Here is a 57671-nt window from a genome sequence, read left to right as displayed (position 1 = left end):
ATTATAGTTTCTACATCTGTTCCAACAAGCTTTACAGTTCCTGCTTCTACAGCCTCAGGTCTTTCTGTTACATCTCTTAAAACTAATACAGGTTTTCCTAAGTGAGGAGCTTCTTCTTGTAAGCCTCCTGAATCAGTCATTACCATAAAACACTTATTCATAAGATTATGAGTTTCTTTTGTATCCTGAGGAGTAAGTAGATGAACTCTTTCTTTGTCATTTAGGTGTTTGTATACCACATCTTTTACCACTGGGTTTAAATGCACTAAGTAAACTAATTCTACATCTTTATTTTCTTCTACTATAGTTTTTAAAGCAGTGCATATATTTTCTATTCCCTCTCCCCAATTTTCTCTTCTATGAGCTGTTATCATTATTACTTTCTTTTTGTTAAAGTCTATGTGATTAAGCTCTTCTGTTTCAAATACATATTCTTCTTTTACTGTATGCTCCATAGCATCTATAACAGTGTTTCCTGTAACATATATATCTTCTTCTTTTACACCTTCTCTTAAAAGATTGTTTTTAGATCCTACCGTTGGAGCAAAGTGTATATCTGCTAAGGCTCCTGTAAGCTTTCTATTCATCTCTTCTGGAAAAGGAAAATATTTATCAAAGGTTCTTAGTCCAGCTTCTACATGCCCAACCTTTATCTGTTTATAAAAAGCTGCAAGTGCTCCACCAAATGTTGTAGTAGTATCACCATGAACTAATATCATATCGGGCTTCTCTTCTTCAAAAACTTCTTCTAAACCTTCTAACACTTTGGTGGTTATTCCTGTTAGAGTTTGCTTACTCTTCATTATGTTTAAGTCATAATCTGTCTTAATATCAAAATAATTTAAAACTTGGTCTAGCATTTCTCTATGTTGTGCTGTTACACATACCTTTGAAACTATGCCTTCTCTTTTTTCTAATTCTTTTACTAATGGTGCCATTTTTATTGCTTCTGGTCTTGTACCAAATATAGTAAATATTTTTATCTTTTTCATGTTTCCTCCATTAGGATTAATATCCTTTAACCTCATAATTTAACGACTCATCATTTTCTATCCACTCATCTACATAGAATATTTTAAATTCATCTTTAGAGTTTCTTATTATTATCTTTTCAATTCCAGAATTAATTATTAATCTTTTGCACATGGAACAAGAATTGGCATCTTTTACATATTCTTTTGTTTTTGAGTCTTTTCCTACTAAATATAAAGTTGCACCTATCATATCTCTTCTAGCTGCACTTATTATGGCATTTGCTTCACTATGTACACTTCTACAAAGCTCGTAATGAGTTCCTCTTGGAACATTTAGTTTTTCTCTAACGCATGTTCCTATGTCAAGACAATTCTTTCTTCCTCTAGGTGCTCCAGTATAACCTGTAGATATAATCTCATCATTTTTTACAATTATAGATCCATAGTTTCTTCTTAAACAAGTTCCTCTTTCTAAAACGGTTTCTGCTATATCCAGATAATAATTGTATTTATCTCTCCGCTCCATTATCCCACCTCAAAGAACATTTTGATATAATTATAAAATAAATCTGCCTTAATGTAAATAAAGGTTGGATTAACCAACCTCATTTACTTAAATCTATTTTTTACTTTGTGCCAAATAATCTGTCTCCAGCATCACCTAGACCTGGAACTATGTAGCCATGTTCGTTTAACTTTTCATCTATTGCTCCAACATATATATCTACATCTGGATGTATTTCTTGTACATATTTGATTCCTTCTGGAGCTGATATTAAACATACAAGTCTAAGGTTTTTAGCTCCTTTTTCTTTAAGTAATGTTAAAGCATCCGCTGCTGATCCACCAGTTGCAAGCATAGGATCTACTACCATTATATCTCTTTCAGCTATATCTTGTGGTAATTTACAGAAGTACTCTACTGGTTTAAGAGTTTCTTCATCTCTATATAATCCAATGTGTCCAACTTTTGCTGCTGGTATTAGTTTTAACATTCCATCAACCATACCAAGACCTGCTCTTAATATAGGAACTATTGCTAATTTCTTTCCTGATAAAACTCTGTGTTTAGTTTTACATATAGGTGTTTCTATTTCAACATATTCTGTTTGAAGATCTCTAGTAACTTCATAAGCCATTAACATTGAAACTTCTTCTACAAGCTCTCTAAAGTCTTTAGCCCCTGTATTTTTGTCTCTTATAAGCGCCATCTTGTGGAATATTAATGGGTGGTTTAATTGTGTTAATTTGCTCATTTAAAAATCCTCCTAATATTATCTATAATATTTTTCTTCTATTTTTGTTATTTTGTCTATTCTATTTTGATGTCTATCTCCTTGAAATTCAGAATTTAAGAAGGTATCAACTATATCTATTGCAAGTCCTGGACCAACAACTCTTTCTCCTAATGCTAAAATATTAGCATTATTATGTTCTCTTGTTGCATGCGCACTAAAAGTGTCACTACATAATGCAGCCCTTACTCCTGGAACTTTATTTGCAGCTATACTGATTCCTATACCAGTTCCACATATTAAAATTCCAAAATCGTATTCTTTGCTTACTACAGCTTCTGCTACATTTAAAGCATAATCTGGATAGTCGCAAGATTCTTTAGTAAAGGTTCCATAATCCTTATATTCAATTGATTTACTTTCTAAATAATTGATTATTTCACCTTTTAAATTGTATCCACCATGATCACAGCCAATTGCTATCTTCATCGTTATACACCTCCATATTAAATTTGTGGTAATCTATCCAAAAAAAAGAAGAAAAAGTATCTAAAGAATACCTTCTTCCTCTTTAATTTTTAGCAATAATTTATTTATTAACTTTTCTAATTGAGAATATGTCTTCTCATAAATAGCTAAGTCTCCACCATATGGGTCTATTACATCCCCATTTTCACCTACATACTCACAAAGTGTATAAACTTTTTGAGAACCATAAGGTAGAGCATCTATTAATGCTCTTTTCATTGATGAAGTCATAGTTAGAATTATATGGGCCTCATCTAATTCTATATTAGTTAACTGCACTGCTTTTCTATTTGAGAAATCAACTCCTAAATTTGAAAAAATTAGTTCTTTAGAGTTATTTGATGTTTTACTACCAGGAAATACGCTAATTCCAGCAGAATGAGCTATTATATCTTTGTTTTTATTCAAATTATTAAATATAGCTTCAGCTATAGGACTTCTGCAAGTGTTTCCTGTACAAACAAAAAGAATCTTCTTCATCAAAACCTCCATTAAACTTCTAAAATATCATAAGCAGCAGCTTTTTTTAACCTATTCATTATAGCAATTCCTAAATCTTTTTCTTCATATCCTTCTGCAAGGATTATGTCTACAGCTTTATCATCAAAACTCCTTAAAGCCTCGAAAAGATTTTTTGCTATTTCATTCATTCTATTTCTAGATCCTAAAGAAATACGCTCTGCTTTATTAGGATAATGCTCAATATGTTCATCACAAGTCATTATTCCAACCTTTAATCCAGCGTCTATATAATTTTGCAACAAATCTCTAATTTTTTCAATAGTTTTTTCTGTATTTCCATTTATTATTTTGATTTTAGCTTTAGGAGCATAGTGTCTATACTTCATTCCTGGTGCTTTTGGTTTTATATTTTCATTACTTTTTTTCATTATTGCTGGATCTATATATATTCTTTCATCTATCTCTTTAAGCATTTCCAAAGTAATTCCACCTGGTCTTAAAATACAAGGAGGATCTACACTTAAATCCAATATTGTTGATTCTACACCTACATCACTTCTGTTTCCGCCTAATATGTATTCAATCTTTCCCTCTAAGTCTTCAATACATCTTTCTACATCTGTAGGGCTTGGTCTACCTGAAATATTCGCTGATGGTGCTGCTATTGGTGTACCTGAACTCTCTATTAACTTTAATGCAATCTCATTACTAGGCATTCTTATTCCTATTGTATCTAAATTGGCAGAAGTCACATCAGGTATTATATTATTTTTCTTAAATATTAAAGTTAATGGTCCTGGCCAAAACCTATCCATAATTTTATTCGAAATACTTGGAATTTCTTGAACTAAACTTTCAAGATTTTTGTTAGCTACATGAATTATAAGAGGATTATCCTGTGGTCTTCCTTTTGCTTCAAATATCTTTTTTACTGCTAGTGGATTTAACGCGTCTGCTCCCAATCCATAAACTGTCTCTGTAGGAAATGCAACAACTCCACCCTCTTTAATTACACTTGCTGCCTCTTCTATTCTTTTATAATCATTGTGTATATCTTTAATTATAGAAATTTTAGTGTCCATATGATTCTCCTTAAATCTCTTTTTGCCCTCTAGCTATTTTTATATTCTCTATAGCATCAAGAGTATATGTAGCTTTAACACAATTTTTAAAAATAATATCTAGTAAGTTATACTTTACTAAAGAACCTTTTCTAATAATTAGAAAATAGAACATGTTCTCTGGATTTAATTTTTTTATTTTTATGTATTCTTCATTTACCATCGGATACTTTTTTAGAAATCCTTGAGTTATAGGTTTATAATTTTTATTTTTAAATCTTACTGTTGATATTATTATTATTTCCATATCATCTTTTGATTTTTCTGTGTGAACTAATTGTACTTTATCGCATAATATCAGCAATTCTTTGGAAAACAATCCACACTTATATTTCAATTTATTGTTATGGCAGCTAAACTCAATTTTCTCCCAGTTAACTTTGTGAATTAATGCCAGTAATATAAGTGTTTCTATAAAAACTAAATATGCTATAAAAAATGCTTGAGTCATATCTGTTAACAAAACTATAATAGGCAGTAATATAAAAATAAATATCATTAGAATTTTGAATCTTTTAGAGGACTTTTTTTGTTTTTTAATTGCTTTTGATATATTCATAAACTACCTCCTTTAAGATTAACAGTTGATAAAAAAACTCAGCATAGCTGAGTTTTTTATGTTAAAAATTTAGTTGACTCATATGAATTAATAGCTATCATTGTTTCCCATTAATTTCATTTTTTCTGCTTGGTCTGCTGTTATTAGAGAGTTTATCATTTCAGTTAAATCTCCATCCATAAAAGTATCTAACTTGTATAGAGTTAATCCAATTCTATGATCTGTAATTCTTCCTTGTGGATAGTTGTATGTTCTAATTCTTTCAGATCTATCTCCTGTTCCAACTTGGCTCTTTCTATCTTCTGCTATTCCAGCTGTTCTTTCCGCCTCTGCTATTTCAAATAATCTAGATCTTAATATCTTCATAGCTTTTTCTTTGTTTTTAAGCTGCGATTTTTCATCTTGGCAAGCAACTACAAGTCCTGATGGAATATGTGTTATTCTTACAGCTGAGTCTGTTGTATTTACCGATTGACCTCCATTACCTGAAGATCTATAAACATCTATTCTTAGGTCTTTTTCATTTATTTCAACTTCAACATCATCAACTTCTGGAAGAACTGCTACTGTAGCTGTTGAAGTGTGTATTCTTCCTGATGATTCTGTGTCTGGAACTCTTTGTACTCTGTGTACTCCACTTTCATACTTAAGTTTAGAGTAAGCTCCATCTCCTTTAATCATAAATACAACTTCTTTGAACCCACCAATATCTGTTTCATTTACACTCATAAGCTCGACTTTCCATCTTTGAGTTTCTGCATATCTTGTGTACATTCTAAAAAGATTATATGCAAATAGAGCCGCTTCTTCTCCACCTGCTCCCCCTCTTATTTCCACAAATACGTTTTTATCATCATTAGGGTCTTTTGGTAGTAACAAAATTTGAATTTCATTAGCTAGAATTTCTTCTCTTTCTGTTAGCTCTCTTATTTCTTCTTGAATCATTTCTTTCATTTCTTTGTCACTTTCAGAACCAAGCATTTCTTTGTTTACTTCTAGGTCTTCAGTTGCAGTTTTATATTCTCTATATTTATTAACTATTATCTCTAAATCAGCGTGTTCCTTACAAAGTTTTCTCCATTCATTTTGGTTTGCCATAATAGATGGATCACTTATTTTTACTGATAACTCATCATATTTATTCTCTATAAAATTTAATCTGTCTAGTAACATTATTATCACTCCGTACAATTATTTTTAAACTAATCTATAGTATAATTTTTCACATCTAATTATTATATCATAATTGATTATTTCTAATCAACTTTTCTTATTCCAATTACAACTCTATCTAAATTAGCCATGTCTTTTTTAACATATATATCAGTATATCCTAAAGATTCCATTATTTTTTTAACTTCTTCTCCTTGATCATGACCAATTTCAAAAGCTAGTATACCGTCTTTCTTTAAAACCTTCCTACTGTCTTCTGATATCTTTCTATAAAAATCCAAGCCATCATCCCCGCCATCTAAAGCTACCATAGGCTCATAATTTTTAACATCTTCCATCAATGTATCTATTACTTCCTTTTTAATATATGGAGGATTTGAAACTATAATATCATATTCTTCATTATTATTTATAGCTTGTTCTAACAAGTCTGAATGTACAAATCTAGCTCTACTCTCCAAAGAAAATTTTTCTATATTTATATTAGTAACTTCTTCTGGCGCTTTCTCAATATCTATACAATCTACACTTACATTATTTCTTAAATTTGCTATTGATATACCTATAGCTCCACTACCTGTACATAAATCACATATCTTATATTCTTTATCGTCCTTAATAATATCTAATAGTTCGTGTACTAGTATTTCAGTATCCCCTCTAGGAATAAGAACTCCTTCTTTAATATAAAACTCCATTCCCATAAACTCAGCTGAATTAGTAATATATTTTAAAGGTTTTTTCTTTCTTCTTTCCTCTATATAAGTATTCATTAAATTTTCTTGCTCTTTTGGAACCAACTCTTCTTTATGTGTAATTATATATAATCTATCTTTACCAACAACTTTTGCTAACAATAGCTGTGCATCTATAATATAGCTATCTATCTCTGCTGTCTTAAGTATTTCTGTAGACTTACTTAGTAGCTCTCCTACACTTATTTCTTTTGGCTTTATTCCTTCTGCTTCTTTTAATGCTCTTATAGCAACCTCTATTTGATCATCATCTGGTTCCTTTGTTGTTAATAGTTGTAGTTTTAATCCCGGAGTTGCTACTATTCTCGAAATCACTCCTTCGTTTCTACCTAGCCACTTTATTAACTCATAAGTTATTCCAGTAATTAGAGGCAATAATACTATTCTTAGAATTAACCTTTCGCCTACTGAACTAAAACTAGTAAATGAAAATACTATTATACTTATAAACATTATTAAAAATATAAAATTTGTTCCACATCTAGGATGAAGCCTTGTATGTTTTTTTACATTTTCAACTGTAAGCTCATCGTTGCTAGCATAACATGATATCGTCTTATGCTCTGCTCCATGATATTGATATAACCTTTTTATATCCTCAAGTCTTCCTACACCTATCATATAAGAAATAAGTATAACTATTCTAATAACTGCTTCTATTATATTTAAAATAATTGATGATGTTGTTATCCCTCTAAATAGAGAGGCTATAAAAGTGGGTATTAATACAAAAAGACCCATTGCCATAGCAAAAGATATAGCTAAGCTTATGTATATCAATATATCATTGCTTTTCTCACCAAACCTTTTATTAAACCATTCATCAAACTTTGACGGTTCATCATCTTCGTCAAAAAAGCTAGCTGAGTAATTTAATGACTTTACTCCTAATAACAATGAATCTATAAAAACAAAAAAACCTCTTATAAAAGGTATGTTTAATATTGAATACTTCTTTGTTATAGGAACTTCATTTGAAAATTCTACCTCAATTTTTCCACTAGGAGTTCGTACTGCTGTAGCTGTCCCCTTAGTGCCTCTCATCATTACTCCTTCTATTACTGCTTGGCCTCCTACATCTTCCTTTTTCATACAATCATTCCTTTAATAATTATTTTTTTCTTCCTTTTTATATTTTAAGTAACATTCTCCACATAATGACTCATATTCTACATTATCTATATTGTCTATTGCTATTTGCTCTCCTTCGAAAACATATCTATCATTTATTTTTCTTCCATTTAATATAGCTTTTTTACCACATTTACATATAGTTTTCATCTCTTCTATTGAGTGAGCAATTAATAGTAATCTTTCACTTCCTTCAAAGCCATTCATCAAAAAATCTGTTCTTAAACCATAACATATTACAGGTATATTCATAGTCACAGCTACTTCAAAAAGGCCATCGATATGTTCTTTTTTTAAAAACTGAACTTCATCTACTAAAATACAATGAATTTCTCCATTTGCTTTTCTCTCTTCTTCTAATAAAGTGCATATATTATCTTCATCAGCTATCATTAAATCTACTTTTCTTTCAACACCTAATCTTGATAGAAGTTTTTCACCTGCTTTTTTATCTTTTGAGGGTTTTAATATCAGAACCCTCATACCTCTTTCTTCATAATTATGTGCCACCTGCATTAAGTGAGTAGATTTCCCTGAATTCATAGCACCATATCTAAAATAAAGCTTGCTCATCCCTATACTTCCTCTCATTTCTTTCGTTCTTTTTCGATTATATCACACCTTTAACTTCTATAAAAACATATTTTATGGTTATTACTTTAAGTTTTATTGACAACTCCTATCTATCATGATATATTCTAATAGTTACATTAGGTTACGTGTTATAATTTACTTAATTTGAAAGAGGTGAATATAATGAGAGAAGGCATACATCCAGAATACACTCATGAAGCAGTTGTTAAGTGTGCATGTGGAAATACTTTTACAACAGGTTCTGTTAAACCAGAATTAAAAGTAGAAATATGCTCTAAATGTCATCCATTCTTCACTGGAAAACAAAAAATTGTTGACGTTGGCGGAAGAGTTGATAAATTTAATAAGAGATTCAATCTTAACAAGTAATTTAATTTATCTAGATTTTAATTTCTAGATAGGTTCAGATATGATTCAGGTGGAGTTTTTTCTCCACCTTGAATTATGTTTAATTTAAGGTGGGGAAGACAGGTTCTTTCCCACCTTAAATTTATAAAAACTATTTCTAACTTTTATTATTTACTTTAATTTAAAAAATGTTAAACTATTTATAGAAACGTTACCATCTAGAAAAGTGAGTGAATTGAATGAGAAAAATACTAATTTTAACAACATCCACAGGTCAAGGTCACAATCAAGCAGCTAATTCTTTAAAAGAAGTCTTTAACTCAAGAGGATTTGATGTTGAAACTTATGATTTTTTAAGAAGTAATTCAACTTTTTTAAATAGCACCATTACAAAAGGTTATGAATTTTTAGCATCTACAATTCCCGACCTTTATGGCTTTCTTTATAAAGTTACAGATAAAAAGTACACCAATACATTATTAAAATATGTATTTTGGAATACTGAAAAAAAGCTATATAATTATATTCTTGATACAAAACCAGATTTAATAATAGGTACTCATCCTTTATCTGTAAATATCGTAACTCACTTAAAGAGAAAAAATTTAATTAATATACCTTTTATATCGATAATTACCGATTTTATGGTTCATTATTCTTATATAGATAAATATACTGACAGTTATATAACTGCCAATGAATATACAAAAGAGTATTTATATGCAAGAGGTATTGATAAAGATATAATATATCCTTATGGAATACCTATAAATCCTATATTTTATAATAAAGATATTAGTATTTTAGAAACAAAGGACTCAGAATATTTTAATATCTTGTTGATGGGGGGAAGCATGGGGCTAGACAGTATTTCTCATGTCCTCAAGGAACTTATTAAAAATAAAAACAAGCTTAGAATTACAGTGATATGCGGAAACAATACTCATCTAAAATCAAAACTTTTAAGTGAGTATTCTTCAAAAAGCATACCTAATAAAAAACTTCATATTTTAGGCTTTACTAAAGATGTATCTTCAATTATGGATTATTGTGACTTAGTAATCTCAAAACCTGGAGGTCTTACTGTTACTGAATCCTTAGCAAAACAGTTACCTATAATGATTCCTTTTGCAATACCTGGACAAGAAGTTCAGAATACATCTTTTTTAACTAAAGCAGGTTGTGCATTGTATGTAAAAAACATACGAGATATAAATTCAAACATTAATTTACTTATAGAAAATCCAGATATATTGAACAGCATGAAGGATAATATATCTAAAATTAAAAAACCACAATCAATAGAAAACATCTGCTCTCTTAGTGAAAAACTAATAGATAACAAAAACACTAGAAATTAATTTCTAGTGTTTTTGTTATCTAAATCGCTTTTTTGGAATACAGCCATAAACTCTTTGTTATTTTTTGTTTTAGATAATATATTTATAAGCTTCTCAGCTATACTTTCTATATTACCATCTCTATACATAACTCTTCTAATTGTGAACGCAACTTCTTTTTCTTCTGGAGTTAAAAGTAAATCTTCTTTTCTAGTTCCAGATTTATATATATCTATAGCTGGGAATATTCTTCTTTCTTGAAGCCTTCTATCTAAGTGAACTTCCATATTACCAGTTCCCTTAAATTCTTCAAATATCATATCATCCATTCTACTTCCCGTTTCAATTAAAGCGGTTGCTAATATAGTAAGACTTCCTCCCTCTTCTATATTTCTTGCCGCCCCAAAAAATTTCTTAGGCATTATTAATGCCCCCGGGTCTAGTCCACCTGATAAAGTTCTTCCTGTAGGGTTTATAGTTAAGTTATACGCTCTCGCAAGCCTAGTTATGCTATCTAATAATATAACTACATCCTGACCTTGTTCCACCATTCTTTTGGCTCTTTCTAAAACCATTTGTGCAACCTTAGCATGATTTTGAGGTTCTTCATCAAAAGTTGAGTATATAACCTCTCCATTAATACTTCTTTGCATATCTGTTACTTCTTCTGGTCTTTCATCAATTAGTAATACTATTAGTTTAACATCAGGATAATTGCCTGATATATTCTGAGCTACTTTTTTAAGAAGTGTTGTTTTACCAGCCTTAGGAGGAGCTACAATTATTCCTCTTTGTCCCTTTCCAACTGGTGAAATAATATCCATAAGTCTTGAACTTAAATCATTTGGATTACCAGTCTCCAACCTAAGTCTTTCCTTAGGATATATAGGTGTTAATGTTTCAAAAGACTTTCTACCAACAGCCTTATCAGGATTATCTCCGTTTACCTTCTCTACATATATTAAAGCTCTGAATTTTTCGCCTTCCTTAGGTTCTCTCACTTTACCTTCTACCTGATCCCCTGTCCTAAGATTAAATCTTCTTATTTGAGATGGAGATATATATATGTCGTTATCACCAGTTAAATAATTTCTACATCTTAAAAAACCAAAGTTATTATTTTCTAATATTTCTAGAACGCCTTTATCGCTAGCAGCTTCTCCAATATTATCTCTTGACCTTTCTCTTCTTTCTGTAAACTGAGGTTCTCTCACCTGATTATCCCTAAATGTACTATTAGTTTTCACTTCTTCTTTTACGACTTCTGGTTCACTTACCTTAGGAGTAATTTTTTCTCTTAAAATAACTCCATCCTTTTCTATTAAATTTGGAGAATTTAATAGAATATCTTCTATTATTTCATTTTTCTTTTTTTTAGACAAATTTTTTATACCTAACTCTTTAGCTATTTCCTTTAGCTCAATAAGAGTCATACTTTCATATTTTTCTTTTGACAACATTGCACCTCCGCATTTTTCTATCTTAAAAGGGGATTTTTTTAGAGAAGTATCTCTAATAATAAAGGCGTGAATTTATTAACTAAGACTTTTATCTTATTATTATACCACTTTTTTGTATTTTTAATCCAATAAGAAAACGAGTAAAGTTAAACTTTACTCGTTTAATATATCATTTATATTATGAGTTAATTTCTGTACATTTTCAAGCATTTTCTTGTTATTTTACTTTTTTCCCTCATTTACAGATGCTTTTATAAAATCTTTAAACAAAGGATGTGGTCTATTAGGTCTTGATTTCAATTCTGGATGGAACTGTACAGCTACAAACCATGGATGATCCTTAACCTCAACAACCTCTACTAATCTTCCATCTGGGCTAGTTCCTGCTAAAGTCATTCCAGCATCAATTATAGCCTTCTTATATTCATTGTTGAATTCATATCTATGTCTGTGTCTTTCATATATTAAATCTGAGTTATAAGCTTCTTTAGAGAATGAATCCATTTCTAACTTACATGGATATAAACCTAATCTCATAGTTCCACCTAAATCTTCTATATCTTTTTGGTCTGGCATTAAATCAATAACAGGATATTGAGTTTCTGGATCTATCTCAGATGAATTAGCATCTTTATATCCTAAAACATTTCTAGCAAATTCTATAACTGCACATTGCATACCTAGACATATACCTAAAAATGGTTTCTTATTTTCTCTAGCCCATTGTATAGCTTTTATCTTTCCTTCTATTCCTCTATCACCAAAACCACCTGGTACTAATACTCCATCTACATCTTTTAATTGGCTTTCAATGTTTTCATCATTTAAATCCACAGCATTTATCCACTTAATCTCCACATCTGCATCATTTGCGTACCCACCATGACTTAATGCTTCTACTACAGATATATATGCATCATGTAACTCTACGTATTTTCCCACAAGTGCTATCTTCACTTTTTTAGATAGATTTTTAATATTATTAACCATAGATACCCATTCACTGTTATCTATTTCGTTAGGTACAATATTTAGTTTCTCACATACTAAAGTGTCTAATCCTTCTTCATACATCATTAGAGGAACTTCATATAAGTTTTCAGCATCTAAATTTTGTATAACACTTCTTCCATCTATGTTACAGAAAAGACCTATCTTCTTCTTTAAATCTTCAGATATCTCTTTTTCTGATCTACATACTATTATATCAGGCTGAATACCTATACTTCTTAACTCTTTAACAGAATGTTGAGTAGGCTTTGTTTTAAGCTCTCCAGCCTTACCTAAATATGGAACTAAAGTTACATGTATGAAACATACATTTTCTCTACCTACATCATATTTGATTTGTCTTATTGCTTCCAAAAATGGTTGAGATTCAATATCTCCAACTGTTCCACCAATTTCTGTTATTACAACATCAACATCTCTTTCTTTTGAAACTCTATGTATTCTATTTTTTATCTCATTAGTTATATGTGGTATAACTTGAACAGTACCTCCAAGATACTCCCCTTTTCTTTCCTTAGATATAACTGACCAGTATACTCTACCTGTAGTAACATTAGAGCTTTGTGATAGGTTTTCATCTATAAATCTTTCATAATGACCTAAATCTAAGTCTGTTTCTGCACCATCATCAGTTACAAAAACTTCTCCATGTTGATATGGACTCATTGTTCCTGGATCCACGTTTAAATATGGATCAAATTTTTGAATTACAACCTTTAATCCTCTATTTTTTAACAATCTTCCTAACGAAGCTGCTGTTATTCCTTTACCTAATGATGAAACTACACCACCAGTTACGAATACATATTTAGTAGCCATAAAAAATAATTCCTCCTATTTTAATAAATATATATTGACAGTAATTACTCTTAGTGATAAAATAAAAATTACCCTTCAATAAAATGGGTTTACTATGTTTATTAACAACATAAAATATATATTAACATAAACTGATGTCCTAATCCAGTGTTTTTTTTATTTTTTAAATTATTTTATTAATAATCCCATCAATTTGAAAATATTTCTCCCTAAAGTTCTTACTTATAAGTATCTTCTCTTCTGCTCTCTTTAAATTATTATTAATACTTCTATCTTTTATACCTAATAACTCTTTAACTCTCTCATCGTTTATATTCCCATACTTTTTTAATATGAGAAGAAGTAAATATCTATTTTCTCTCTTTTTAATAAAGGCAATGAGACTATCCTTATTTAATCCATTTACCTTACAAAAATATTCAATTATGTTCGATAATCTATCTTCGATATTATACATTCTTCCACCTCTATACTTTGTTCTTATATTATCATTCTTACCTATTATTGCTATAATTATAATCAATATTTATTATTCGAGAAAAAATAAAAACTCGGCTATACCGAGTTTTTAATAGTGTATAATTAATTAGCTGTTGAATTTATTTTTATTTTTAATTGAGTCTCCTGTGGTGGTTGACCAGATATACTTAAATTATAATCAATCTGAACTTCGCCCCCATCATCACTCATATCAATTTTTAAATTTTTAGTATTTATTTTCAGTTCTAACATTCCATAAGGCGTATTATATAAGGTAATATAGTTATTATTTTTTTTGAAATCCATCTTAGTAGTAGTAGTTCCTTCTCGTTCTAAAGAAATTTCATTTCCAAAAATTTTCAACTTAGTAGTGGTTCCTTCCATTCCAGATATCTCTGTTTCTTCATATATAGCTTCATAGCCATCATTGTTTATATAAAATTCACCTGGAGTTACAACCTCTATTACATCATCATCTTCATAGTTTTGATTTGATATTATTGATATTATTGCTTTCTTTTTCACAAAACCAGCCTCCTTATAAAGTATAAAACTCAAATCTCTAGCGTCTTGCTGGCTTAATTTACATTAAACTCCTAGCTTTTTGCTAATTAATTTTATATCTTTATTTTAAGTATTTTGTAAACTTTAATCAATATATTTATTTATCTATCAAATCTTTTATAATTTCAACTATTTTAAATTTTATTTTTATCTTATTCTTGTCATTTTTATTAGATATTTCAGTATATTCGTCATCATCTAAAACTCTTTTCATTGTCTCCTCAGTTTCTTTATCTGAGACTTGTCCCTTAGTAACATCTACGAAACATAGCGGAGGAAACATTACACACCACCAATTCTTGCCTTGTCCACTTCCTATTATTACTCTATAAGCTTCATATTCACCTTGCGGCAATGTTATATTTCCATAATTTTTTTCCGGAAAATTTTCTCTATCCAAAGTTGAATTGACAGTATAGTTGTATCCATTTTCCTTTATGGTTTTCTCAGCTATTTTAAGTATTTGCTTGTTGTTATTACGCAAAATCTCTCTTGACTCATCTATTGATTTAGAATCTTTTAATTTTGGAAAAATATAATTTATTATATTATCCTTAACTTTAATTTTCAGCTGTTGATCAGTCTCTTCATCACTGTTAGCTATAACATGGAACCTAATTAATTTTTCACTTATATCCTTAACAATTTCTTCATCTGACTTTACCTGTTTAGCACCAACAAAAAAATATAAATTAACTATTGCTATTATCCCTAATAAAAAACAAAATATTTTTTTCATTCTATCAACCTCCTGTATCTTGAATTGTTGACAGAAGAAATTTATTTTATACACATATTTATATAGTTCTTGTTATAAATACATCATTAAATTGCTTTTTCATTCTTTCATAACAACTTTGAGCTTTAAGCATATCATCAAAAAAACCAAAAACTGTAGGACCACTTCCACTCATCATAGATCCTATTGATCCCATTTTTATCATATCTTCTTTTATTTTTATAATAAGTGGATGCCTTCTCAATGTAACATTCTCAAGATGGTTTTTCATGTTTTTCGTTACAAATAGCAAGTCATCTTTCTCAATTGCTTCAATTAGTTCATTTACTAAAACTTTTTTAAATATCTTATTTATATCTATAGCTCCATATACGTCTTTTGTTGAAACTCCAAAGGGTGGTTTAACTAAAACTAGTATTTTATCCTTAAAGGATTTGAGTTCGGATATTTTTTCTCCAATTCCCTCACACAAACATGTGCCACCTTTAATACAATATGGTATATCAGCCCCAAGTTTCACTCCAAGATCCATTAAATCCTGTTCGCTAGCCCCTACATCGAACATTTCATTTAGCGCTTTAAGTACAGCAGCAGCGTTTGTACTTCCGCCTGCTAAACCAGCAGCAACCGGTATGTTTTTAACTATATCAATATGTATTCCTCTATTAATTTTATATGTATCCATAAATAATCTAGCAGCTTTATACGCAAGGTTTCTATCATCTTTTGGAACGTAAGGCTTATTACACTCTATTGTAATATCGTTGCTTCTTTTTTCATTTAGTTCTATCAAATCATATAAATCAATATTTTGCATTATCATTCTTAAAAGATGATATCCATCTTCCCTTTTACCTACTACCTCTAACGCAATATTGATTTTGCCATAGGCCTTAATTTTCATAAAATCTATTCCTTTCAACTTCAAATCACTATTTATATTATTATTTAATATATTTATCTTGTAAAGATATTAAATAATAATATAAATGTCATTACGCATAAATCATTATACATTCTATATTAAAAATAAGAAACCCAACTTTTGTTGAGTTTCAAAATTAATTTTATATTATTGTACTGCAACTTCCTTTAATACTCCTTGAGAGGATTTTAAATAATTAAATAATCTATCAAATTTTTCATAGAATACTACTATTAAGTCGCCTTTTTGAGCAATATTCAAAGCTTCTCTTAGTGCTTCTAATTCATCTAAGACAACTTTTACATTGTTTTTTTCCTTAATAGTTTTTAACACTCCTCTCTCTAATATCTCAGCTACTTCTCTTTCTTTTCTTCCACGTTTGTCTTTATCTTCTTTTATAAACACTTTATCAAAATATTCTCCACATAGCTCTGCTATTTTAATAGAGGAACTATCCTCTCTATCTCCCGGAACTCCAATTACTCCAATTAAATTTCCAACTTTCATATCTACTAAAGATGATATTACAGATTTATAACCTTGGTAGTTATGGCCGTAATCTAAAATTACATTTACTCCATTAATCTCAAATTGATTAAACCTTCCTCTGTTTGTTTTTTCGTCACTTTTAAAACTCTCTAATCCTTTAGCTATAATACAATAGTCTACATTCATCGCTACCAATGCACCTACAGCTGCCATGGCATTACCTATATTATATTTTAACTTCCCATCTAATGATATTCCTATTTTATCAATCGCGCATATCTTATAAGTTTTATTATTATTTGTAACCATAAGATTGTTTTCATCTAAATAGATAGCAATCCCTCCATTAGATATATTTTCAATAATATATCTATTATCCTTATCAAAGGAGAAAAATACTTTCTTGCTCTTTATTCTAGACAATGCCTTCAAACTCCAGTAGTCATCTGCATTTATAACAGCATAGCCACCCTCTCTAATTTCTTCTACTACTAAGGATTTTACAAACATTAATTCCTCCATAGAATTAATACCATCCAAACCCAAATGATCTTCAGTTATATTAGTTATTATACCAACATCAGCAAAATCATAAGCTAGTCCTTTTCTTATTATTCCACCTCTAGCTGTCTCTAATACTGCTACTTCAACATCTTTATTTAAGAAAATTGTTTTTGCACTTTCTGCACCGGTATCATCGCCCGTATCTATACACTTATCTCCAACAAAGATTCCATCCGTTGATGTCATTCCAACCTTATATCCTATAAGATTGAAAATATAAGCAATTAATCTAGTAGTAGTAGTTTTACCGTTAGTACCTGTAACTGAAATAACTGGAATATTTTTAGGGTTATCATTATACAAAAGATTAACTATAGGTTTAGCTACATCAACTACTTTACCTTCAGTAGGATAGCAATGCATTCTTATACCTGGAGCTGCGTTTACCTCCATTACTATGCCAGTATCACCTAACGGCTTACTTATATCTTCTGTACATATATCTACTCCACATATATCTAATCCAACTGCTTTAGCCGCCCTAATGGCTATGTCTTTATTTTCTTCACAAATAATATCTGTACAATCTATTGCATATCCTCCCGTAGAAAGATTTGCATTCTCTCTAAGATATAATCTCTTATTTTTTTCAATTATACTATTTAAAGTTAAATTTTCTTTAATTAATAAAGATAAGAGTTGTTCATCAATTTTTATCTTTGTTAATGGTTTTTCATGATCTTCCCCTCTATTTGGATCTTTATTAGCATTGTATATAAGTTCCCTTACACTCCTCTTTCCATCCCCCTCTATAAAAGGCGGAACCCTAAGAGAAGCCGCAATCACTTTGCCATCAACAATTAATACTCTGTAATCTTTTCCGCATATATATTTCTCTAAAAGTATATCTTCAGTTTGTTCCTTTAGTCTTTTAAATGCATTTATAAGCTCTTTATCATCGTTAATATTTAATACTACACCCTTCCCCTTACTTCCATATTGTGGTTTTAGAACTAGAGGATATCTTAATTCTTTACTATAATTTATCAATTGCATTACACTACTAACTTTATATCCATTAGCCACAGGAATATATTGGTATTTAAGCAAAGTTTTAGTCAGTAATTTATCACACGCTATATCCGTAGCAACACAAGATGTATCGCTCCCTATAGTAGCTTCTATTATTCTACCAGCAGAGCCATATCCTATTTGATACATTCCACTTTCTCCTAGCTTCACAACTGGTAATCCAATTTTTCTAGCATAGTCACATATTGCTTTTGTACTTGGTCCTTCCGCTTCATCTTTAATCATATTCTTTATTAGGTCAAATCTTTGTGAGAATTTTATCGGCACCTGATTTATTAAAGAATTAATTAAGTCAATTGCTAGTTTAGCACATTCTAAAGCTACATTCTTATATTGATACTGAAATATTATATAGTAGTGATCTTCTTTAACTTCTCTAGCTTTACCATACGCAACATCTATATTAAGCATATTTTGAATAGCAATTATACAATGCTCACATATATGTGCTAAGTAAGTTCCTTCATTAAGACGTTTTACAAATCCGCTATCTTCGTCTATTCCACATCTATGTTTATAAAGTTCTGGTAATATTTTTAACAAATTAAAATTGAAATTAGGTATATCTTTGCTTGGAATTTCACAGTAACCTTCTAAATCTAAATCCATTCTAATGCATTTTTTATGAGAGTATATATTTTTCCCTTCATATACTCTTTGACTAACTATTTTCATTTCTAGTAATTTCCTCCTCAAAAGGTACTCTCTTTTGCAAATCAAATCTGTTTCCTGCAGTTAAAATATGCATCTTAACATTATACATACTTAAAATCTCTTCCTGATATTTTTCTGATACATTTGAAAAAGTTAAATCTGCACCATCAAGAAAATAAACCGCACCATTTCCAATAACCTTAATCTCATTTTTATCAACAACTATGGCTGTATCTTCATCTATTCCTATTCCCAAAGTTTCCGGATTTTGAGCTATACCTGCTAACAATCTTCCTATTCTACCTCTTTGTGCAAAATGTTGATCTATTATAACTTTTTTAATAAATCCAAAACCAGGCGCCATTTTTAAAGTGCATTTTCTTGGAGATTTTTCATCATCTCCTTTGACAATCATTGTGCTACTCATTATAGAGGCACCCGCTGATGTACCAACCAAAACGCATCCTTCTTGAAAAGCCTTGTTAAACTCGTCAAATAAAGGAGTACCTCCAACTAAACTTGTTATTCTAAGTTGGTCTCCTCCTGTGAAAAATATTATGGATGAATCCCTTACTATATTTAAATTATTTTCATCAAAAGAATCTTTTCTATTACTTACATCTAAAACTTTAAGATTTTTTACGCCTAGTTCAGAAAAAACTTTTTTATATTTATCCCATGCCTCTTTAGGATACTCTGTTGCTAAGGTTGCTATTGTTAAAGCTTTAGATTTATTTTTAAGTTCTAATGATACATTTTTTAATATTTCTTTTCTTCCTTCTTTATCTTCAGCTCCTCCTATAATTATTAGTTTTCCATCACAATAGTTATCCAAAAAAATCACCTCAAATCATGCATTTCTATTGTATCCATGAATTTACATAATTATTCATTATTTTATGTCTCAATCTTTAAGTGATTAGATAACATAAAAAGACTTAGCTAAACAGCCAAGTCTTCTTTCATAACATTTTATATTACAGCTCTTCCAGGAATCAGCAACTTACATCCAGGTTTTAAAGTTTCTTTCTCATCCAAGTCATTTAGTTTTACCAAATCCATAACTGTTGTTGAATATTTTTTAGCTAATGACCATAATGTATCTCCAGCTTGTATAACATATATTATTATACTAGCAACTTTTTTTTGAAGTTCATCTTCTACCATTTCTAGCGCAGAAACCCACTTCTTAGAAGCATTATATATTACCTTTCCCACTGTGGAAACTGTAGCTTTTATAGCTATAGTTGCACCTTCTATCGACGCTTGAATATTCTCAATAAAAGCATTAACTATACCTTTCATTTCTTTAAGTGCATTAGCAATATCTAGAGAAGTCTTAAAAGGTATCTCTCCCTTTATCTTAATAACCTCTTTCTCCATGCTATCAGTTTTATATATTACTTCTGCTTTTACAATTCCTTCAATTAAAATTTTCCCATCTGTAACCTCATTATTAGTTATTAGTACATTTCCTTTTGTAGATATTATACTCACAGGCTCTGGCATATCTTCAGTTAGTGTTATATTATCTTTAACTATAACTTCTCCCATTTCTTGCCCTTGCACTATACCTATCTTTGCCTCATCTGTACTTAATTCTATTTTAGTAGAAGGTGAATATGCATCCTTAATAAAATCTACTTCTTCTTTTTGTACTACTTTTAAATCTACTCTTGTAAGTACATTGAAGTCTACATTTCTTGTTTCACCTAAATCATCTTCTCTTATTTGTACGTCATTGCTTACCATATTAAAATCAGCATAAGCAATCATATCAGACGTAACTCCTATAACCTCTTCTTCTCTATTTATATATATATCATCTTCTAAAGTCACTAATTCTCTTCCATCAGCAGCTCTATATAATATATCAACTTTACAAAAACATGAGGTTCCAACTCTATCTTCATAAAGTTTAACGTCTTTTTTATGAATATTTATAGAAGCTTTCAATATTTTTCCTATTTGAGGTTTATCCATACCTACTACCAAAGTTCCTTTACCTGATATCTCAAGTTCTTTTTTTGCAGATATTTTATCAATAGTTTCTTTACTCTTTAATATTTGTACATCTTTTAATCCCGTAACATCTTTTAAAAAATCTAGGTGTGAATTTTTGTAACATTGACTCTTTATCATTAAATTTCCTTCTATAGCTACTTTTCTTTCATTGATTATCTTACCTTCAATATGTTCAATTATACAATTTGCTTCACAGGAAACTCTATGTTCTGAATCTAGCGCTTCAATATAGCTATTAAACCTATCGCTATAAGAAACACTATTTACAACTACCCCATCTTCTTCTCTTGCTAAATATAAAACTAGATATTCTATAGTTCCGTCAATTGAAATTTTATCTCCCATAGATTCTTTGCTATTTATTATAGTCTTTGCATCCACTGAAATAATCTCCTGGACATCCGGATGCGTATCTGGAATTAAAAACTCTCCTCTTAATGGTAATTCATTAGTATCTTCTCTAAGTAATTGCTCATACTCTACACTTTCTCTTATAACATCTATCTGTGACATCATATCCCTCCCATAAAATACAAAATACCTAATACTATTTATACTTTCTTTCCTATAATATATGAATACTTTATACCGTATTTAAAATAATTATTACGACATATTTAAACATATATTTTATTAATTTTGTCGAAACATATATAATATTAAGTTTTTTTCTCAAAAGTTATTGACATGGTAATTAAAATGTCGTATTATAAAAGAGGTTATTGACCATATAACCTCTCATAAATTCTCAATACCCTTTTATACCATAGTTGAAAGATGGAAACCCACCATCTTTCTTTTTTTTATACAATAAAAAAACTTCGATTTTTTTAATCGAAGTTTATCCTGCAAAGTATAATTGAACTGTCTTTGTCAAAACATCTGAATAACTATATGTCACTGTCCTTTGGGTGTCACTTTCTAATCTTACAACGAAAATACTAGGGTATACTCCTTCAAGTACTCCATTATTTACTAGGATCTTTTTTCTTCCACCGTTAGCCCTTAAGGTTACTTTTTCACCTACATGGCCTTCAAGGTCTCTTTTTATGGAAGCTAAGGTTCTATTCTTTTCCAAATTAAACACCCTCTTTCCATTATATATTTTACCTCAAAACCTCATAATTGTCAAATTAAAATTTTAATTTTATCACTATTTACTCCAACTTGTCAATCTAATTTTTAAATTCCAAAAATTTAATCTTATATTTTTTTATAATTTGTTGCTTAACATACAAATAAATTTTAATTTTACACTGGTATTTATTTATAATGTATACAGCAATATTTTAATTCTTAGTATGAGTTCTATAGTAGTATATCCATATAATTAATTATTATTTATATTTAGTAAATATTATTGATTTATCTATTTGAAACTTTTATTTATAAAAAATAAGAACTTCGATTTTTAAATCGAAGTTTATCCTCCAAAATACAATTGGACGGTTTTTGTTAATATATCTGAATAACTATATGTCACAGTCCTTTGTGCTCCAGTTTCTAGTCTAACGACAAAAATACTTGGATATACTCCTTCAAGTACTCCACTATCAACAAAAATTTTCTTTCTCCCTCCGTTAGCTTTTAATGTAACTTTTTCTCCAATGTGCGCTTCTAGATATTTCTTTATAGACGCAATCGTCGTATTTTTCTCCAACACTCACATCCTCCTTGTATTTTATTACTAGCAAAATTAGTTTTAAATATTTCTAATATTATACATAGGGTGATTTAGGATATCCTTCTCTGTATTTACCTCTTGTCTGTAATCCTCCTATCCCCTTTATACCGGTTATAGTATTTTCTATTACGTCAGTAATAGAAACTACCTTATCTATTCTTGTATAAGCTATTTTTTCGCATACAAATACAGGATCCAAACAATGAATCAATACTCGACTTGGTGAAGATGCAAAATTTGCTCCTGCATCTAATATACTTTCATAACAAGATTGGCAAGCACCTGCAAAAATCACTAATTCATCATAACTAGTATTAAAATTTCTAAGTGCCTTTACTGATTCAATATAGTATTTAGAATTCCTGTAGTTATTTAAATCTAAATAATCTTTTGAATTTTTTAATACACCATCATGCCCAGTTAATACCACTATATCTGGCTTTATTTCTTTCACCAGTTCTACTACCTGTATAGGCTGTTCTTTTTCAACTATCGCTTTTCCTACCGCATCAAGATTTAACTGTTTATATACTTTTAAACAATTTTCCATATAAACACTATCCCCATCTATGTGCAGAACTTTTCCAGGCCTCCCAAACATCAACTCTTTTTCTTGTATGATTTTGGGAGACTTTGTAATTCTATAAGCGCCATCTCTGGAGGTTATAGCCTTTTTTATTGCTTGATTGACCCTAGCATTAAGTATCTTGTCTTTCTCTCCTTGAAACTCGTCATTTACATGTTCTAAGTCATCGATAGATGCGTCAGCTATAATTCTTATATTTATGCCTTTTAAAACATAAACTACTCCGTCCTCATTTTCTTTTATATCAATTATTTTAAAAGTAATATCTTTTCCATATGACTTCCTAACTACAATATCACCTATTCCCATATTTATCTCCTCATAAATACTGATATATACTATAATATGCCGAAACCCATATTGTGTGCTTTATAATACAAAAGAATAGAGTAAGAGGTTCAGCTCTTACTCTTTGATAAATTATTCTTTTAAATTATACGCTTCTTTAAATTCATCAATAAATTTTAAATAATCATCTTTCTCTTTACCCAATGACTCTAGTTTATTACCAAAAGTAACTTGTCCCCAATTAACCTCATTATAATAATAACGATTAGCTAATCTCCAATATCTTTGCGGAAATAATAGATATGCATATATAATACTATATTCCTCTTCTTTAATCTTGGAAATAGAATCATACGCCTTAAGTATTTCCTTAGCATAATCCGCATTCCACCCAACCCTCTTTAGTACCTTTATCATAAAATTGGATATATCATATGATCTTACTTCTCTTTTACAATAATCAAAATCAATTATATTCACATTATTATCTTTGTCTAAAATTATATTGTGATAAGTATAGTCATGATGGCAAAAACTCTTTTCCTGTTCTGTAATATTACATATCTCTAAATAATTAGAGTTCTTCAATACTGAAAGCGCTCTTTTACCTAATTCTTTATAAAATTCTACAGTTTTAATATAATTTAAATCGAAAGTTCCTTTGTTACTTTTTTTCCTAGCCATGTCTCTCATTTTATCTAATGCCCTTATCCTTTTTTCCATAAGATTAGGCCATCTTCCTAAATCAGTTTTTAATTTACTGTTTTCTGGAGGATCATACCCCTTACTGATTTCATGTAGTCTTGCCAATTCTTTTGCTGCGATTATAACCTCATCTAATTTATGAAAATCACATTCCTTTCCCTCTATCCACTCAGATAAAGTATATATATCTTCATTAACTAGTGCATAAGGTTCTCCGTCAATATTCAAAAAATATCTATCTACATTTTGATAACCTTTATTAATAATATATTCCTTTGCACCATATACAAATAAAAGTTTTTGAATTCCATAATTAATTTTTTTTAAGCACTTTTCACCTTTATCTGTTTTTAGATGGTATATCCCTTTATTGGGTTTAATGCTTTCTATCCTTATACCAAACTGTCTTTCAATTTCTGATTCCCTCATCATACTTAATCACCCCCTAAATATTTATATGTGCTATCGCTAACAATTATTAACAATTATCAAAAGAAGTTAATATAATAAATTATAACTACTGCGAAAGGATTTAATAATGCATATTGGTATAGATGGTAGAGCTGCTAAATGGTATAGAGGTACTGGAATCGGCACATACACCTATCAACTAATATATAACCTAAATTTAGTTGACAAGATCAATGATTATTCACTCTTTCTTCCTAATAATTCAAATTTAGATAATCTTAATAGCAACTTTAAATTTATCAATACAGTTCATGATACCCAAGAAAACTTTTGGGAAGAGGTCTCTCTACCAAATATCCTTAAAGATGAAAATTTAGATATTTATCATGTCCCTCAAAATGGAGTAGGTTTACCAAATAATTTAGACAGTTCCTCAATAATTACCCTTCATGATATAATCCCTCTTAGAATGCCTGAAACAGTAAGTGATAGGTATCTAAGGATATTTAATAATGATATGAAAAAAATCATTGATGGAGTACAAGGAATTATTACTGTGTCTAACTTCTCAAAAGATGATATTTCTAAAGAATTTAATTATCCTAAAGATAAAATTTTTGTAACCCATTTAGCAGCTGAAAATATATATAAACCTATGGATAAAATTAAATGTAAAAAATTCTTAAGATCAAATTATTCAATAGATAGTAATTTCATATTATATGTTGGTGGTTTTAGCCCTAGAAAAAATATAACTGGTCTCATTGAAGCATTCTCATTACTAAAAGGCATATATACCCAAGATTTAAAACTTGTTATTGTTGGTAAACAAGGTATTTCTTACGAGAAATACAAAAATAGAGCCCTTGAACTTGGAATAGAAGATCAAGTTATCTTTCCTGGGTTTATCCCACTTGAACATATGCCTGTTTTTTATAATGCTTGTGAGACTCTAGTTTATCCTTCATTTTATGAAGGCTTTGGATTACCTCCACTTGAAGCAATGGCGTGTGGTACCCCTGTTATAGCCTCTAACTGCACTTCTATCCCTGAGATATTAGGAAACTCTGCACTTTTAATTAATCCTAAGGATGTATATGCGATTATGAATGCTATGTATAGCATATTAACAAATATAGATTTAAAGATAAAACTTACAGTTGAAGGCATTGAAAGAAACAAAATATATAATTGGAATAAAACTGCCTTAGACACACTATCAGCTTATAAATTTATAAATAAAATAAGATAATTATAAAGAGTGTATTATATATCTTAATGCCATATAAAATAAGAGTTTAATACTAAACTTTAAAGCTCCAATCCATGAAATTAAATATGGATTGGAGCTTCTTTAACACTTAATAAACACTATATATTATAATCCCCCCTTTACTTAGAACATATGTTTGCTATATAATATACTTAGCTTAATTTTTAGGAGTGATTTTTATGGATTTAATTAACAAACTTCGTATTTTATCGGATAGTGCTAAATATGATGTTTCATGTTCATCATCTGGATCTAGTAGGTCTAGTAAGAAAAATTATTTAGGAGATACCTCGAGCAGTGGAATTTGCCATAGCTTCACTCCTGATGGACGTTGTATATCCTTATTAAAAATCCTATTAACTAATTATTGTGTCTATGATTGTGCTTATTGTCAAAATAGAATGTCTAATGACTGTGAAAGAGCCGCTTTTACGCCTGAAGAAATATGTGATTTAACAATTAATTTTTATAAAAGAAATTACATAGAGGGTTTATTTTTAAGTTCAGGAATTTTAAAAAGTCCTAATTATACTATGGAATTGCTATTAAAAACCTTAAAATTATTACGTCAAGTTCATAAGTTTAATGGTTATATACATGTTAAGGCTATTCCCGGCTGTGATGAAGTATTGATTAAAGAATTAGGCAAATATGCAGATAGAATGAGCGTTAATATAGAACTTCCATCAGCTTCTTCATTAAAGCTTTTAGCTCCTCAAAAATCAAAAATCGACATACTTTCTCCTATGAAAACAATAGCTAAAGAAATAAATGAATTTAATTATAATAAACGAGTTTTTTCTCATTCTCCCACCTTTGTCCCTGGCGGTCAAAGCACCCAACTAATAGTGGGAGCAACTAACGAACATGATAAGGATATTCTTACTTTAAGCGAAAATTTATATAAAAACTACAAATTGAAGAGAGTCTATTATTCAGCTTACATACCAATTGTAAAAAACAATAAACTTCTCCCTTCAATATCAGTGCCTCCACTAATTAGAGAGCACAGACTATATCAAAGTGATTGGTTACTCCGTTATTATGGTTTTACAGCCTCTGAGCTGCTTAACGAAAAAAATCCTAGTCTTAATTTAAAACTTGATCCAAAAAGTTTTTGGGCGCTAAATAACATTGATTTATTTCCTATAGAAGTTAATAAAGCCCCCTATGAAACTTTACTTAGAATTCCTGGTATAGGACTAAAATCAGCTAAAAGAATAGTGATTTCTAGAAGAGTTCACTCGTTATCCTATGAAGATTTAAAGAGCCTCGGAGTTGTACTAAAACGCGCACAATATTTTATATTATGTAAGGGTAAGTACTTAGGTGATACCTATTTTGACCCTCTACTAATTGAAAATAAACTAACTGACAAAAAAATTAAAGTTTATAATAATTCAGAAGACTATACTCAACTAAGTTTTTTCTCTCAATTATCATTAAATAAACCAGAAGATAGAATTACCAGTATAAGTGGTAATCTATAGATAGGAGTTTTATGATTGTACTAATACATGACGGAAGTTTTAATGGATTTTTAACTTGCATATATGAATGTTACTATTCATACAAAAATACTTCTTTAATATTTTCTAAACATTCATTTGAAGAAAATTTATTATACGAAAAAAAATATATAGCTACAGATGATGTAAAAGCAAATAAGGTATATACCTCTCTACTAAAAAATACTGGAGAAGAGGTTGTAGAGAATATTTACTATGCTTATTTATCCGATACCAAAGACTGTTTCTCATTAGCTTTTAAATATATACAACTAGCTTTTAAATTAGGTTCTTTAATTAACCATCACGTTTATGATAGTAGGGTTAAAAACATATTAGCTCTTAGAAATAAGGTTTTGAAGGAAACTCATATGTTTGAAGGCTTTGTTAGATTTTCTTTGATTAACAACCAAATGTTATATTCATCTATTGAACCTGATCACAATATTTTAGAATTATTAAGTTATCATTTTACCAAAAGATTTTGTAATGAAAATTTTATAATACATGATATTAAAAGAGAATTAGCTTTAGTTTATAGTTCACTACAAAATGACTATGAAATCATCTCTATGTCAATAAATTATTATGATGCATTAAAAAATTATAAAGAAGATATAACACAATTATGGAAGACTTATTATAACTCGACCACAATATTATCTAGACAAAACTTGAGGCTTCAAAGTAACAAAATGCCTAAACGTTATTGGAAACATCTTTTAGAAACAAAATAAAACCAGTTAATTCTGGTTTTATTTTGTAATCTTTTTTTCTTCATATATTTTCAGAAAATCTTTTCTATCTGGTTCATCTGCTAATTTATTTTGAAACTTTGATAAAAAGGATTCATAACTCCAATTCTTTTTCTTATTGTAGTAATTGTATACCAAATTATAATAATCATTTGGAAAAATCATTATTGCATATAATACTTCTAATTCATCCTTTTCTATCTTCCATACTGAATCATAGGCATTTATTATTTCTATACTTTTATCAAAATCATATCCATAATTTTTTATAGATTTCATCAAAAAATTACATATATCATGAACTCTAATATCTACTAAAGAATATTCAAAATCTATAAAATAAGCTCTATCTTCTGACAGTATAATGTTATGATGTGCCAAATCATTATGACATAACACTATCTTACTTTCATCTCTACATAAATTTTCATAATTTGACTTTTCTATTCTCTTTATTGATTCATTTATATTCTCTATTTGTTCATCTATACTCTCTAGCAGAAGTTTATCGAAGGTATTCTTATATCCGTATTTACCTACTCTTTGTTTTATATCGAGTAAATTTTCTTTTGCTTCATTAAATTTATTAGGAAACTTCCCTAAGTTACTTTTCAAAATTTCTAAGTTACTGCCTTCAAGATACTTTAATATTCCTAGAGAAGATTTATGATATTGCGCTAGAGCTTTTGATGCTATTACTACATCTAAAGGATTTGAACAACAGCATTCCCTTCCCTCAATCAATTCCATAACACAATATATACCATCTTTCCATCTTACATAATAATTTCCATCCCCAGCTTTAACAAAGGTTAATATATCTGAATAACCATCCTTAATGTAATCTAAAGCTGCAGTTATAAATTTCATATCTTCTGTATTTTCTATTTTTTTTAATATTTTTTTGCCTTTATCAGTAATCAAAATATATACACTTCGTAAAGGTATTAAATCCTCAACCTTTAAATCAAATAATTCAAATAAGTCAGTGTCTAAATCATAATCACAAAGGTATTTTTCATCCGAATATCTAAGCTTGTTCATAAAATCACCCTTCTATAATAATGTAATACTATTATCAAATTCATAAGCCTTCATAAATTTATAATAGAAGGTTTCTTCGTTCCATTGTTTCTTCCCTTCTTTATATTTTTGCAGAGTTTTTAACGTCTCTAGCGGAAAAGAAATATAGCCATTTAAATATTTTTTAGAATTATCGTCTAAACCTTCTTGAGTCAATATAAATTCTATAGCTTCATTATAGTTAATAATCTTTATCCTTCTTTTAATTTTCAATAAAAACTTTCCATAATCACTTTCTACAAAATTATAGGCTATCCCCTTTAGATCATATATAATAATCCCCTTATTATAATTTAAATTTTTATCATCACAATAGCCTAACGTAATCTCTTTATTATCCATAGCTCTTCTAAATATAGACAAATACTCTGATTTCTCTATTTGAGTTACAGCTAAATTAGATAAATTCAAAATATTTTCAACTTTTTCTTCAATTTTTCCCGGGAAATATCCGACTTCTAAATACCTGTTTACTCTTTTTTGAAGAACCTTAATTTGTTCATAATCTTCTCCAATCGTACTTTGGATAGACGGTATAAAATTGCTAGGATATTCTCTCAAGATTTTGTGAATTTTATTAATAAGATTTAGTTGAAAGTATACCTCTCCCTCATTAAGTTGTTTGGCTATTACTTTTTCTTTATTCTTTAAAATGGTAATTCCTCTGTTTTTCAAGTACTCTTCTATGGTCAAAAATTTCATATATTTTCTCCACCATTCTCTAATTGCTTTATATCTTCAACAAATTCCTCTCTTTCTTCACAATCTTCTAGATATTTTTCTAGTTTATTCAGAAAAAAGTCCTCTTCCCAGGGTTGTTGCTCCCAATAATACTGTATTCCTAACTGCCAGTATTGTTGAGGAAATTTTATAAAAGAAGATATAATTTTGCTATCACCTTTTTCTAAAGAATTAATACTCGAATAGCTAGCTAATATTTCTTTCACTTTATTTTTACTCCACTTTCCATTTTTCATAGACCTTATAATTAATGACGAGAGGTCGTGCAGGTTAGTATCTAGAATTGAGTAATCGAAATCAATAACATATAATTCTTCATCATATGCCCTAAGAACATTATGATGGGCATAGTCATGATGGCAAAATCCCCTTTTAATAACTTCTTTATTCATCCTATTTATATAATTAGAACACTTTAAACCATCTATAGTTTTTTCTATTATTGTTAGCTGATTCTGCATAGTTTCTAGATATAGCTTATCAAAATCGCTTTTGTATGCTTTTTGGTAGATACGATTCCTGAAATCTAATATTTCTTTTCCTCTTACATTAAAATTTTCTATCCATTTAAACCAGTATATTCTTGGTTTCATATCTTGATCTATTGTGAAACCTTGACTACATAAATGAAGTTCTGCAAGTTTTTTAGCTACCTCTAATAATTCATGAATATTATCGTAATTACTTTCGCGTGATTGTATCCATGGAGATAAATAGCAGTACTTGTTATCATACTCTATATAATCCATCCCCAATTTAGTTTTAAGTATAGGAGGAATGTTCTTAAAACCTTTTTTTTGAAGATGTAATATAGCAGATAAAATAAATTTAAAGTGAGAATAACTGTAATTAATTGTTTTTAAGCAATATTCTCTATCATCACCTTTTACAATATATATATTTTTTTTCTTAACGATATCCTTTACCTCTATATCGTATTTTTCATTTAAGAAATCTTTTAGATTACTTAGTCCCATTAAGTTCCTCCTCTGATTAATCCTCATTTATTATATGAGAATAATTATTCATGTGTGAATTATTCACCATTGGAAAAATATATCATATTTATATATTATAAACATTGTACTGGGGGAGTAGTATGAAGATTTGCGTAGATGCTAGAGGGTTAAACTGGTATAAAGGAACTGGTATAGGCACCTATACTTATAATTTATTAGTAAATATGATCAACTTAAATAGAGAAGATTTTTACCATATATTTTGGTCTGGTGGAGACTACGATTCTTTTCATAATGATAAAACAAAAATATTAATGGCTTCTAAAAAACATCAAAGATTTTTTGAATCTTACTATATACCCTCATTTGTAAAAAAAGAGCTTATAGATATTTATCATATTCCTCAAAACGGAATTGGATTAGAAGAGAATATAGATTGCAAAAAAGTCGTTACTATTCATGATCTTATACCTTATATATTACCTGAAACTGTAGGTAAAGGTTACTTGAAAAAGTTCTTAACAACAATGCCCAAAATAATGGATAACTCTCATGGTATATTAACAGTTTCAAATTACTCTAAAAAGGATATTTTAAGATTTTTTCCTGAAATTGATAAGGATGATGTTTTTGTTACTCCTCTAGCTGCTAATGAAAATTACAGACCTTTAAATAAGGATATTTGCAAAAAACATGTTCAAGAGAAGTATGGTATAAATACTCCTTTTTTCTTATATCTAGGAGGATTTAGTTCAAGAAAAAATGTCAAAGGACTAATTTTAGCATTTGAAAAAGCTTTTAGAAGCTTTCCTAAAGAAAGAAGCCTATTGATTATTGGTTCATTGAGAGAAGAAGGAGAAAAATTAAAACAATTAGTTCAAGATAAGTCTTTACAAAAAAATATTGTATTTGGTGGTTTTTGTGAAAACTCTGATCTTCCTGTATTATATAATGCGTGTGAAGCTTTTGTTTATCCATCCCTTTATGAAGGGTTTGGACTTCCCCCACTAGAGGCAATGAGTTGTGCAACTCCTGTTATAACCTCAAATATAACATCAATCCCTGAAGTAGTAGGTGATAATGGTTTATTGATAAATCCACTTGATATATTGGATATATCAAATGCCTTAGTCAAAATATCTGAAGATTCAAACCTTAGTGAAGATTTAAGTATAAAAGGTCTTGAAAGAAGTAAATATTATTCTTGGGAGAATACAGCCAAAGAAACTCTAAAAGCTTACAATAAAATCAATGAAAAATACTTGTTTGAATAAAAAGATATCTCAAAATACTTTAAATAGTTATTTTGAGATATCTTTCTACTTCTACTTTCTAACATCTAATATATCATCTATTCTATCATAATCTGTTGTATCTGGAACTCTATTAACAATATTAGTCATTATGGATAACACTTTTTGATTATTAATTTCTTCAAACTCCTTATCTACAACTATATTATTATAAAAAGCTCTCGAGCTTGGGAAAAATCCTTCATTGTTTAAAGTATCCACGCTAATAAGATTTTGATTGTCTATTAAGAATCTTAAAAATCTATTAGCAACCTCTTGCCTTTCATACTCACTCTTCAACGCAACAATATTATCTCCATCAAAGGAAACAGCTCTATTACCTCCGACTACAATAGCTGGAATCATTATAGCTTTTAAGGAGTTTTTTAAGTTATTGTTAATAATATTTTTATAATTATTTTTATCAGCGATATACCCTAGTGGAGTTTCTTTTCCCATTAAATTATCATCTTTAATTATATTAGTTATTTCTTCCGCTTGATTTATATTACCACCTTGATAAATAATAATCTTTTCTATCTCCTCAATAGTAGTTAAATCATATGAAAATAAACTTATTTCATTGTTAGATTTACTATCTATATATTTATATAAATCTATTAATTCATTCCAACTTCTTATATCTTCTGATTTATATCCATATTGGTTCAATATATCTTCTCTAATAATTAAAAATTGAGGATTGCTCTGTATTGGTATACCTAAGTAATGTTCACCTTTTTTCACCTCATTTAATCTCCATAAATTAAAGTTCTTACTGTAACTATCTATTATGTTATCTTGATAGCTTATATTTTCTAAAGAATCATCATTTATACTTCTCAATGTTTTAGAATCTAACATCATAAGATTTATTTCATTTTCAACATTTGATGCTTTATTTAAATATTCTATCATTTCATCTTTATTATGTTTGGTAACATTAATTTTACTCTTCTTATTTGCACTCATAAACTTTTCTGCTGAGTCTTTTAAGTAAACATAATTTTCTTCGTCAGTTATAACCTCAATACTCCCAACTAACTCCTTATTATTAATAATTTTAAACACTTTATACATAGATAAAACAAGTAGAGTAATCATAATTAATACTATTATATTTTTCTTTAAATTTCTCATAAATAAACTCCTTAAAGCGAACTTACTATAAACTTAACACAAAAATCTTAATATATCAAACCTATCCATTTTCAATTGAAAATGATTATTCTTTTGCAATATGTAGAATTATATTTTATAATTATTAATGGATTTATATAGAAAATAAGGAGGGTAAAATGTATAATGCACATTGATAACTTAAAATATTTTTACGATATTGCAACCACTAAAAATATATCATTTGTGGCAAAAAAATCTCATATATCACAATCAGCATTGTCACAGCAACTTATTAAGCTTGAAGATAAACTTGATACCAAACTTCTAGAAAGAAGCAATAAAGGAGTTAATTTAACCCCTGAAGGTGAAATAGCACTAAAGTATACTAAAACAATCCTCACAAGCTACAGTAGAATGTTAGAAGAACTAAATGCTTATAAAAACAATAAAAAGACAGTAAATATCTATTCTCTTTCCTACGTAAAAAACTTTATTCTACCAGGTTTTATAGGAGACTTCAAAAAAAACTTCAAAAATTATAAAATAAATTTATCTTCTATAGAAACACCATTTAATGAGGAGTCCTTAAACTCAAGTTCATTCGACATAATAATTAGTAGTGAAAAATTTCTAAGAGAAGATATAGTATGCCAAAAGCTTTTTGATGATGAGTTTGTAGCCATAGCATCCCCTAAGTTTAATATTAAAGATGAGTATTCTATAGAAGAAATTCTTACTCTTCCTATAATAATAGTTAATAATAATACAAATATATCAAAATACGTTGAAGATAAACTATCTTCTTTTAACTCAAATAGTGATTCATTAAATGTTCTTTTTACTACTGACTCACCACTCACTGCTTTAAATGCATTACTTTTTAATGAAGCCATATCTTTTGCTCCTAAAACAGTTGCACAATTATATACTAAAGATCACAATCTTAAAGAGGTGAAAATAAGCAACTTTACACTTTCTTATTCCATGTACCTATTAGTAAACAGATCGTTTTACATGGATGAAAAAGCATTTATTGATACTCTCAAGAAAAAAATAAAAGGGTTCTTAAAATAAGAGCCCTTTTCTAATCTAATAATTTCTCATAAGTAATCCTTTTATAACTTCTATTAATACATCTTTATACTCGTTATCAGGCAATTTATTTATTCTCTTAAATGCCTTATTAGTATATTTTAGTGCTAGTTCTTTTGCCTTTTCTACCCCTTTATTTTCTCTTACCAATTTAATTATTTCATACACATCTTTGTCATCAAATGTTTCTTTTTTCATATACGGTTCTATTTTTTTCTTATCGTTTCTAAATGCTATTATAAATGGCAGGGTAAATATACCTTGTTTTATATCATTCATTGCAGATTTTTTAATGCTTTCATCAGTTCCTGTATAGTCTAAAATATCATCTATTATTTGAAACGCCATTCCAATATTGTGACCTATATTCCAAAACTCTCTACATAGTTTTTCAGAGCAATTACTTTCTGCAGCTCCTATATACATAGAAAGTGAAAATAATTCTGCTGTTTTTCCAGATATTCTAGATAAATAATTTTTAACCGATAATTTTTCACTGAATTTAGAATTAAGTTGCTCTATTTCTCCAAGACATATTCTAGACATGGCTTTAGAATCTATCTTTATACTTTGTAAAGATCCTTCTGATGCTAGCAATCTAAAACAGGCACAAAATAGATAATCTCCAATATAAACTGCATAATCTTTACCGTATTTTGATTGGATTGTCTCACTACCTCTTCTGACCTTTGCATCATCTATAATATCGTCATGAACTAAGGTAGCCATATGTAACATTTCTACTACAGATGCTAATGCTCTTACCTTTCCTTCATTACTTTCTCCCCATTTAGAGCTTATTATAACAAAAGCAGGTCTTAGCATTTTCCCACCTGATTCTATAAGTTCAATGATAGATTTTTCTATAAACTTATCTTTACATTTTGCATTTTTCTTCATGAGTTTTACTACTTCTTCTAACTCATTTTTAATATATATATTACTATCCCACATTTTATCCATATAATCGCCTCAACTTTTAAGATATTTTACCAAAATACGGAAGTTTAGACATGTGCTTTAAGGCATAGTTCGCAGTCAGTCCAATAAAAAATCCAGTAAGAATTCCTACTAAAGATAATACTGGTAAATATAGCATAACCCCTATATTCTTAACTATCCAAGACGCTATTAAAAGTTGCCCAACATTGTGAAAAACAGCACCAGCGCAACTTACCCCTATAATGCTTACTTTGTCTGCTCCAATTTTTTTTACTATTATCATTATTAAAAAACTTAGCAAGGCTCCAGAAAATGAATACATAAAAGAGGATAGGTTTCCTCCAAACATTGTTGCTAAAGCTAGCCTTAATATAATAATATAAAATACATCTCTTTTTTTATCTAGTGTATATAATGCAATTACCGTTATTAAATTTGCTAATCCAAGTTTAGCTCCTGGAGTTGCGAAAGGAACCGGAATCATATTTTCAAATATATGTAATACTAATGCTTGAGCAACCAATAATGACATATATACTAGTTTGGTCGTTTTTCTCATATAAATTCACCTCTAATATGAAAGAATCACTCCATCATCTGAAGTATCTCCTTTAATTTCTACCAACACTCTATGAGGTAAACATACTAAACGTTCGCCTACCTTATCTATATAGCCTGGTTTCTCACAGACTTTATCAGGGCAATCTGCCTCAATAATTGCGATCGTATCATCTTTAACTGAAACTATATTAATTCCCGATTCAGTTTTTATTTCTATTATTTCTTCCCCTTTGTGGGCTGATAAAGGTATATTTTTATAAACCTTTCCATTTACAGTAATTTGAGCATATTTACTATTGTAATTTTTATTCAAAACCACACCAAAAATTACCTCTGGAATAAAAGATAGCACTACAAGTAGAATAATAATTACTATATCCCACTTTTTAATCATATCATTTCTTCTCCAATCTCTAATCTTTTTCTTAAACTGTATAAATAATCATAAGGTAGAGTGAATTCACTCTACCTTATTAAGTTTACCATATTAATATAATTTAATTTATTTTTGTCCTTGTTTATATACAGGAACTTTTTTACCCAACCAATAATTCCCTACTTTTTCTGTTATCCATGGCATCACATAATAGTCTAATCCAAATGTTCTACCAGCTCCTTGCATTAAAGCAATCGCAGAGAATATATACCATAATATACTCCATTCACCCATAGCTGATAATATAAAGTTAAAGCCCATGAATATTGATGCTGCTGAAGCTAAGAAAGTAAATAATCCTGCTAATAAGCATAAACCTATACCTAACTCTAGTAAAACAACCATTCTTTGGAACCATACCGCTACATCAGCATTTGGAATCATTATTTTCATAACAGCTTCATAGAATTTTGGCATATGTTCTAACATTGGAACTGGAAGCGCTGTTGCAGCATCAGTTGTTGCTTCAGATGCTCCAGAGTTAGCAGCTGCTTGAACCCAGTCAAATGGCATTTTAACATTTCCAGCTTTAAACCATGAATCATTTGCTAATCCATTGGAGAAAATATTGAAAAATCCTTTTATTCCTTTATCATCCCAAGTTCCTTCACCTACAAGTTTCTTAAGACCCTCTAGTAGCCAAATAACTCCTACATATAATCTTAATGGAACAAGCCATAATCTATTACCTTTTGAAGCTAAATGTCCTCTCATTATGTTTCTCTTATCTTCTATTGAGAAGAACTCATGATTTAAATAATGATAACATGCATTTATTCCATTTACACCCCATAAATAATATAGGTTAACCATATGTTTCATAAATAAAGCAAGGAATCCAGATAATTTTATACCCGCTAGGTTAGCAACTCCATATTTTCCTCCAATAGAAACCATAAATCCATGATAATTTGATTTAAATTTAGTCATTTCTTTATTTTCTATTGATGCAACTATATTACTAACAGCAGTATTTGCTGTTTGCTCTGCAGCTTCAACAATTTGAGGAGTTCCTTTTCCTGGTTCTTCTTCAAAATAAGTTAAATCCCCAACAACAAACACATCTTTTTTACCTACTGCTTGCATGTATTCATTTGTTTGTAATCTTCCTGCTCTTGCAGTTTCTAATCCATATTCTTTAACTTCTGCATTAGCTTGTATACCACAAGTCCAAATTAAAGTATTAGTTTCTATTTCTGTACCGTCTTTTAGAACTATTTTATCTTCAGTAACTTCTACTATTGGGGAATTTTTAAGTACTTCTACCCCTTTTCTAACCATATAGCTTTCAGCTTTGTCAGCTTGTTGTCTATCTAACATATTAAGAATTGTTCCCATAGCTTCAACAACTAATAATCTAACTTCACTTTCATCTACATTGTATTCTTTAGCTAACTTTGTTTTCCATTCAATAAGTTCCCCAGCCATTTCTATTCCAGTGAAACCTGAACCTGCTACAGCAAAAGTTAACATCTTCTTTCTAGCTTTAACATTTCTTTCTTTAGATGCTTTTTCAAACATCTTTTGAATATGTTCTCTTATTTCTAATGCATCTTCAAAAGACCATAAAGTAAATCCATTTTCTTTAACCCCTGGTACTCCAAAAAATGCTGGTTCTGAACCTGTACCTACTATTAAATAATCATATTCATAGCTACCGTGAGTTGTTTTTACAACTTTTTTATCAGTATCTACTTTTTCGATATAGTCAGTAACTAGATTAACTTTTGTTCTAGCAAAAATCTTAGTTAAATCGACTTGAACTGACTCCTTATGAACTCTTCCACCAGCTACTTCATGTAATTCAGTCATTAATGTGTGGAAGGTATTTTTGTCGATTAATGTAATCTCAACATCATCATTCTTTTTGTATTTCTTTGCTAATTTTTTAGCAGAATGAACTCCACCATAACCTGCTCCAAGAACAAGTATCTTTTTCTTATTAGACATTTTACCACCTCTTTAATTTATTCTTACATTTTTGTTTAGAAAACATACTTAAATACAAATCCATATTCATTTTATCCTTTTTTTTTCGCTATGTCTATAGATAAAGAGTGTCATTTTCTTATTTAGGTTAATAGTTTATCAATCCCGTTTTCTTTTTAACAACCTGCTTTTCAAGGTTTCTTAAACATTTTCACTATATAAAAATCATATAAGTTTTTTTAATATAACATAAGTAACTTTAATTATATTTATTCGAAAAAGCGTGTATAATTAAAAATGTTGATGGAAATAATATCTTTCTTGTCAACTTTTTCACAATATTATAATATAAATTATATTTTTAAGGGGGATTCTCTCAATGAAAAAGAAAACTTTACTAAGTGTTATCGCTGCTGCTACTTTAGCTGTAACTATATTTGCTGGTTGCGGAAAGAAAGAAGACACTGCAAAAACTAACACTGACACACCTACTAAAACAGAAGACAAAACTGATGCTGTAACTACTGCATCTATAGTTAACGATGCTGATGCTTTTGTAAAAGCAGCTAGCAAAGAAGGTACTTGGATCATTGCAACTTTAGGAGATCTTAAAGTTGATAAAGAAATCAAATTAGAAGGCGAATTTAAAAATGGTAAAAAAGACGATAAGGGTAATGATGTTATCCAACGTAAAATAGGTCTTTATACTCAAGATGCTGATCGCAATGTAACAGCTAGATTTACATTAACAGCTCCAAAATTAACAGTTACTAGCCCAAATGCTAGAATACAAAGCGGAACTTTCAAAGGTGATGTTTATGTATCTGTTGATAACTTCCAATTAGTTGATGCTAAAATCGATGGAAACTTATACTTTACTACTGATACAGCAAAATCTACATTCAAAATGGATGATAAGAGTTCTGTAACTGGAGTACAAGAATTAAAGAAATAATTTACTAAATATAGGAGGTATAAAGTCATATGACTTTATACCTCCTTCATTTTTTATTTATCTAAATAAACTAATTGTTCTTGGTATAATTCTATCTTTAAATAAGCTACCATTCTTTCTACTATCTTATGATGTTTTTTGAACTTAAATTCTTGAGTTTGACAAACATTTTCACATTTATCATCTTTTCCATGTTTCTTGCATTTTTCTTTTCCGTATTCTTCAAATTCATCATATTCTGCAAATTCATTGTAGTTATCATAACCGTAGTCTTTTCCACCAACATCTTCACTATCTATAGCTTGGTCTGCGTCAAATATTCTAGCTTCTGCTAATCTACAGAATGGTTTTTCAATATAAATTATCTTATCAGCAAAATCCCATTCACATTTAGAATTACCCATTTCAAATCCGCCGCAAGAACAATCTATTGATTTATTGCATTTAGTGAAGTAGTTAATTTCTTTTCCATTTTCTCTACATTCTATTACTGGTTTTTGGATATAGTCGATTTCTGTAGCTGTACTAAATGGAACTTTTACTGTAGCGTGTTTTATTGCTCCAACCATAATTTGTCCGTTACAACCTGGTTTTCCAGCAACTGCATACTCTATATTTTTTTCTATATATCCAGTTAAAAATAGCTTTCCATATCCTTTATCAGGGTTTACAGGATCTACTTTACCACAATTAACCATAAGTTTACATTGAGTTATATATACTTCTTTCTTTACCCTCTTTATTTCATATAAATCGTCACATAATTCTATACAAGATTGTAAATCGATTTGTACATCTCTAACTGATAATAAAACAGGAAGCCTAGTATAAGTTACTCTACATCTAGGGTTTATTGATGCATTAGTGCTTGAGCTTAAATTTACTTCTTCTGAGTATATTTTACTTGAACAGTATTTTTTAGACATTTGTTATTCCTCCTCTTGTCCATCGAGTTATCTTCTGTAATAATAGTATATTCTCTACTTCACATGTTGTTACACCTTTCGACAGTTTTGTGTTATTTATATTAAAATATATTTTTCTTCCTCAAATTAACATATAACTCATTTATTACATATAATAATTAAAAATGAATTGTGGAGGTTTATATGGATACAGAAGAAATTCTACTTAATGGATTCCTAACTGAAGAAGAATTACAAAACATTTCTTTAAGACGCGGTTATCTAATGGAAGATAAAGATTATTTATTTCTATCCGACAAATCCTATCCTTTAAAGAAATTAATAAGTATAGATTTATCTCTAAAAATTGTTTCATTTAAAAGCCTATTAACAGCAGACAGCAAGATAAATTATTTTGAGGGAGTAAAGGAATTTAAGATATCTTATGCAGATGATAATGATGACGAGGTTAATCTTACAAAAAAGGCCCCTTTTAATGGTAGCTTTATTACTCCACTTAGAGAATCATTAAAAAATGTTCAAGTTCATCTAATACATGGATACTTCTATGTAGCTGACACAAATATTATTGACTACTATATAAGCTACTTCTTAAAATATGGCGTTAAACCCAACTCTCAAACCTCGAGATACGATACTGATTCAGAATTTTATTAGGAGGTTTTTATGAAAATTCTATTTGATGGTTTTGGAATTACTCATCATGTAGGAAATTCCTTAGGATCCTACACTAATGAGATTATTTCATTAATCAATAACACCGAAGATGAAATAGATTTTAATGTACTTCTTTATAATATAGATAAGCCAACTTCCGATTTATCATTTAAGAATGTAACTCCCCTTTACCTTAATATAGATAGGAGTATATATCCTTCCCCTAATATAAATAATGTTATAAATAGATATGAAATAGATCTTTATCACGATCCAAATAATGGCTTTCTTGCACCTGAAGAGCCTATAAATAACTATATAGTTTCTCTGAATACTTTATTACCGTATCTAGAGCCCACTCTTGTAGATGATAAGTTCAAAAGAAGTTTTTATAAGAGAGTTCCATACGCTTTAGAAATTTGTAAATATCTATTAGTACCAACTAAAGCTTTTAAGGAGGATGTTTTAAGAACCTTTCCTAAAATGAAGGATAAAATAATATGCTCTTATCCAAAAATAAACGAGATATTTTCTCCTAAAGATACATTAGAATCATCTAAGTTTATTTTAAATAATTATAATATAAATTCTCCATTTCTACTTTATGTTGGTGATATTTCAAAAAGAAAATCTATTGAGAAACTTATTTATATTTTAAAAAATCTAGCATCTACGCCTCTGAAGCTTGTTTTAATTGGAGATTATAAGAAAAAAAAATACGCCTATTACAGACATATTTTAGAACTAGCATCATCACTTTCTTTAGAAGATAAGATTATATTCTTAGGTAAAATACCTCAGCATAATTTACCTTACTTTTATTCTAATGCATTATGTACAATTGACTTTTCTATATATAACTCCTACCCTCTATCATCAGTGGAGGCTGTACTCTGTAAATCTGTAGTTATAGTAAATGATACGCCTTCTAATAAAGAAGTCTTGAAAAACTCTGCTTTCTTTATAGATTCAGCTAACTTAAATATAGCTGTAGATATGATTAAAACCTTATACTCGAGAAAAAATATAAAGGGAAAATTAACCAGAAACTTATCTACTCCAGTTGTCGGAGATTTAAAAGAACTATTTAACTTGTATGAAAAATAATAATAGGTGGATGACTTATCCACCTATTATAATATTTCTGTTAACACATCAATAACTTCACCCTCGGTATTATCATAAATAAAATTAATCACTTCATTTATAATTTCATTTGATTTATTTGTGCTATTACTTACACAACATAATCCTATAGTTAACTTTTTATGTTCATCCATACTTTCTATCTCAGCTACAGAAACATTAAACTTATTTTTTATTTTAGCCAATATACTTCTAGAAACCATACGTTTTTCTTTTAAACTATTCGCCCAAGATATTCTAATAACTATCTCAGCAGTACCTATAATCAATCTAAACACCTCTAAGTTATATTCTTTCTAATATTATTTCCCAATCTTCGTTAATTATAGACATCAATATTACATCATCATAAATTCCTTCAATTCTATTAAAGTAATAATTCTTTCTTAAACCTTCTTCAATAAATCCTACATTCTTAGCAACCTTTAAAGAAGGAAGATTTTTATAATTTATATTTACCTCTAATTTATGAAGATTGATATAAGTAAAGCAGAAATATACAAACCATTTTAGTATATGCCTCATTATTCCTTTATTCGTATATTCGTCATTAAGAATATACCCTATCTCTCCCCTTGAATCTTGAGAGTCTATAGAAAATAACCCTATTAGACCTATTACCTTATTACTATTCTTATCTATTACTACCCAATCTATTCGTTCTCGTTTATCATACTCTTCTAAAAGCTCTTCTATAAATACTCTAGCATACTTCTCATTTATACTACTAGGCGATCTATAAAATATAGGCTCTTTTCTATTTTTATAAATTTCTATAATATCTTTTCCATCCTTTTTGTCCGGTTTTCTTAAAATATATTCATCTAATTCTAATTCAACAAAGTCATTAAATATTTTTTCCAAGTAATTTAGTCTCATATAAGCAACTAATTCCATAGAAATTCTCCTAAATATTATTTATATAATATTTATACTTTTAAAATTACTTGTTATGAATACTTTTTAGTAAAAAAGCTCCTCAAAATTATGAGAAACTTTTCTTAAAGTTTGAATCTTTCTATTTTAATTACTTAGTATATTAAACCAAGAAATTCTTTAAATACATATAATAGGCTCCTTTAGCTGGTGATGTGTCCTCGTCTATAAAAGCATCTACTTTTATATTTTCTAATAAATATCTTTCAAATTCTTGCCTTACTATTTTAGATTTCTTTAAAACACCACCCACTATACCTATCTTACAGCTTTCAAAATTCAACTTATTGAATATTCTCTCAGTAGTTTGTGCAATAGCTTTTCCTTCATCTCTTAAAATTTTAATAGAAATATCATCCCCCATTTCCCCTAACTTAGCAACAATAGGGGTTATAGATGCAATCTCATCCTTTGTCTTTGAGTATACAAACTCTATTATCTCATTAACCTCTTTTTTATTTAAAAATTTTAATATCTCAGTAGAAAGAACACTAAGTTGGAAACCATAATCATACTCGTATATCATGTTTTTTAAAGCCTCTATAGCAATTTTATATCCACTACCTTCGTCACCTAAAAGATTGCCCCAGCCTCCACATCTAGCTTCTTGTCCATTTTTTATTCCAAATGCTATGGAGCCAGTACCAGCTATGGTTAAAATTCCATCTTCTCCCCTTAATAAAGCGTTAAGAGCCAATTGACTATCATTCATTATTACTGATGATATATTAAATTTTTTCTTTATAGCTTCATAAACTATCTTTGAATTATCCCCTGATTCTGATCCAGCTAGTCCTAGATATACGCCCTTTAGTCCTTCTAATCCTAACTTGTCTATCAATTCTTTTAAACCCGATAGAATATTATCTAAACCTTCTTTTTTACCATTTAGAAGATTACCGAAACCTCTTAATGCTCTATCCATAATCTCTCCATTTAAATCAAAGGCAACGATTTCAGTTTTAGTTCCACCACCATCTACTCCAATAACATAATTAACCATACAAACCTCCACATATAATAATTAATTCTAATAAGATACATTATAATTATGTACATTCTATAATCTAGTATATATATGTACAACTTCATTCGCAAGGTCTCATTCTTACAATTTTAGTTCATACATTTAAAATCTCTTAATTTCATAAATTACAAACTTTAAATGATTAAAAAAAGGTACTAAATAACCTACCGAATTATTTAGTACCTTTTATCTTATGCTGACATTGTAATTTCTAGTGTAACTTCTTTCCCATCTCTATTAACAACTATTTTAACTTTATCGCCTTCATTTAGCTTATTCTTTTCTTCCGAAAGTTCTGATGAAGTTTTAATGCTCTTTCCATTAAATCCTACTATAACATCTCCAGCTTTAATTCCTGCCTTTTCTGCCGGTGAGTATTCTACTACACTTGCAACATATATACCTTCAACTAACTTATACTGTTTTGCTGCATTCTTATCTAAATCTCTTATACTTATACCTAATGTTAAAGATTGTTTGCTTAATGCTCCTATTTTATCCTTTACTGAGTTTATAGGAATTGAAAATCCTATTCCTTCTACACCAGCTTCACTAATCTTAGCTGAATTAATTCCTATAACTTCTCCATTAGCATTTATTAGAGGTCCTCCACTATTTCCTGGGTTTATTGCAGCATCTGTTTGAATATATACTGATGTACTACCATCTTGATTTTGAAGACTTCTGCTAGCAGCACTTACTATACCTTTAGTAACCGTTCCAACAAACTCTTTTCCTAATGGATTTCCAATAGCTATAACTTCTTGACCTGCTTGAAGTAAATCTGAATCTCCTAAAGTTGCTACCCCTGGCACCTCAACTTTTTCTACTAGCCTTATCATAGCTAAATCTGCATTAGCATCATAATTTACTATTTTGGCTTTATACTCTTTTCCATTATTAAAGGTTACATTTACTTCAGTAGCACCTTGAACAACATGGTAATTAGTTAATATATCACCATCTTCATTTATTATAAATCCTGATCCCACACCCTCTTGTGGTTGATTAAAGAATCCATTACTTACAGAACTTTTAGTTGAAACACTTACTACTGCTGGAGCAACTTTATTAACTACATCTGTTACGCTTAATGAAGTTGTATTACTTGTGAAACTAGGAGTTGTGTATGATATATTCTTCGTTTCACTTGTTCCCTTTAATGTTCCATTCTCAAGAGCTGTTTTAATAATATAATAGGTCGAAGGAATAGATATTGATAAAGTTAAGGCCATCGTAACTAAACCTACTAATAAATATTTGCCTATTCCATTACCTTTTTCCTTTTTATTTTTTCCTTTATTATTTTTCCCATCACCAATCATTACAAAATTAGGTGAATATGTTTCTCCATTCTCAGAATCTCCATTTCTAAAATCACTCATGAAAAGAAACCTCCTTATAATCAATTATTTTAAGTATTATATCCATATTTAAAATATAAAATAATACTGTGTCATCTTAATGACAAATATAAAGTAATATTTTTTCACATATTTTAACCGTATTTATAAACTACAACATTAGTTTTAAATGACTGGACAACAGGTTGACCGGTCAACCTGTTGTCCAGTCATTTAATATAAAAAACTACCTTAGAATAATCTCTATATTCTAAGGTAGTTTAGTTATCTTTTTACTCTTCCTTTTTCAACTGCATACTTGATTGCCTCTAGAACTTTATTTTTGTCTTCAACTGGTATCATCTGCCCATTTGATTCTGTAACTAACTGATTTATGTATCTTGAGGTTGATAAAGTTAAAAGACTTTTATCAAGTTCAACATTTTTATTTCTTGATATTATAGCCAAAGGAGAATTCTCAATCAAGCCTTCTTTTTGAGAATTACTTTTCTTCTCCAATATGTTACTTGCTTCATTATTCATAGCACTAGGATATTTACTTCTTATTCTGTTTGATATAAATTCATTTTTTAATTCTGTTTGTCCTTCAGAAAATAAGTTTTCTGGAATCTCTAACATCCCAAGTCTGTACTTAATATAAGTTAAACCAAAATAAGATTGAGTAGTTTCTAATTTACTATTCTTTTTTATTTTAATGTAATTAGATATGTATTCTTCATTATCTAATTTACTTTCCACTATAGGATCTATCAAAACCATAGAATTCACAAGATCACCATAGGTATTAGCGAAGTTAGTCATAATTAATGAACCATACCCGGCCCCTACTAAAACATACGGTCCCGATATGCCTGCCTTATTTAATAATAACCTTAAATCCTCAGCTTGTCTTTGCGGATCTAATCCTTCTCCGCCATCACTAAATCCATATCCCATTCTATTATATGTAAATACCCTAACACCTAAACTATCCGCTACTTCTCTAGTAATAGTATTCCATTCATTTGAATCTACGCCTAAATCTCCATCAAATATTACTGTCATATCTCCAGAACCAATACTATTGTAATAAACTCTGTTATCATTTATTCGAGTATATTTAGTTCTTGGTTTATATTTTTCATTATAAACCTTAGTCACTGCAAACTGAAACACTAACCCCATTAATAAAATAGTTATAAGACTGTATATCAGAAACTTCATTATAGCTGATATAGGAATTTTTTTTCTAATTCTTAACCTTTTTATACCATTTGAGTGCGGAATTAAATTCATAACTTCTCTATTTCTCCCCTAATTTTAAATTTGGTTTTGCATTTAAATCCATTGTGCTAACATTTCCAAGCTCCCATTGATAGTACGCAGCGCTTCCTATCATAGCTGCATTATCTGTACATAATTCTAGTGATGGAAATAATATTTTTATTCCCTTTTCATTACCCTTATTAATCAAGTTTTCTCGTAGTCCACTATTAGAAGCAACTCCACCTGCTATAGCTATCCTGTCTATTCCTCTTTTTTCACACGTTACCATAGCATTATCTGTTAACACTTCTACAACAGCTTTTTGAAAGGATGCAGCTACATCTGCAGCATTCACTTCTTCATTCAGCATAGACTTCTTATTTAGATAATTTAATACTGCTGACTTTAATCCTGAGAAAGAAAAATCTAAGGTGTCATCATGAAATCTAGCTCTTGGAAATGATATGCTATTAGGATCCCCTTCCTTTGAAAGTTTATCTATCTTAGGGCCCCCTGGATAACCAAGTCCTATTGCTCTTGCCACTTTATCATAAGCTTCTCCAGCTGCATCATCCCTAGTTTCACCTATTATTTCATACTCACCATAATCTTTAACATATACTATAAAAGTGTGTCCTCCTGAAACAACTAAAGATACAAATGGAGGTTTTAAATCCTTATGTTCAATAAAGTTTGCACATATATGTCCTTCTATATGATTAACCCCTATTAATGGCAAGTCTAAGGAGTATGCAAGCCCTTTCGCATATTGAAGCCCTACAAGCAGTGCCCCTACTAGCCCAGGTCCATAGGTAACACCTATAGCATCTAAATCACTAAGCTTCATATTTGCTTTTTCTAATGCCTCTTCTACTACAGTATTTATAACTTCTATATGTTTTCTTGAAGCTACTTCTGGAACAACTCCACCAAATTTTTCATGTATTTCAATCTGAGATGATATAACATTAGATAAAACTTCTCTTCCATTTATAACAATTGCTGCTGAAGTTTCATCGCATGAACTCTCAATAGCTAAAATTACTTTTCTATCCATAAATATTACCCTCTTCTATCTTAAATCTTCAATTTGTATTATACTTTATAGTAGTTGCATTATCAATTTAAAGAATCTTACAATTTTATAACAAGGAGTAAACACATGAAAAAATCTTATGCAAAAGTTATAGTTGCCGGCTCTCCTATCACAAAATCTAATTTTAAACTTTTCAATGAATCAGGAAGAGCTATCCTACCTTATAACTCTGGAAAATATCACGATAGATACGCTTTATATGAAGAGGAAATTTCATACTGTGCTAGACTTCAGAATCCAGGTATAGTAATTGATGAAGCTCTTATAGCTGTTCTTAAGGTCTATTATAAAAGTGAAAAAAGGCATCCAGATACAAATAATATTACTAAAAGTATCTTTGATGGGATCGAGAAAAGCGGCTTAATTATAAACGATGCTCAAATAAGAAAGATACATATTGAAGAATTTTATGATAAAGAAAACCCTAGATTTGAATTAGAGTTATTTGGAGAAAGTCAATATGAGATTAGTTATACAATAACTCCTAAAGATATAGAATCTGAAAAGATAACTTATTCACCTCCTCCAAACAGCAAACTAAAAAAACAAAAACCTGCATTAAAAAATATTATTGATGCTCCTGACTCTAAAGGAAAATGTTCTATATGTAATAAAGTACTCATAGCTAATGATTATAAAAAAGCTGACGGTGGTAAAACTTTAATATGTACTAAGTGCTTTAATAAATTATTTTAGAGGTGATTTATGGATATTGTTTTTATAGGAGATAGTCTTACTTTTGGATATGGAGTATCTAAAGAAAAATCGTGGGTTAATTTATTAGTGGAAAACTATACTTTTACTTACCTTAACAAAGGGGTAAATGGTGATACAACCATAGGGATGTTGTCTAGATTTTTTAATGATGTTGTTAATATAAAACCTAAATACTGTTTTATTCTTGGAGGTACTAATGATTTATTATCGGGTAAAAATATAACATCGGTTTATGAAAACATCCTTTTAATGATTAAAGATTGTATTGATAATAAAATAGTCCCCATAATACTATCCCCTCCTTATATATCAGAAAAGGAAGCAACCTCAAGATGGAGTTCCTACCCAGACTATTCAGAAATAAATGAAAACTTATTAACTCTAAATAATAACCTGAAATTTTATTGCCAAAAGGAAAGTCTTTTCTTCGTGGATTTATTTAATACTACGAATACAGCATTTCTTAATAATGAATATATATACTTAGATGGCATTCATTTTAATAATTCAGGTCATAATTTAATTTATATAACTGTAAATCAAACTTTTAAAAATATAGCTAAAAAGTCTAGTTAGTAGACCTTTTAGCTATAAATACTTGTATATTCCCTTATATACTTCTCAGCAGCTTCTCCTGCTATATACCCTGTTTCTATTGACCTTTTTACTAAAGACTTTGTATTAATAAGTGTTCCACAAACAAATACTCCTTTTTGTGATGTCATAAGATCCTCATTAATTAATGGAGTAAGAGAGTCCTCTTCAATCTTTATTCTAGCCTTTTTTAATAAATCAATTTCCGATCTCCAAGCCACTGAAAGAACTAATCCATCACAATCTATTTCTGAATATTCATTAGTTTCCTTATTTAATATTTTTACCTTACTAACTCTCTCTTTTCCCATCACTTCTTTTATTACTGAATTATATAAGATAGGTATATTGAAATCTTTTGGAATCTCTTTATTTTTACTTTGAGTAGCTTTAATTTCTGAAGAACTTTCTATTATTGCTTTAACATCAGCTCCTTCAACTACTAGGCTTCGTGCCACTATCATAGATATATCAGAAGAATCCATAATAACAACCTCTTTACCTGGCAAATATCCTTGAAGGTTAATTAATCTATGCACAGTTCCTAAAGTATATATTCCTGTATAATTTTTAGTTGCAATATGAATTTTCCCAGTATATTTTTCTCTTGATCCTGTTGCAAAAATTACACTTTTAGCTTTAATAAAGCAGATACCTTCTTTTGGATTCATATATGTTATAATTCCTTCACTATTAAAATCTATAACAATAGTTGAAAGTTTATATTCAATATTAAATTCATCTAATTTACTTATAAAAAAATGTATAAGTTCTGGTCCAGTTACTTCTTTTCCAAGTACGTCTTTCCCAAAACCATTGTGAATACATGGAACTAAGGCTCCTCCTAAGTCCTCTTCTCTTTCAATTATTAATATATTTTTAACGCCTTTTTCTTTTGCTCTTATTGCTGCTGCCATTCCAGAGGGACCTCCTCCAATGACAATCAAATCATAGCTGGCTGCCATACACATAAAGTCCTTTCATTTAAATATTAATTATATTTGTTTAATTTAATTTTATCATAGAATATTTATTTTAAAATAACTTTTGAATAAATTGCTTTTTAAAAATAAAAGCTATAGGTATAGGAGGTGATAAAATGGCTAAAAAAGTTAAGATAAAACATGATCCTAAAGCAGAAAGTGCTAGAGCAACTTTTGGCGAACCTAAAGCTAAGGAACATAATCCTAAAGATTTTAAAATATAACATAACAAAAGAAGCAGATCATTGATCTGCTCCTTAAATCTTAAATATATTTTTTATTGTCTTACCATAATTTCGACTTACAGGTATCTCTTCCCTAGTACCTCTTAGTTTCAATATATATGTACCATTAACCCAAGATATTATATTTTCTATTAAGTCTAAATTAACTAAATACTTTCTATGACATTTAATAAAATTAAACTCTTTCAATCTATCTTCAACATTATTTAAAGTTTCATCAGATATAAAACTATCTTTATCTGTTACGATATTTACATGTCCTTCATTTGCAACACAATATATAATTTTATCAACATCTACTAAACTCAATTTATCTGAATTTTTTACAGGAATTTTTTTAACATTCTTAATACTTACAGTATTATTTTTTTTATCTAATTTTTCACTTAATCTATCTAATGTAGTTTTTATTCTATCTATAGAAAATGGTTTTAAAACATAGTCTTTTGCATTTATTTCAAATGCTTTTAAGGCAAATGCATCATGAGCTGTTATAAAGACAATCTCAATGTTTTTATTAAGTTTTTTTATTTCCTCAGCTACCATAAACCCATTCATCTCTGGCATTGACACGTCTAGAAAAACTGCATCTAAATCTAATTCTTTAATTTCCTCTATAGCCTGTTCAGGACTTGTGTATTTCCCAACTATCTTAAGTCCACTTTCAGTTGAAAGTAAATACTCTAATTCTTTTAATGCAATAATCTCATCATCAACTAAAGCAACATTAAGCATACTCCATCTCCTTATAAAACATTATTTATAGGTATCTTCAAGCTTAACTCAGTTTTATCCCCATCTTTTGAAATTCCATCTAGCTTGTACCCAAACTTTTCCCCATATGTATTTTTATATTCGTCTATGTATTTTGCTATATCTCCATCATGTATTAAAATAATAATTAAATCCTTTTTATCAACTTTTGATTCTACTGTGATTTTCCCCCCCACTTTAGACTTGAGCAGACCCTCTTTTAAAGCAATATATGTTATTTCTATCAAAAAACCTTTTTTTATCAAAAAGTCATCTTCTAAACTCTTAATCTCATAATCTATTTTTTCTCCAAATCTTGATTGTTGTATTTTTAAATATCCTTTAAGAACCTTAAACTCATTGGATAGTTTTGTATCATCCTCAGATTGAGAAAGGTAATATCTAAGATAATCACCTAATGCAAGTAATAATTCTCTTGCTTTGTTTCCATCTGTCCTACAATAATACATAATTGTACTTATAGCGTTAAATAAAAAATGTGTATCTAAGTTATTCGATTTGTTAACTTTTATAGAATTTTTACTAACAACCTCACTCTCAAAATCATTTAGAATTTTTACAAACATTGGTACACAAATAGAAATAAAAATTAGCCAATATTGAGGAAATACCTTGATTAGAATGATTTGCAATATTATTAATGTAATTATGATTAATTTCTTTTTTCCCATAATATATATATCGTTTAAAAATAATTTTACTTAATATATAATATGATATGAAAAATTTACAAAATCTTGTCTTTAAGCCACATTCTTGTCAATTGATTTATACCTACTATTCCTATATAATCTTAGTGGTGATATCTTTTAGGAGGTTATTTATGAATATTAAAGAATTACAAACTAATCCAGTAAAGATTATAGAAAAGAATTTAAACAAAAACCTCATCATAAGATGTATTTTTTATTTTCTTATTTTATTTTCTATAATATTTAAAGGTGTATTTTTTCAAGGCTTTATCGAAAACAAAAACGTATATAGCTTTGATTTTTTTGCAGGATATAGTTCGGCTATATATTTCTTTAAATACTATGCTGCATTTGCAGGTATTTTTTTAAGTTTTGGATTATTATTTAGAGGCAAAGGTAAGTGGATTTACCTGCTAGTAATAGATTTATTACTAACTCTTTTATTTATCTTAGACTTATGGTATTTTAGAGGCTTTATGACAGTACCATCAATTCTAGTAGCAACTCAAACTGCTAATTTAGATAATATGTCAGGCTCTATTCTATCTATGACGAGTCCAATGGATATAATTTTTATTTTGGACATACTATTATTATCTATATATATATTTATATTTAGAAAAAGCTTTAAAAACATAAAATCAAATATAAAAGGTTTTACTGTATCCTTTTTATTATCAATAATTTACATAGCCTATGTTCCTTTTAATATAAATGTATTAGGAAATACTGATGTTAAAAATTCATATCTTTTTTCAAATTATGATTCAACTGATACCGCTAGATATTTTTCATCTATAGGTTATCATTTATTTGATTTATATAATGTATATAAAGACTTAAAACCTTATGAACTTACAGCTGAAGAACAAGAAGATATTACAAATTTCTATGATAAGAAAAATGAAAATCTTCTCGATAATGAATATAAAGGTTTATTCAAAGATAAAAATCTTCTAATAATTCAAGTTGAATCACTAGAAAATTTCGTTATTGGACAAACTGTCAATGGACAAGAAATAACACCTAATTTAAATAAACTTTTAAATAATTCAATTTACTTTCCTAAAGTTTATGAGCAAGTAAATGAAGGTACAAGTTCTGATTCTGACTTAATGGTTAATACATCTATGCTTCCATTAAGAAAAGGAAGTACTTTTTTTAGGTATCCAGTAAGAAACTATAATTCTTTACCTAAATTATTAGGCGAACTTGGTTATGAGTCTACTGCTATTCATCCCGACAGAGGCAGCTTCTGGAATTATGCTCAAGGGCTTAAAGGAATAGGATTTGATAACTTTATAGACTACTACTCTTTTAATCCAGATGAAGTAATTGGATTAGGTCTAAGCGATGAAACTTACTTCAAACAAGTGGTTCCAATGATTGAAAAAATGAAACAACCATTCTATACTTTTACTGTAACATTAACAAATCATGGTCCTTTTGACTTGCCAGATAAATATAAAGAATTGAACTTAACTGGTGAACTAAAAGATTCAATACTTGGAAACTCATTTCAAACTGCTCATTACACAGATAAGCAAATAGGAATGTTCCTAGAAGAACTAGATAAGAAAGGTTTGCTTGATAACACTGTAGTTGCTATAGAAGGTGATCATACTGGGGTTCATAAATACTATAATGATAAGGTTGAAGAACTTAAAAATCCTGAGTCTTGGTGGCTAGATAAAGAGGATTCTTCTGTTCCACTAATAATTTATCAGAAAAATTTACAAAACAGCTTTAAATCTGATATAGCTGGAGGACAAATAGATATAATGCCTACTTTAGCTTATCTAATGGGTATTGATGAGAGTAAATATATCAATACTGCTTTAGGTAGGAATTTATTAAAAACAAATAAGTCATTTGCGGTAATGACTAATAGAAGTGTAAGAGGTACTTTAACTGAAGAAGAAAAAGAATTCTATATTAATAGTTTAGAATTATCCGATAAAATTATTAAAAGTGATTACTTTGAAAATTACTATAATAAATAACAAATTAAAGGAGCCTTAAGGGGGCTCCTTTAATTTATATTAATTATCGACTTCTTTAGCATCTTGTTTAAATACTTTTTCCCAGCTATCTGCTATATATCCACTGGTCCATTCGGCCATAATAACCGATTCGTTTTTATCTTTTTTTATCCTTTTAATAGGATCTCCTTTTAGCTCTGAATTTTCTATTTCATATACTAATATATAATCGTCCAATACAACTATAGCAACCTTACCATTAGGCGATGTATATATATCCTTGATTAATGGATTTTGCGCCTTAAGTATATTCCATCTAACATAAAGATTATCATAAATAATTAATTTTTTTGTATTTATCATATTTACATCAAATTTTAAATCTGCTAATGCATTGTTTTCTAATCTAGTTCTTCCTTCTAAAACCCATCTACCATTTTTTCTTACTACACCTATATTGGTTGGGTCTAGCTTAACATCAACTTTTAAGTTTGGAGAATAATTTTCTAAATTATCTAGAGCTACTTCACTTGAGTTCTTTAGGGCTTCATATCCTTCAGTTCCTGACAAAACATCTATCGCTACTCCATTTGGAGTATGTATCGTATCTACCGGTATTATCTTATATCTACTATTTTTGTCATTATAATTATCAGTAAACTCTTCTATAGATATATAGTTATTACTAATGAAGTTTAAGTTAACGTATTTACTTTCATTTTCAACTTCTAAAGTATCCTCTGAACTTATACCTTTATTATTTATATTATAGGTATCAAAATATTCTGTTACGACTCCATTTCTATTTATCTTTTTAGGAACAAGCTCCCAAAAGCCTTTTAATCTTGGATATAATATGTTTTTTCTTTCATAGACAGGTTTTGCTATTCCATTGTCTACTCCTATCCATAAAGTTCTATACGTTTCTTCCCCTACTCCATCTTCTGTTAATTCCCTATTACTTTTAAGTCCTATATATACACATTCAACTATATCATTATAATCTCTTTTTGCATTTCCATCTTTCTGTGTATCACTTGCTATGTTAGTTGGAAAATTTGATACATCACTAGATATCTTCGTAATAGTATATATAATATCATTATGAATTATCAATAATTTATTTTCTTCTAACCTCAGTATCTCTCCAATTAAAGTATTATTATTAAGTGGGCTTATTAAATCAACTTCATGATTTTCATTAGAAAATCTTTTATAACTAATATTATATTCAGCTAAAAGATACTCTTTTAGATTTACTACTCTTAATTTATACTTTACTGTATCATATAAATTATTATTAATAATCATTCTATTTTCATCCAAATATATATATTCAGTCTTTGATTCTAATGTTCGTCCCTCTTTATAGTTATACTTCTCATTTATCTTCCATGTACCCTTAAAGCTTACAGCACTTGATTGAGGAGGAGTAAGCTTTCTAAAATCTTGCCCTGAAGGCATAAATTTTGAGAAAGTAAAAACTGATGCTATCATAATTAGAATCACCAATATTAATAAAAGTTTAAAACTTCTTCTCATATTTCCTCCTTAGATTAATCTCTAAATGCAGTAGGTAGCTTTATAATTACTTCAGTTCCTATATTTTCTTGGCTAAATATCTCAAGACTTCCCCCATGGAGTGTAACTATTTCATCACATATAGATAAACCAATACCATTTTGAGATCTTGAATTTTTGCCCTTTACAAATTTTTCTTTGATTCTTGGTAAAATTTCTGGATCTATCCCACATCCATCATCTTTAATAGCTATTTTTATATAGTTTTCTTCATATTGAATTATATCTAAAGAAACACTTCCTCCATAATCAGTGAAATTAAAAGCATTGTCCAATATATTTATAAATACTTGTTTCATTCTATCAGAGTCAGCCCAAATTTTAGGTAAGTTTTCTTCTACACTTATCTTAAAATCAACATTCTCTCTATTTGCTCTTGGTGTCAGATATATTCCAATATAATCGACTATATTCTTTAAATCTATTAACTCTTTTTTCATTGCTATTTTTCCAGATACAAGTCTTGAAAAATCAAGCAGCTCTTCCACCATATTAGACAGTCTCTCTGTCTCATTTTCTATTATATTAAAACCAGTCTTTAGTATTTGTTCATCTCTATAATCACTATTTAATGTTATTACCCATCCTTTAATAGCAGTTAATGGAGTTCTCAATTCATGAGATACAGAAGATATAAAATCATTTTTTAATTTCTCTCTTTTTGATAATTCCTCTGCCATATAATTTAAGGTTGAAGACAATTTACCAATTTCATCATTTGATTCATTTATGCTTCTTATTTCTAAATTTCCTGATGCCATAGTTTCAGCTACTGTTGTTAATTCTTTAATTGGATTAATTATACCTCGCGCAAATACAAGGCTTATTATAACGCCAATAAACAATACTATGATTGATACTATCAAGAAAAATATAGCTATAACGTTTATAGACTTATTAACATCACTTAAAGATATTATATATCTAAGTACACCATTTATCTCTCCTGATGATTGTAATGGATAAGATATGGCCATTATCTTTTCTTTATTATAACCAGTTCCAATCCATCTCTCATATTCTCCTTTTAATGCTTTATTTACATCAGGAGTATCTATTATGTCACCCTCTTTTACTCCAAGTGAGTCCATAAGTAATTTTCCATTATTATTTAAAATCTGTACTTGAATATTGCTTTCATTCCAAAACATATCTATATTATCATAGATGTTTTCTTCTAGTGATAGATATGAAAAGTTCTTATTATAAAAATCTGCTGATATATTTAACTGACTCTTTAAAGTTTGCTCTATACTTGAATAGTAGTAAGTTCTAATATAACTTATCATAAGAATATTTAATATACCTACAGTAAACAAAATTATTAAAATAAAATATTTAACCATTTTTGTTTTAATACTTTTATTCACCATTTTACCTATGCTTTCCATCTATATCCCGTTCCCCATACAGTTTCTATATATTTTGGCTCTGAAGGATTATCTTCCACCTTTGATCTTAATCTTCTTATGTTTACATCCACTATCTTTGAATCTCCGAAAAAGTTATAATCCCATACTATATTTAATAGTTCATCTCTCGAAAATGCCTTGCCTGGATTCTCCATAAATATCTTTAGCATCATATATTCCTTAGGCGTTAAATCTATTTCCACTTGATTCTTATATACTTTCTGTGAATATAAATCTATTACAAATTCTCCACTTGTAATGCTTTCATTTTTTTCTTCATCCTTACCTATTCTTCTTAATAAAGACTTTACTCTTAATGTTAATTCGATTGGGTTAAATGGCTTTACAACATAATCATCTGCTCCATATTCAAGTCCCATTATCTTGTCCATATCCTGTCCCTTTGCCGTCAACATTATTATCCCCATACTAGGAAATTCTTTTCTCAATACTTCACAAACCTTAAATCCATCTATCCCAGGAAGCATTAAATCTAAAATTGCTACATCAGGCTTTTCTATTAATGCATTCTTTACTCCATCTTCGCCATTGTTTGCTTCTATAACCTCAAAATTATTACGTTTAAAATTTATAGTTAAAAAACCTCTAATACTATCTTCATCTTCAACCACAAGTATTTTATACATGTAAACACCTCTTTATAATTATAAAATAAATTAGAGAAGTCTTAATTGCTTCCCTTTAAATTATACCATATATATGAAATTCTAATCCTACTAATTGATTATACAATCCTAAATACTCTACATATATATATTACTACTTTTCTCTTTACATATAGTAACAAATATATAAATTTATATTACAAAAGAATTAAAGATTTATATAATAAAAAACACTAGGAAAAATCCTAGTGTAATAATCAAATTGGCTCCGCGAAGAGGGCTCGAACCTCCAACCTATCGGTTAACAGCCGAGTGCTCCACCATTGAGCTATCGCGGAACAAAATTTGGCGACTTCCTACTCTC

At 29.0% G+C, this 57671-nt stretch carries 58 protein-coding genes and 1 tRNA gene (1 of these 59 running past the window's edge); 14 read left to right on the top strand and 45 right to left on the bottom strand.

Annotated features, from left to right (window positions below; genetic code table 11):
- The 10 genes from wecB to B3N22_RS17630 all read right to left on the bottom strand — a co-directional run.
- Positions 1–992 carry the 5' portion of a non-hydrolyzing UDP-N-acetylglucosamine 2-epimerase gene (wecB, locus tag B3N22_RS17675; RefSeq protein ID WP_286909106.1) on the bottom strand. Its footprint begins 163 nt before the window's first position, so only the first 992 of its 1155 coding nucleotides appear in the window; its start codon is at positions 990–992; its stop codon lies beyond the left edge, outside the window.
- A gap of 16 nt (positions 993–1008) precedes the next feature.
- On the bottom strand, positions 1009–1500 hold the full coding sequence (locus B3N22_RS17670; protein ID WP_021800475.1) for a dCMP deaminase family protein: 492 nt from the start codon (positions 1498–1500) through the stop codon (positions 1009–1011).
- 100 nt (positions 1501–1600) lie between these two features.
- Entirely contained in the window at positions 1601–2230 is a 630-nt protein-coding gene (gene upp, locus B3N22_RS17665; protein WP_073022513.1) for a uracil phosphoribosyltransferase, read from the bottom strand.
- 18 nt (positions 2231–2248) lie between these two features.
- A complete protein-coding gene (gene rpiB / locus B3N22_RS17660) occupies positions 2249–2698 on the bottom strand; it encodes a ribose 5-phosphate isomerase B (protein ID WP_021800473.1) in 450 nt (149 codons plus the stop codon).
- A gap of 60 nt (positions 2699–2758) precedes the next feature.
- Complete coding sequence (locus tag B3N22_RS17655) at positions 2759–3217, bottom strand: low molecular weight protein arginine phosphatase (protein WP_286909104.1); 459 nt, start codon at positions 3215–3217, stop codon at positions 2759–2761.
- Positions 3218–3228: 11 nt separating this feature from the next.
- Positions 3229–4281 carry an L-threonylcarbamoyladenylate synthase gene (locus B3N22_RS17650; protein ID WP_286909102.1) on the bottom strand — a complete coding sequence of 351 codons (1053 nt, stop codon included), beginning with the start codon at positions 4279–4281 and terminating at the stop codon, positions 3229–3231.
- A gap of 10 nt (positions 4282–4291) precedes the next feature.
- The gene (locus tag B3N22_RS17645) at positions 4292–4879 is read right to left on the bottom strand and encodes a hypothetical protein (protein WP_286909100.1); all 588 of its coding nucleotides are present in this window, start codon (positions 4877–4879) and stop codon (positions 4292–4294) included.
- Between the two features lie 87 nt (positions 4880–4966).
- Positions 4967–6052, bottom strand: a complete 1086-nt coding sequence (gene prfA / locus B3N22_RS17640) for a peptide chain release factor 1 (protein ID WP_286909098.1) — start codon at positions 6050–6052, stop codon at positions 4967–4969.
- An 83-nt stretch (positions 6053–6135) separates the two neighbouring features.
- The gene (prmC, locus tag B3N22_RS17635; protein ID WP_286909097.1) at positions 6136–7899 is read right to left on the bottom strand and encodes a peptide chain release factor N(5)-glutamine methyltransferase; all 1764 of its coding nucleotides are present in this window, start codon (positions 7897–7899) and stop codon (positions 6136–6138) included.
- Between the two features lie 12 nt (positions 7900–7911).
- On the bottom strand, positions 7912–8511 hold the full coding sequence (locus B3N22_RS17630; RefSeq protein ID WP_286909096.1) for a thymidine kinase: 600 nt from the start codon (positions 8509–8511) through the stop codon (positions 7912–7914).
- A 183-nt stretch (positions 8512–8694) separates the two neighbouring features.
- Here B3N22_RS17630 and rpmE point away from each other — a divergent pair, with 183 nt between their 5' ends.
- Together rpmE and B3N22_RS17620 are read left to right on the top strand one after the other, a co-directional pair.
- Positions 8695–8901 (top strand): 50S ribosomal protein L31, encoded by a 207-nt coding sequence (gene rpmE / locus B3N22_RS17625; protein ID WP_021800466.1) that lies wholly within the window; start codon positions 8695–8697, stop codon positions 8899–8901.
- A 218-nt stretch (positions 8902–9119) separates the two neighbouring features.
- Complete coding sequence (locus tag B3N22_RS17620) at positions 9120–10241, top strand: MGDG synthase family glycosyltransferase (RefSeq protein WP_286909094.1); 1122 nt, start codon at positions 9120–9122, stop codon at positions 10239–10241.
- Here the strand turns inward: B3N22_RS17620 and rho are convergent.
- The 13 genes from rho to B3N22_RS17555 all read right to left on the bottom strand — a co-directional run bounded on the left by rho (position 10238) and on the right by B3N22_RS17555 (position 24677).
- On the bottom strand, positions 10238–11677 hold the full coding sequence (rho, locus tag B3N22_RS17615) for a transcription termination factor Rho (RefSeq protein ID WP_286909092.1): 1440 nt from the start codon (positions 11675–11677) through the stop codon (positions 10238–10240). The two genes, B3N22_RS17620 and rho, sit on opposite strands and share 4 nt — an antisense overlap.
- A 225-nt stretch (positions 11678–11902) precedes the next feature.
- Positions 11903–13510: a CTP synthase gene (locus B3N22_RS17610; RefSeq protein ID WP_073022522.1), complete on the bottom strand. Its 1608-nt coding sequence runs from the start codon at positions 13508–13510 to the stop codon at positions 11903–11905.
- A gap of 163 nt (positions 13511–13673) precedes the next feature.
- A complete protein-coding gene (locus B3N22_RS17605; RefSeq protein ID WP_286909089.1) occupies positions 13674–13967 on the bottom strand; it encodes a hypothetical protein in 294 nt (97 codons plus the stop codon).
- A 125-nt stretch (positions 13968–14092) separates the two neighbouring features.
- Positions 14093–14515, bottom strand: coding sequence for a YwiB family protein (locus B3N22_RS17600; RefSeq protein ID WP_021800461.1), 423 nt, complete (start codon positions 14513–14515; stop codon positions 14093–14095).
- Between the two features lie 136 nt (positions 14516–14651).
- Complete coding sequence (spoIIR, locus tag B3N22_RS17595) at positions 14652–15293, bottom strand: stage II sporulation protein R (RefSeq protein WP_286909087.1); 642 nt, start codon at positions 15291–15293, stop codon at positions 14652–14654.
- Between the two features lie 58 nt (positions 15294–15351).
- Positions 15352–16197: a 4-(cytidine 5'-diphospho)-2-C-methyl-D-erythritol kinase gene (gene ispE / locus B3N22_RS17590; RefSeq protein ID WP_286909085.1), complete on the bottom strand. Its 846-nt coding sequence runs from the start codon at positions 16195–16197 to the stop codon at positions 15352–15354.
- 168 nt (positions 16198–16365) lie between these two features.
- Positions 16366–18978: a cyanophycin synthetase gene (gene cphA / locus B3N22_RS17585; RefSeq protein WP_286909082.1), complete on the bottom strand. Its 2613-nt coding sequence runs from the start codon at positions 18976–18978 to the stop codon at positions 16366–16368.
- A complete protein-coding gene (locus tag B3N22_RS17580; RefSeq protein ID WP_073022528.1) occupies positions 18965–19792 on the bottom strand; it encodes a cyanophycinase in 828 nt (275 codons plus the stop codon). The genes cphA and B3N22_RS17580 overlap by 14 nt, the downstream gene beginning before the upstream one ends.
- 137 nt (positions 19793–19929) lie before the next feature.
- Positions 19930–21495, bottom strand: a complete 1566-nt coding sequence (locus B3N22_RS17575) for a DUF3794 and LysM peptidoglycan-binding domain-containing protein (RefSeq protein WP_286909080.1) — start codon at positions 21493–21495, stop codon at positions 19930–19932.
- A 328-nt stretch (positions 21496–21823) separates the two neighbouring features.
- Positions 21824–22060, bottom strand: a complete 237-nt coding sequence (locus B3N22_RS17570) for a Veg family protein (RefSeq protein WP_021800455.1) — start codon at positions 22058–22060, stop codon at positions 21824–21826.
- 345 nt (positions 22061–22405) lie between these two features.
- Positions 22406–22642 carry a Veg family protein gene (locus B3N22_RS17565; RefSeq protein ID WP_073022563.1) on the bottom strand — a complete coding sequence of 79 codons (237 nt, stop codon included), beginning with the start codon at positions 22640–22642 and terminating at the stop codon, positions 22406–22408.
- Positions 22643–22700: 58 nt separating this feature from the next.
- Complete coding sequence (gene yabG / locus B3N22_RS17560; protein WP_073022530.1) at positions 22701–23561, bottom strand: sporulation peptidase YabG; 861 nt, start codon at positions 23559–23561, stop codon at positions 22701–22703.
- A 111-nt stretch (positions 23562–23672) separates the two neighbouring features.
- Positions 23673–24677, bottom strand: coding sequence for a CotS family spore coat protein (locus tag B3N22_RS17555; RefSeq protein WP_286909077.1), 1005 nt, complete (start codon positions 24675–24677; stop codon positions 23673–23675).
- A gap of 106 nt (positions 24678–24783) precedes the next feature.
- On the opposite strand from B3N22_RS17555, the gene B3N22_RS17550 reads away from it, so the two are divergent.
- The 3 genes from B3N22_RS17550 to B3N22_RS17540 all read left to right on the top strand — a co-directional run bounded on the left by B3N22_RS17550 (position 24784) and on the right by B3N22_RS17540 (position 28174).
- Positions 24784–25908 carry a glycosyltransferase family 4 protein gene (locus tag B3N22_RS17550; protein ID WP_073022532.1) on the top strand — a complete coding sequence of 375 codons (1125 nt, stop codon included), beginning with the start codon at positions 24784–24786 and terminating at the stop codon, positions 25906–25908.
- Positions 25909–26108: 200 nt separating this feature from the next.
- Entirely contained in the window at positions 26109–27419 is a 1311-nt protein-coding gene (locus B3N22_RS17545) for a putative DNA modification/repair radical SAM protein (RefSeq protein WP_286909074.1), read from the top strand.
- 11 nt (positions 27420–27430) lie between these two features.
- On the top strand, positions 27431–28174 hold the full coding sequence (locus tag B3N22_RS17540; RefSeq protein ID WP_286909072.1) for a TIGR03915 family putative DNA repair protein: 744 nt from the start codon (positions 27431–27433) through the stop codon (positions 28172–28174).
- A gap of 18 nt (positions 28175–28192) precedes the next feature.
- Here the strand turns inward: B3N22_RS17540 and B3N22_RS17535 are convergent, their stop codons facing one another.
- From B3N22_RS17535 to B3N22_RS17525, 3 genes are read right to left on the bottom strand one after another with little or no spacing between them, the layout of a single operon-like run.
- Positions 28193–29236, bottom strand: coding sequence for a CotS family spore coat protein (locus B3N22_RS17535; protein ID WP_286909070.1), 1044 nt, complete (start codon positions 29234–29236; stop codon positions 28193–28195).
- A 12-nt stretch (positions 29237–29248) separates the two neighbouring features.
- Positions 29249–29977: a hypothetical protein gene (locus B3N22_RS17530; RefSeq protein ID WP_286909068.1), complete on the bottom strand. Its 729-nt coding sequence runs from the start codon at positions 29975–29977 to the stop codon at positions 29249–29251.
- Positions 29974–30993 (bottom strand): CotS family spore coat protein, encoded by a 1020-nt coding sequence (locus tag B3N22_RS17525; protein ID WP_286909066.1) that lies wholly within the window; start codon positions 30991–30993, stop codon positions 29974–29976. Before B3N22_RS17525 ends, B3N22_RS17530 begins: the two co-directional genes overlap by 4 nt.
- 122 nt (positions 30994–31115) lie before the next feature.
- Here B3N22_RS17525 and B3N22_RS17520 point away from each other — a divergent pair, with 122 nt between their 5' ends.
- A complete protein-coding gene (locus B3N22_RS17520) occupies positions 31116–32249 on the top strand; it encodes a glycosyltransferase family 4 protein (protein WP_286909064.1) in 1134 nt (377 codons plus the stop codon).
- A 51-nt stretch (positions 32250–32300) separates the two neighbouring features.
- Here B3N22_RS17520 and B3N22_RS17515 read toward each other — a convergent pair whose 3' ends face one another.
- Entirely contained in the window at positions 32301–33407 is a 1107-nt protein-coding gene (locus B3N22_RS17515) for an extracellular solute-binding protein (protein ID WP_286909061.1), read from the bottom strand.
- Between the two features lie 165 nt (positions 33408–33572).
- On the opposite strand from B3N22_RS17515, the gene B3N22_RS17510 reads away from it, so the two are divergent.
- Positions 33573–34463 (top strand): LysR family transcriptional regulator, encoded by an 891-nt coding sequence (locus tag B3N22_RS17510; RefSeq protein WP_286909059.1) that lies wholly within the window; start codon positions 33573–33575, stop codon positions 34461–34463.
- 15 nt (positions 34464–34478) lie between these two features.
- Here the strand turns inward: B3N22_RS17510 and B3N22_RS17505 are convergent, their stop codons facing one another.
- The 4 genes from B3N22_RS17505 to B3N22_RS17490 form a co-directional block, all read right to left on the bottom strand.
- Entirely contained in the window at positions 34479–35444 is a 966-nt protein-coding gene (locus B3N22_RS17505; RefSeq protein ID WP_286909057.1) for a polyprenyl synthetase family protein, read from the bottom strand.
- Positions 35445–35460: 16 nt separating this feature from the next.
- Positions 35461–35982, bottom strand: a complete 522-nt coding sequence (locus tag B3N22_RS17500) for a Gx transporter family protein (RefSeq protein ID WP_073022542.1) — start codon at positions 35980–35982, stop codon at positions 35461–35463.
- 12 nt (positions 35983–35994) lie between these two features.
- Entirely contained in the window at positions 35995–36378 is a 384-nt protein-coding gene (locus B3N22_RS17495; protein WP_286909055.1) for a NusG domain II-containing protein, read from the bottom strand.
- A 108-nt stretch (positions 36379–36486) separates the two neighbouring features.
- The gene (locus B3N22_RS17490; protein ID WP_286909053.1) at positions 36487–38370 is read right to left on the bottom strand and encodes an FAD-dependent oxidoreductase; all 1884 of its coding nucleotides are present in this window, start codon (positions 38368–38370) and stop codon (positions 36487–36489) included.
- Between the two features lie 358 nt (positions 38371–38728).
- Here B3N22_RS17490 and B3N22_RS17485 point away from each other — a divergent pair, with 358 nt between their 5' ends.
- Complete coding sequence (locus tag B3N22_RS17485; RefSeq protein ID WP_286909051.1) at positions 38729–39304, top strand: hypothetical protein; 576 nt, start codon at positions 38729–38731, stop codon at positions 39302–39304.
- Positions 39305–39357: 53 nt separating this feature from the next.
- On the opposite strand, the gene B3N22_RS17480 is transcribed toward B3N22_RS17485, so the two are convergent.
- Entirely contained in the window at positions 39358–40230 is an 873-nt protein-coding gene (locus tag B3N22_RS17480; RefSeq protein WP_238905985.1) for a CsxC family protein, read from the bottom strand.
- Between the two features lie 183 nt (positions 40231–40413).
- Between B3N22_RS17480 and B3N22_RS17475 the strand changes: the two genes are divergently transcribed.
- Positions 40414–40887 carry a hypothetical protein gene (locus B3N22_RS17475; protein WP_238905983.1) on the top strand — a complete coding sequence of 158 codons (474 nt, stop codon included), beginning with the start codon at positions 40414–40416 and terminating at the stop codon, positions 40885–40887.
- A 9-nt stretch (positions 40888–40896) separates the two neighbouring features.
- Positions 40897–41994 carry a glycosyltransferase gene (locus tag B3N22_RS17470; protein WP_286909047.1) on the top strand — a complete coding sequence of 366 codons (1098 nt, stop codon included), beginning with the start codon at positions 40897–40899 and terminating at the stop codon, positions 41992–41994.
- A gap of 26 nt (positions 41995–42020) precedes the next feature.
- Here the strand turns inward: B3N22_RS17470 and B3N22_RS17465 are convergent, their stop codons facing one another.
- From B3N22_RS17465 to tsaD, 6 genes are all read right to left on the bottom strand, one after another.
- Positions 42021–42311 (bottom strand): DUF503 domain-containing protein, encoded by a 291-nt coding sequence (locus B3N22_RS17465; protein ID WP_238905979.1) that lies wholly within the window; start codon positions 42309–42311, stop codon positions 42021–42023.
- 7 nt (positions 42312–42318) lie between these two features.
- Positions 42319–42930, bottom strand: coding sequence for a GNAT family N-acetyltransferase (locus tag B3N22_RS17460; RefSeq protein WP_286909044.1), 612 nt, complete (start codon positions 42928–42930; stop codon positions 42319–42321).
- A gap of 142 nt (positions 42931–43072) precedes the next feature.
- Positions 43073–43972 carry an N-acetylglucosamine kinase gene (locus B3N22_RS17455; protein ID WP_286909042.1) on the bottom strand — a complete coding sequence of 300 codons (900 nt, stop codon included), beginning with the start codon at positions 43970–43972 and terminating at the stop codon, positions 43073–43075.
- A 215-nt stretch (positions 43973–44187) separates the two neighbouring features.
- Complete coding sequence (locus tag B3N22_RS17450) at positions 44188–45381, bottom strand: S1C family serine protease (RefSeq protein WP_286909040.1); 1194 nt, start codon at positions 45379–45381, stop codon at positions 44188–44190.
- Positions 45382–45624: 243 nt separating this feature from the next.
- A complete protein-coding gene (locus B3N22_RS17445; protein WP_286909038.1) occupies positions 45625–46635 on the bottom strand; it encodes an alpha/beta fold hydrolase in 1011 nt (336 codons plus the stop codon).
- Between the two features lie 7 nt (positions 46636–46642).
- Positions 46643–47662, bottom strand: coding sequence for a tRNA (adenosine(37)-N6)-threonylcarbamoyltransferase complex transferase subunit TsaD (gene tsaD, locus B3N22_RS17440; RefSeq protein WP_286909036.1), 1020 nt, complete (start codon positions 47660–47662; stop codon positions 46643–46645).
- Between the two features lie 105 nt (positions 47663–47767).
- Here tsaD and B3N22_RS17435 point away from each other — a divergent pair, with 105 nt between their 5' ends.
- Together B3N22_RS17435 and B3N22_RS17430 are read left to right on the top strand one after the other, a co-directional pair.
- A complete protein-coding gene (locus B3N22_RS17435; RefSeq protein ID WP_286909033.1) occupies positions 47768–48397 on the top strand; it encodes a RusA family crossover junction endodeoxyribonuclease in 630 nt (209 codons plus the stop codon).
- A gap of 9 nt (positions 48398–48406) precedes the next feature.
- The gene (locus B3N22_RS17430; RefSeq protein WP_286909032.1) at positions 48407–48994 is read left to right on the top strand and encodes a GDSL-type esterase/lipase family protein; all 588 of its coding nucleotides are present in this window, start codon (positions 48407–48409) and stop codon (positions 48992–48994) included.
- Between the two features lie 8 nt (positions 48995–49002).
- Here B3N22_RS17430 and B3N22_RS17425 read toward each other — a convergent pair whose 3' ends face one another.
- On the bottom strand, positions 49003–49977 hold the full coding sequence (locus tag B3N22_RS17425; RefSeq protein ID WP_275299614.1) for an NAD(P)/FAD-dependent oxidoreductase: 975 nt from the start codon (positions 49975–49977) through the stop codon (positions 49003–49005).
- A 134-nt stretch (positions 49978–50111) separates the two neighbouring features.
- On the opposite strand from B3N22_RS17425, the gene B3N22_RS17420 reads away from it, so the two are divergent.
- Positions 50112–50219: a CPC_1213 family protein gene (locus B3N22_RS17420; RefSeq protein WP_021800426.1), complete on the top strand. Its 108-nt coding sequence runs from the start codon at positions 50112–50114 to the stop codon at positions 50217–50219.
- Positions 50220–50252: 33 nt separating this feature from the next.
- Here the strand turns inward: B3N22_RS17420 and B3N22_RS17415 are convergent, their stop codons facing one another.
- Both B3N22_RS17415 and B3N22_RS17410 read right to left on the bottom strand, forming a co-directional pair.
- A complete protein-coding gene (locus tag B3N22_RS17415) occupies positions 50253–50975 on the bottom strand; it encodes a LytR/AlgR family response regulator transcription factor (RefSeq protein WP_073022556.1) in 723 nt (240 codons plus the stop codon).
- 11 nt (positions 50976–50986) lie between these two features.
- Complete coding sequence (locus B3N22_RS17410) at positions 50987–51685, bottom strand: histidine kinase (RefSeq protein WP_286909028.1); 699 nt, start codon at positions 51683–51685, stop codon at positions 50987–50989.
- 152 nt (positions 51686–51837) lie between these two features.
- On the opposite strand from B3N22_RS17410, the gene B3N22_RS17405 reads away from it, so the two are divergent.
- The gene (locus B3N22_RS17405) at positions 51838–53709 is read left to right on the top strand and encodes an LTA synthase family protein (protein WP_286909027.1); all 1872 of its coding nucleotides are present in this window, start codon (positions 51838–51840) and stop codon (positions 53707–53709) included.
- 39 nt (positions 53710–53748) lie between these two features.
- Here B3N22_RS17405 and B3N22_RS17400 read toward each other — a convergent pair whose 3' ends face one another.
- The 4 genes from B3N22_RS17400 to B3N22_RS17385 form a co-directional block, all read right to left on the bottom strand.
- Positions 53749–55230: a hypothetical protein gene (locus tag B3N22_RS17400; protein ID WP_286909025.1), complete on the bottom strand. Its 1482-nt coding sequence runs from the start codon at positions 55228–55230 to the stop codon at positions 53749–53751.
- A gap of 14 nt (positions 55231–55244) precedes the next feature.
- A complete protein-coding gene (locus B3N22_RS17395) occupies positions 55245–56660 on the bottom strand; it encodes a sensor histidine kinase (RefSeq protein ID WP_414632243.1) in 1416 nt (471 codons plus the stop codon).
- Positions 56648–57328 carry a response regulator transcription factor gene (locus B3N22_RS17390; RefSeq protein ID WP_286909024.1) on the bottom strand — a complete coding sequence of 227 codons (681 nt, stop codon included), beginning with the start codon at positions 57326–57328 and terminating at the stop codon, positions 56648–56650. The genes B3N22_RS17395 and B3N22_RS17390 overlap by 13 nt, the downstream gene beginning before the upstream one ends.
- Before the next feature lie 242 nt (positions 57329–57570).
- A tRNA-Asn gene (locus B3N22_RS17385) sits at positions 57571–57645 on the bottom strand.
- Between the last annotated feature and the right edge of the window lie 26 nt (positions 57646–57671).

This window comes from Clostridium sp. UBA1652 (assembly GCF_002320975.1).
In the GTDB taxonomy this organism is placed as follows: domain Bacteria; phylum Bacillota; class Clostridia; order Clostridiales; family Clostridiaceae; genus Clostridium_T; species Clostridium_T intestinale.
The sequence above is the reverse complement of the archived record's forward strand: the minus strand, read 5'-3'. Positions and strand labels throughout refer to the sequence as shown.

What these genes read in the sequence shown, in the direction of transcription:
- B3N22_RS17670 (WP_021800475.1), bottom strand. Translation starts at nt 1,500, where the DNA reads ATGGAGCGGAGAGATAAATACAATTATTATCTGGATATAGCAGAAACC.
- upp (WP_073022513.1), bottom strand. Translation starts at nt 2,230, where the DNA reads ATGAGCAAATTAACACAATTAAACCACCCATTAATATTCCACAAGATG.
- rpiB (WP_021800473.1), bottom strand. Translation starts at nt 2,698, where the DNA reads ATGAAGATAGCAATTGGCTGTGATCATGGTGGATACAATTTAAAAGGT.
- B3N22_RS17655 (WP_286909104.1), bottom strand. Translation starts at nt 3,217, where the DNA reads ATGAAGAAGATTCTTTTTGTTTGTACAGGAAACACTTGCAGAAGTCCT.
- B3N22_RS17650 (WP_286909102.1), bottom strand. Translation starts at nt 4,281, where the DNA reads ATGGACACTAAAATTTCTATAATTAAAGATATACACAATGATTATAAA.
- B3N22_RS17645 (WP_286909100.1), bottom strand. Translation starts at nt 4,879, where the DNA reads ATGAATATATCAAAAGCAATTAAAAAACAAAAAAAGTCCTCTAAAAGA.
- prfA (WP_286909098.1), bottom strand. Translation starts at nt 6,052, where the DNA reads ATGTTACTAGACAGATTAAATTTTATAGAGAATAAATATGATGAGTTA.
- prmC (WP_286909097.1), bottom strand. Translation starts at nt 7,899, where the DNA reads ATGAAAAAGGAAGATGTAGGAGGCCAAGCAGTAATAGAAGGAGTAATG.
- B3N22_RS17630 (WP_286909096.1), bottom strand. Translation starts at nt 8,511, where the DNA reads ATGAGCAAGCTTTATTTTAGATATGGTGCTATGAATTCAGGGAAATCT.
- rpmE (WP_021800466.1), top strand. Translation starts at nt 8,695, where the DNA reads ATGAGAGAAGGCATACATCCAGAATACACTCATGAAGCAGTTGTTAAG.
- B3N22_RS17620 (WP_286909094.1), top strand. Translation starts at nt 9,120, where the DNA reads ATGAGAAAAATACTAATTTTAACAACATCCACAGGTCAAGGTCACAAT.
- B3N22_RS17610 (WP_073022522.1), bottom strand. Translation starts at nt 13,510, where the DNA reads ATGGCTACTAAATATGTATTCGTAACTGGTGGTGTAGTTTCATCATTA.
- B3N22_RS17605 (WP_286909089.1), bottom strand. Translation starts at nt 13,967, where the DNA reads ATGTATAATATCGAAGATAGATTATCGAACATAATTGAATATTTTTGT.
- spoIIR (WP_286909087.1), bottom strand. Translation starts at nt 15,293, where the DNA reads ATGAAAAAAATATTTTGTTTTTTATTAGGGATAATAGCAATAGTTAAT.
- ispE (WP_286909085.1), bottom strand. Translation starts at nt 16,197, where the DNA reads ATGAAAATTAAGGCCTATGGCAAAATCAATATTGCGTTAGAGGTAGTA.
- cphA (WP_286909082.1), bottom strand. Translation starts at nt 18,978, where the DNA reads ATGAAAATAGTTAGTCAAAGAGTATATGAAGGGAAAAATATATACTCT.
- B3N22_RS17575 (WP_286909080.1), bottom strand. Translation starts at nt 21,495, where the DNA reads ATGTCACAGATAGATGTTATAAGAGAAAGTGTAGAGTATGAGCAATTA.
- yabG (WP_073022530.1), bottom strand. Translation starts at nt 23,561, where the DNA reads ATGGGAATAGGTGATATTGTAGTTAGGAAGTCATATGGAAAAGATATT.
- B3N22_RS17555 (WP_286909077.1), bottom strand. Translation starts at nt 24,677, where the DNA reads ATGATGAGGGAATCAGAAATTGAAAGACAGTTTGGTATAAGGATAGAA.
- B3N22_RS17550 (WP_073022532.1), top strand. Translation starts at nt 24,784, where the DNA reads ATGCATATTGGTATAGATGGTAGAGCTGCTAAATGGTATAGAGGTACT.
- B3N22_RS17545 (WP_286909074.1), top strand. Translation starts at nt 26,109, where the DNA reads ATGGATTTAATTAACAAACTTCGTATTTTATCGGATAGTGCTAAATAT.
- B3N22_RS17540 (WP_286909072.1), top strand. Translation starts at nt 27,431, where the DNA reads ATGATTGTACTAATACATGACGGAAGTTTTAATGGATTTTTAACTTGC.
- B3N22_RS17535 (WP_286909070.1), bottom strand. Translation starts at nt 29,236, where the DNA reads ATGAACAAGCTTAGATATTCGGATGAAAAATACCTTTGTGATTATGAT.
- B3N22_RS17530 (WP_286909068.1), bottom strand. Translation starts at nt 29,977, where the DNA reads ATGAAATTTTTGACCATAGAAGAGTACTTGAAAAACAGAGGAATTACC.
- B3N22_RS17525 (WP_286909066.1), bottom strand. Translation starts at nt 30,993, where the DNA reads ATGGGACTAAGTAATCTAAAAGATTTCTTAAATGAAAAATACGATATA.
- B3N22_RS17520 (WP_286909064.1), top strand. Translation starts at nt 31,116, where the DNA reads ATGAAGATTTGCGTAGATGCTAGAGGGTTAAACTGGTATAAAGGAACT.
- B3N22_RS17515 (WP_286909061.1), bottom strand. Translation starts at nt 33,407, where the DNA reads ATGAGAAATTTAAAGAAAAATATAATAGTATTAATTATGATTACTCTA.
- B3N22_RS17510 (WP_286909059.1), top strand. Translation starts at nt 33,573, where the DNA reads ATGCACATTGATAACTTAAAATATTTTTACGATATTGCAACCACTAAA.
- B3N22_RS17505 (WP_286909057.1), bottom strand. Translation starts at nt 35,444, where the DNA reads ATGGATAAAATGTGGGATAGTAATATATATATTAAAAATGAGTTAGAA.
- B3N22_RS17500 (WP_073022542.1), bottom strand. Translation starts at nt 35,982, where the DNA reads ATGAGAAAAACGACCAAACTAGTATATATGTCATTATTGGTTGCTCAA.
- B3N22_RS17495 (WP_286909055.1), bottom strand. Translation starts at nt 36,378, where the DNA reads ATGATTAAAAAGTGGGATATAGTAATTATTATTCTACTTGTAGTGCTA.
- B3N22_RS17490 (WP_286909053.1), bottom strand. Translation starts at nt 38,370, where the DNA reads ATGTCTAATAAGAAAAAGATACTTGTTCTTGGAGCAGGTTATGGTGGA.
- B3N22_RS17485 (WP_286909051.1), top strand. Translation starts at nt 38,729, where the DNA reads ATGAAAAAGAAAACTTTACTAAGTGTTATCGCTGCTGCTACTTTAGCT.
- B3N22_RS17480 (WP_238905985.1), bottom strand. Translation starts at nt 40,230, where the DNA reads ATGTCTAAAAAATACTGTTCAAGTAAAATATACTCAGAAGAAGTAAAT.
- B3N22_RS17475 (WP_238905983.1), top strand. Translation starts at nt 40,414, where the DNA reads ATGGATACAGAAGAAATTCTACTTAATGGATTCCTAACTGAAGAAGAA.
- B3N22_RS17470 (WP_286909047.1), top strand. Translation starts at nt 40,897, where the DNA reads ATGAAAATTCTATTTGATGGTTTTGGAATTACTCATCATGTAGGAAAT.
- B3N22_RS17460 (WP_286909044.1), bottom strand. Translation starts at nt 42,930, where the DNA reads ATGGAATTAGTTGCTTATATGAGACTAAATTACTTGGAAAAAATATTT.
- B3N22_RS17455 (WP_286909042.1), bottom strand. Translation starts at nt 43,972, where the DNA reads ATGGTTAATTATGTTATTGGAGTAGATGGTGGTGGAACTAAAACTGAA.
- B3N22_RS17450 (WP_286909040.1), bottom strand. Translation starts at nt 45,381, where the DNA reads ATGAGTGATTTTAGAAATGGAGATTCTGAGAATGGAGAAACATATTCA.
- B3N22_RS17445 (WP_286909038.1), bottom strand. Translation starts at nt 46,635, where the DNA reads ATGAATTTAATTCCGCACTCAAATGGTATAAAAAGGTTAAGAATTAGA.
- tsaD (WP_286909036.1), bottom strand. Translation starts at nt 47,662, where the DNA reads ATGGATAGAAAAGTAATTTTAGCTATTGAGAGTTCATGCGATGAAACT.
- B3N22_RS17435 (WP_286909033.1), top strand. Translation starts at nt 47,768, where the DNA reads ATGAAAAAATCTTATGCAAAAGTTATAGTTGCCGGCTCTCCTATCACA.
- B3N22_RS17430 (WP_286909032.1), top strand. Translation starts at nt 48,407, where the DNA reads ATGGATATTGTTTTTATAGGAGATAGTCTTACTTTTGGATATGGAGTA.
- B3N22_RS17425 (WP_275299614.1), bottom strand. Translation starts at nt 49,977, where the DNA reads ATGGCAGCCAGCTATGATTTGATTGTCATTGGAGGAGGTCCCTCTGGA.
- B3N22_RS17420 (WP_021800426.1), top strand. Translation starts at nt 50,112, where the DNA reads ATGGCTAAAAAAGTTAAGATAAAACATGATCCTAAAGCAGAAAGTGCT.
- B3N22_RS17415 (WP_073022556.1), bottom strand. Translation starts at nt 50,975, where the DNA reads ATGCTTAATGTTGCTTTAGTTGATGATGAGATTATTGCATTAAAAGAA.
- B3N22_RS17410 (WP_286909028.1), bottom strand. Translation starts at nt 51,685, where the DNA reads ATGGGAAAAAAGAAATTAATCATAATTACATTAATAATATTGCAAATC.
- B3N22_RS17405 (WP_286909027.1), top strand. Translation starts at nt 51,838, where the DNA reads ATGAATATTAAAGAATTACAAACTAATCCAGTAAAGATTATAGAAAAG.
- B3N22_RS17400 (WP_286909025.1), bottom strand. Translation starts at nt 55,230, where the DNA reads ATGAGAAGAAGTTTTAAACTTTTATTAATATTGGTGATTCTAATTATG.
- B3N22_RS17395 (WP_414632243.1), bottom strand. Translation starts at nt 56,660, where the DNA reads ATGGAAAGCATAGGTAAAATGGTGAATAAAAGTATTAAAACAAAAATG.
- B3N22_RS17390 (WP_286909024.1), bottom strand. Translation starts at nt 57,328, where the DNA reads ATGTATAAAATACTTGTGGTTGAAGATGAAGATAGTATTAGAGGTTTT.